45 protein-coding genes, 4 tRNA genes and 1 other RNA gene are annotated in these 50,760 nt (G+C 26.2%); 13 read left to right on the top strand and 37 right to left on the bottom strand.

Features of this window, described 5'->3' with window-relative positions; genetic code table 11:
- Window positions 1–178: 178 nt before the first annotated feature.
- Genes AS160_RS08665 through AS160_RS08655 form a run of 3 tightly spaced genes read right to left on the bottom strand, consistent with a single transcriptional unit; the run spans window position 179 to window position 3,676 of the window.
- The gene (locus AS160_RS08665) at window positions 179–1,075 is read right to left on the bottom strand and encodes a hypothetical protein (protein ID WP_165147798.1); all 897 of its coding nucleotides are present in this window, start codon (window positions 1,073–1,075) and stop codon (window positions 179–181) included.
- A 53-nt stretch (window positions 1,076–1,128) separates the two neighbouring features.
- On the bottom strand, window positions 1,129–2,514 hold the full coding sequence (locus tag AS160_RS08660; RefSeq protein WP_165147795.1) for a hypothetical protein: 1,386 nt from the start codon (window positions 2,512–2,514) through the stop codon (window positions 1,129–1,131).
- 16 nt (window positions 2,515–2,530) lie between these two features.
- Window positions 2,531–3,676, bottom strand: a complete 1,146-nt coding sequence (locus tag AS160_RS08655) for a hypothetical protein (RefSeq protein WP_165147792.1) — start codon at window positions 3,674–3,676, stop codon at window positions 2,531–2,533.
- A 100-nt stretch (window positions 3,677–3,776) separates the two neighbouring features.
- Here AS160_RS08655 and AS160_RS08650 point away from each other — a divergent pair, with 100 nt between their 5' ends.
- Window positions 3,777–4,601: a thermonuclease family protein gene (locus tag AS160_RS08650; RefSeq protein WP_165147789.1), complete on the top strand. Its 825-nt coding sequence runs from the start codon at window positions 3,777–3,779 to the stop codon at window positions 4,599–4,601.
- Between the two features lie 24 nt (window positions 4,602–4,625).
- Here AS160_RS08650 and priA read toward each other — a convergent pair whose 3' ends face one another.
- The 4 genes from priA to panD are packed head-to-tail and all read right to left on the bottom strand — an operon-like array spanning window position 4,626 to window position 10,573.
- Complete coding sequence (gene priA / locus AS160_RS08645; RefSeq protein WP_165147786.1) at window positions 4,626–6,899, bottom strand: primosomal protein N'; 2,274 nt, start codon at window positions 6,897–6,899, stop codon at window positions 4,626–4,628.
- Between the two features lie 4 nt (window positions 6,900–6,903).
- The gene (locus AS160_RS08640; protein WP_241244248.1) at window positions 6,904–8,889 is read right to left on the bottom strand and encodes a glycoside hydrolase family 13 protein; all 1,986 of its coding nucleotides are present in this window, start codon (window positions 8,887–8,889) and stop codon (window positions 6,904–6,906) included.
- Between the two features lie 2 nt (window positions 8,890–8,891).
- Complete coding sequence (locus tag AS160_RS08635; protein ID WP_165147783.1) at window positions 8,892–10,193, bottom strand: nucleotidyltransferase; 1,302 nt, start codon at window positions 10,191–10,193, stop codon at window positions 8,892–8,894.
- 2 nt (window positions 10,194–10,195) lie between these two features.
- Complete coding sequence (gene panD, locus AS160_RS08630; protein WP_165147780.1) at window positions 10,196–10,573, bottom strand: aspartate 1-decarboxylase; 378 nt, start codon at window positions 10,571–10,573, stop codon at window positions 10,196–10,198.
- 162 nt (window positions 10,574–10,735) lie between these two features.
- Between panD and AS160_RS08625 the strand changes: the two genes are divergently transcribed.
- Window positions 10,736–12,502 carry an ATPase gene (locus AS160_RS08625; protein WP_165147777.1) on the top strand — a complete coding sequence of 589 codons (1,767 nt, stop codon included), beginning with the start codon at window positions 10,736–10,738 and terminating at the stop codon, window positions 12,500–12,502.
- Between the two features lie 28 nt (window positions 12,503–12,530).
- Here the strand turns inward: AS160_RS08625 and AS160_RS08620 are convergent, their stop codons facing one another.
- Entirely contained in the window at window positions 12,531–13,340 is an 810-nt protein-coding gene (locus AS160_RS08620) for a flagellin (protein ID WP_165147774.1), read from the bottom strand.
- A gap of 124 nt (window positions 13,341–13,464) precedes the next feature.
- Here AS160_RS08620 and AS160_RS08615 point away from each other — a divergent pair, with 124 nt between their 5' ends.
- The gene (locus AS160_RS08615) at window positions 13,465–14,256 is read left to right on the top strand and encodes a hypothetical protein (RefSeq protein ID WP_165147771.1); all 792 of its coding nucleotides are present in this window, start codon (window positions 13,465–13,467) and stop codon (window positions 14,254–14,256) included.
- 19 nt (window positions 14,257–14,275) lie between these two features.
- Here the strand turns inward: AS160_RS08615 and AS160_RS08610 are convergent, their stop codons facing one another.
- Both AS160_RS08610 and AS160_RS08605 read right to left on the bottom strand, forming a co-directional pair.
- Entirely contained in the window at window positions 14,276–14,920 is a 645-nt protein-coding gene (locus AS160_RS08610; protein ID WP_165147768.1) for a TIGR00153 family protein, read from the bottom strand.
- Window positions 14,921–14,939: 19 nt separating this feature from the next.
- Window positions 14,940–15,878: an inorganic phosphate transporter gene (locus AS160_RS08605; protein ID WP_165147765.1), complete on the bottom strand. Its 939-nt coding sequence runs from the start codon at window positions 15,876–15,878 to the stop codon at window positions 14,940–14,942.
- A 195-nt stretch (window positions 15,879–16,073) separates the two neighbouring features.
- Here AS160_RS08605 and AS160_RS08600 point away from each other — a divergent pair, with 195 nt between their 5' ends.
- Genes AS160_RS08600 through AS160_RS08585 form a run of 4 tightly spaced genes read left to right on the top strand, consistent with a single transcriptional unit; the run spans window position 16,074 to window position 20,632 of the window.
- Window positions 16,074–17,681: an AAA family ATPase gene (locus AS160_RS08600; RefSeq protein ID WP_165147762.1), complete on the top strand. Its 1,608-nt coding sequence runs from the start codon at window positions 16,074–16,076 to the stop codon at window positions 17,679–17,681.
- Window positions 17,681–18,295 (top strand): DUF927 domain-containing protein, encoded by a 615-nt coding sequence (locus tag AS160_RS08595; protein ID WP_165147759.1) that lies wholly within the window; start codon window positions 17,681–17,683, stop codon window positions 18,293–18,295. The genes AS160_RS08600 and AS160_RS08595 overlap by 1 nt, the downstream gene beginning before the upstream one ends.
- Window positions 18,292–19,191 carry a UDP-N-acetylmuramate dehydrogenase gene (gene murB / locus AS160_RS08590; protein ID WP_241244247.1) on the top strand — a complete coding sequence of 300 codons (900 nt, stop codon included), beginning with the start codon at window positions 18,292–18,294 and terminating at the stop codon, window positions 19,189–19,191. Before AS160_RS08595 ends, murB begins: the two co-directional genes overlap by 4 nt.
- A 1-nt stretch (window position 19,192) precedes the next feature.
- The gene (locus AS160_RS08585) at window positions 19,193–20,632 is read left to right on the top strand and encodes a GGDEF domain-containing protein (RefSeq protein WP_165147756.1); all 1,440 of its coding nucleotides are present in this window, start codon (window positions 19,193–19,195) and stop codon (window positions 20,630–20,632) included.
- Between the two features lie 17 nt (window positions 20,633–20,649).
- Here AS160_RS08585 and AS160_RS08580 read toward each other — a convergent pair whose 3' ends face one another.
- Complete coding sequence (locus tag AS160_RS08580; RefSeq protein WP_165147753.1) at window positions 20,650–21,360, bottom strand: tetratricopeptide repeat protein; 711 nt, start codon at window positions 21,358–21,360, stop codon at window positions 20,650–20,652.
- A 147-nt stretch (window positions 21,361–21,507) separates the two neighbouring features.
- Between AS160_RS08580 and AS160_RS08575 the strand changes: the two genes are divergently transcribed.
- Window positions 21,508–21,933, top strand: a complete 426-nt coding sequence (locus AS160_RS08575) for a Fur family transcriptional regulator (RefSeq protein WP_165147750.1) — start codon at window positions 21,508–21,510, stop codon at window positions 21,931–21,933.
- 678 nt (window positions 21,934–22,611) lie between these two features.
- On the opposite strand, the gene rnr is transcribed toward AS160_RS08575, so the two are convergent.
- Both rnr and dnaB read right to left on the bottom strand, forming a co-directional pair.
- The gene (gene rnr, locus AS160_RS08570; RefSeq protein ID WP_165147747.1) at window positions 22,612–24,822 is read right to left on the bottom strand and encodes a ribonuclease R; all 2,211 of its coding nucleotides are present in this window, start codon (window positions 24,820–24,822) and stop codon (window positions 22,612–22,614) included.
- A 10-nt stretch (window positions 24,823–24,832) separates the two neighbouring features.
- Window positions 24,833–26,218 carry a replicative DNA helicase gene (gene dnaB / locus AS160_RS08565; protein WP_165147803.1) on the bottom strand — a complete coding sequence of 462 codons (1,386 nt, stop codon included), beginning with the start codon at window positions 26,216–26,218 and terminating at the stop codon, window positions 24,833–24,835.
- 91 nt (window positions 26,219–26,309) lie between these two features.
- On the opposite strand from dnaB, the gene AS160_RS08560 reads away from it, so the two are divergent.
- On the top strand, window positions 26,310–26,501 hold the full coding sequence (locus AS160_RS08560; protein ID WP_165147744.1) for a hypothetical protein: 192 nt from the start codon (window positions 26,310–26,312) through the stop codon (window positions 26,499–26,501).
- 81 nt (window positions 26,502–26,582) lie between these two features.
- Window positions 26,583–27,050 carry a QueT transporter family protein gene (locus AS160_RS08555; protein ID WP_241244246.1) on the top strand — a complete coding sequence of 156 codons (468 nt, stop codon included), beginning with the start codon at window positions 26,583–26,585 and terminating at the stop codon, window positions 27,048–27,050.
- 475 nt (window positions 27,051–27,525) lie between these two features.
- Here the strand turns inward: AS160_RS08555 and AS160_RS08550 are convergent, their stop codons facing one another.
- From AS160_RS08550 to AS160_RS08505, 10 genes are all read right to left on the bottom strand, one after another.
- Complete coding sequence (locus AS160_RS08550; RefSeq protein WP_165147738.1) at window positions 27,526–28,515, bottom strand: ATP-dependent 6-phosphofructokinase; 990 nt, start codon at window positions 28,513–28,515, stop codon at window positions 27,526–27,528.
- 20 nt (window positions 28,516–28,535) lie between these two features.
- Window positions 28,536–30,518 carry a sodium-translocating pyrophosphatase gene (locus AS160_RS08545; RefSeq protein WP_165147735.1) on the bottom strand — a complete coding sequence of 661 codons (1,983 nt, stop codon included), beginning with the start codon at window positions 30,516–30,518 and terminating at the stop codon, window positions 28,536–28,538.
- Between the two features lie 88 nt (window positions 30,519–30,606).
- Window positions 30,607–31,038, bottom strand: coding sequence for a hypothetical protein (locus AS160_RS08540; RefSeq protein ID WP_165147732.1), 432 nt, complete (start codon window positions 31,036–31,038; stop codon window positions 30,607–30,609).
- Window positions 31,035–31,610: an aminoacyl-tRNA hydrolase gene (gene pth / locus AS160_RS08535; RefSeq protein WP_165147729.1), complete on the bottom strand. Its 576-nt coding sequence runs from the start codon at window positions 31,608–31,610 to the stop codon at window positions 31,035–31,037. Before pth ends, AS160_RS08540 begins: the two co-directional genes overlap by 4 nt.
- Before the next feature lie 3 nt (window positions 31,611–31,613).
- Window positions 31,614–32,228, bottom strand: a complete 615-nt coding sequence (locus AS160_RS08530; protein ID WP_165147726.1) for a 50S ribosomal protein L25 — start codon at window positions 32,226–32,228, stop codon at window positions 31,614–31,616.
- Between the two features lie 31 nt (window positions 32,229–32,259).
- Window positions 32,260–33,216 (bottom strand): ribose-phosphate pyrophosphokinase, encoded by a 957-nt coding sequence (locus AS160_RS08525; RefSeq protein WP_165147723.1) that lies wholly within the window; start codon window positions 33,214–33,216, stop codon window positions 32,260–32,262.
- A 4-nt stretch (window positions 33,217–33,220) separates the two neighbouring features.
- Window positions 33,221–34,570, bottom strand: a complete 1,350-nt coding sequence (glmU, locus tag AS160_RS08520) for a bifunctional UDP-N-acetylglucosamine diphosphorylase/glucosamine-1-phosphate N-acetyltransferase GlmU (protein ID WP_165147720.1) — start codon at window positions 34,568–34,570, stop codon at window positions 33,221–33,223.
- Window positions 34,571–34,629: 59 nt separating this feature from the next.
- A complete protein-coding gene (ruvA, locus tag AS160_RS08515) occupies window positions 34,630–35,184 on the bottom strand; it encodes a Holliday junction branch migration protein RuvA (RefSeq protein WP_165147717.1) in 555 nt (184 codons plus the stop codon).
- A complete protein-coding gene (locus tag AS160_RS08510; protein WP_165147714.1) occupies window positions 35,184–36,497 on the bottom strand; it encodes a folylpolyglutamate synthase/dihydrofolate synthase family protein in 1,314 nt (437 codons plus the stop codon). The genes ruvA and AS160_RS08510 overlap by 1 nt, the downstream gene beginning before the upstream one ends.
- A 1-nt stretch (window position 36,498) precedes the next feature.
- Window positions 36,499–39,117 carry a valine--tRNA ligase gene (locus AS160_RS08505; protein WP_165147711.1) on the bottom strand — a complete coding sequence of 873 codons (2,619 nt, stop codon included), beginning with the start codon at window positions 39,115–39,117 and terminating at the stop codon, window positions 36,499–36,501.
- A 92-nt stretch (window positions 39,118–39,209) separates the two neighbouring features.
- On the opposite strand from AS160_RS08505, the gene AS160_RS08500 reads away from it, so the two are divergent.
- Both AS160_RS08500 and AS160_RS08495 read left to right on the top strand, forming a co-directional pair.
- On the top strand, window positions 39,210–39,665 hold the full coding sequence (locus tag AS160_RS08500; protein ID WP_165147708.1) for a hypothetical protein: 456 nt from the start codon (window positions 39,210–39,212) through the stop codon (window positions 39,663–39,665).
- Between the two features lie 5 nt (window positions 39,666–39,670).
- Complete coding sequence (locus AS160_RS08495) at window positions 39,671–40,480, top strand: DUF4895 domain-containing protein (RefSeq protein WP_165147705.1); 810 nt, start codon at window positions 39,671–39,673, stop codon at window positions 40,478–40,480.
- Window positions 40,481–40,506: 26 nt separating this feature from the next.
- Here the strand turns inward: AS160_RS08495 and rplT are convergent, their stop codons facing one another.
- The 13 genes from rplT to AS160_RS08430 all read right to left on the bottom strand — a co-directional run bounded on the left by rplT (window position 40,507) and on the right by AS160_RS08430 (window position 48,975).
- Window positions 40,507–40,863 carry a 50S ribosomal protein L20 gene (gene rplT / locus AS160_RS08490; protein ID WP_165147702.1) on the bottom strand — a complete coding sequence of 119 codons (357 nt, stop codon included), beginning with the start codon at window positions 40,861–40,863 and terminating at the stop codon, window positions 40,507–40,509.
- Between the two features lie 28 nt (window positions 40,864–40,891).
- Window positions 40,892–41,080 (bottom strand): 50S ribosomal protein L35, encoded by a 189-nt coding sequence (locus AS160_RS08485; RefSeq protein ID WP_165147699.1) that lies wholly within the window; start codon window positions 41,078–41,080, stop codon window positions 40,892–40,894.
- Window positions 41,081–41,096: 16 nt separating this feature from the next.
- Window positions 41,097–41,621, bottom strand: a complete 525-nt coding sequence (gene infC, locus AS160_RS08480; RefSeq protein ID WP_165147801.1) for a translation initiation factor IF-3 — start codon at window positions 41,619–41,621, stop codon at window positions 41,097–41,099.
- A gap of 164 nt (window positions 41,622–41,785) precedes the next feature.
- A tRNA-Lys gene (locus AS160_RS08475) sits at window positions 41,786–41,861 on the bottom strand.
- 14 nt (window positions 41,862–41,875) lie between these two features.
- Window positions 41,876–41,951, bottom strand: a tRNA-Trp gene (locus tag AS160_RS08470).
- A 23-nt stretch (window positions 41,952–41,974) separates the two neighbouring features.
- Window positions 41,975–42,048: transfer RNA gene (locus tag AS160_RS08465), tRNA-Gln, on the bottom strand.
- Between the two features lie 52 nt (window positions 42,049–42,100).
- Entirely contained in the window at window positions 42,101–42,901 is an 801-nt protein-coding gene (locus AS160_RS08460) for an ATP-binding cassette domain-containing protein (RefSeq protein WP_165147696.1), read from the bottom strand.
- Window positions 42,892–43,671, bottom strand: coding sequence for an ABC transporter ATP-binding protein (locus AS160_RS08455; protein WP_165147693.1), 780 nt, complete (start codon window positions 43,669–43,671; stop codon window positions 42,892–42,894). Before AS160_RS08455 ends, AS160_RS08460 begins: the two co-directional genes overlap by 10 nt.
- Window positions 43,671–44,396 carry a methyltransferase gene (locus AS160_RS08450; RefSeq protein ID WP_165147690.1) on the bottom strand — a complete coding sequence of 242 codons (726 nt, stop codon included), beginning with the start codon at window positions 44,394–44,396 and terminating at the stop codon, window positions 43,671–43,673. The genes AS160_RS08455 and AS160_RS08450 overlap by 1 nt, the downstream gene beginning before the upstream one ends.
- A gap of 23 nt (window positions 44,397–44,419) precedes the next feature.
- Window positions 44,420–45,073, bottom strand: coding sequence for a hypothetical protein (locus tag AS160_RS08445; protein WP_165147687.1), 654 nt, complete (start codon window positions 45,071–45,073; stop codon window positions 44,420–44,422).
- A gap of 22 nt (window positions 45,074–45,095) precedes the next feature.
- Window positions 45,096–45,195: signal recognition particle sRNA small type (gene ffs, locus AS160_RS08440), an RNA gene on the bottom strand.
- Between the two features lie 43 nt (window positions 45,196–45,238).
- A complete protein-coding gene (glnA, locus tag AS160_RS08435; protein ID WP_165147684.1) occupies window positions 45,239–46,564 on the bottom strand; it encodes a type I glutamate--ammonia ligase in 1,326 nt (441 codons plus the stop codon).
- A gap of 92 nt (window positions 46,565–46,656) precedes the next feature.
- The gene (locus AS160_RS08430) at window positions 46,657–48,975 is read right to left on the bottom strand and encodes a methyl-accepting chemotaxis protein (RefSeq protein ID WP_165147681.1); all 2,319 of its coding nucleotides are present in this window, start codon (window positions 48,973–48,975) and stop codon (window positions 46,657–46,659) included.
- Window positions 48,976–49,223: 248 nt separating this feature from the next.
- Between AS160_RS08430 and AS160_RS08425 the strand changes: the two genes are divergently transcribed.
- Complete coding sequence (locus AS160_RS08425; protein ID WP_165147679.1) at window positions 49,224–50,633, top strand: hypothetical protein; 1,410 nt, start codon at window positions 49,224–49,226, stop codon at window positions 50,631–50,633.
- A gap of 27 nt (window positions 50,634–50,660) precedes the next feature.
- Here AS160_RS08425 and AS160_RS08420 read toward each other — a convergent pair.
- Window positions 50,661–50,737: transfer RNA gene (locus AS160_RS08420), tRNA-Arg, on the bottom strand.
- Between the last annotated feature and the right edge of the window lie 23 nt (window positions 50,738–50,760).

Below are 50,760 nucleotides of genomic sequence, written 5' to 3'. Positions count from 1 at the left end.
AGTTCGACCTCGCTCTTCTTTACTTCCGCTGGGTGTCTCTGTTCACTTGTCAAGGAGCTTTTCCTTCCACTGGCTTTCGCCCGCGTCCGAGTATATATATTACCACCTTTTCTCCACTTTGTCAACTTACATCTTCGTTAATTTTGTTAATTAATAGTGAATTGATTTAACGGCGGTTTCAGTAACTATTTATACTATATTTCTCTAATGCTAGCCATTTTATTATATTTACCATTAGCTTTCTATTATCTCCATAACTATATCCATCGTATAATTTATCTCCATAAGTTCCTGTTCCATCATCAATTGGAGAAGAATCTCCAATTGCTACAAATTTACCTTTGCCATATTCACCAGCAATTACATATGCTCCCCATGATTCTCTATTATAATTTATTATACTTATGATTTTATCTGCATTTATTATGTATTCCGAAGTTCCTGCCCAAGCTCCTGTTTCTTTGACTCCTTCTGTTATTAGATGTTTTTCTACTTTAGTTATAGGATTTTCAGAATATGATTTTTCTTTAAATCTAAAACCCAATCTGCCAACAAAGTCATCATCATAACTATTATTGCTTTCTATTTGGTGGGTCCCTTTTAAAAATCCATTAAATATTTCTACTGCATCCCATCCATCATTATTTCTATCCGCATCTATATGATCTGCTATGAAAAATACACTACCTCCATCTGATATATATTTTATTATAGCATTTTGTTCTTCTTTTGTAAAAATTTTATTTGGTTCAGGAATTATATATACATCATATTTTTTTAAAACATCATAAGTTATAGGCTCATCATCATCTCTTTGATTACTACCGCTTTCATCATTTCCCCATTCATATACTTTTGCTCCAGTGTTTTTTATATCTGTAGCAAAGTCAGAAAATCCTCCTCGGATTGTCCAGTCAGCATTACCTGCAGTTTGAGAATGTGCATTGTCAAATAAAACTTTTTTGTTTGATAATTCATTCATGATATTTTCATTTATAATATTTTCATTTTGTCTAATACAACCTGATAATATAAAAAATACAATTAAAATTAACATAATAATTTTATATTTCATTTTTTACCTCCGTTTATAATTTCAAAAAAGAAAGCCCAAAAGGGCTTTCAATATTATTTTTCCGTTACAAAAGTTTCATCACCAACAAAAATCTTAAAACCGTAATTATACCCAACTACTCCCTTTATTTCATAAGAATTCCCCTCTGTAATTGTAGGCATCGAAGAATACTTTACAACATATACGTCAGCAGTATTATCATTATTTAAGTCAAAAGTATAGTGACCATAATTATCTTTACCTAAATATTTTCCTTCAAACATCACTAAGTTTCCTAAATTATTCATTCCAGGAAGATTATTAATGGTAATTTGATCAGCTTTATTCCAAGGAATACTTGAATTGTTTGATATTACTGTAGCATATTCAGAATAATCAACTCTAGATGCATTAAATCTATATTCAAAAATTCCATTTTCTGAATCTCTTTCTGTATAATAAGGTCTTCCCATTGCATTTATAGTATCAAAAAGTTCAATATTTTCGTTAGAATCAACCTTGACATATATACCTGTTCCTTGATCACTAATTGCATAAACATAACCGTAATCAGAACTATCAAAAACTACAATAGCATTTTCTATATTTCTCAAAGGTACTTTTGTTGTATCACCAGAATCCCATCCGTCTGTTTTAAGATCATAATTTTCTTTTATTTCATTTTTTATATCTGCTATTGTAGATGCTTCCATTGTTGGTTCTTGCGTTTGCTCTTCAGATGTAGCCACTACTGTAACCCAAGAATCTTCAGAAACAAATACTCTATAACCATAACTTTGTCCAACTATACCTTTTATTGTATATGTAGAATTAGGAGTTAATAACGGTAAATCAGAATGAGAATCAATAATAACATTAAAATCATCTACATTAAATGTTTTATTATTATATTCATCGCTACCTGTATATTTTCCAGTAAATTTGATTAAATTCGCAAAATCATTTCCAGATAATTCTGAGGTAACTTCTTTTGCTTTATCCATAGGTATTCCATAATTTTCTTCTATAACTTCAATCGATCCTAAATTATCAATATCCATTCTTAATTCATAAACATTTGGATCTCCCCAAGATTTATAATACGGAACTCCTCTAACTTTTAGTTTATCGCCAATATTATATTTTCCATCATGATTTTCTTTTTTTAAATAAGTTAATTTCAATCCGATACCATTTTCATCTATTATATAAATATAATTTTTTGTTGGATCATCATTTGATGTATATTGATAAGAAACTATCCCTTCTATTTCATAAACTGCTTCATGAGAATCATAATTATTCCATATTTCTTTATTTTCTAATATTTTATTTCTTAACTCAGACAAAGAAAGAACATTATTACCTAATTCATCCCCTTTATTTTCTTTAGGTAAACATCCACTTAATAATAATAATGCCATCAAAGTTACCAAAATATAGATAATACTTTTTTTCACCAAAAACACCCCCTAATTAAAATAATATATTGTTTAATGGTCTTTCAGTAAAAACAAAATCTGTCCATGTTGTAAAACCTATAACAAATTTTTGCTTCCCATCTGCCCTACCATTAATATCTTCCATTGCAAAGATTAAATCAAAATCTTCACCTATTAGTTTAATTCCATAATTTGTAACATAATCTGTTAAAATTCCTTCATCTAAAGAATTTCCTTGGAAAAATAGCTCCAATGTCCATGGTTTTGGTAAATAATAACCAACTCTGGCTTCATATAACCATTTTTTGTTAGTTGGATTATTAGTAGCTGCATCAACATCTAAATAATATAAATTTTTATTATTTTCATCCATATTGTAATAAATTATTCCTTTTAAATAAACTGGATAATAATTTATTTTTCCTCCAATATTTATTTTTGGAACAGGTAATATTTCAATTAAATCAGATAGATTATTTGAAATTTCAGAAATTGTTTCTACTGAAGAAGATACTGAATAACCCACTCCATAATATAATTGAGTTATAAGTTTTCTATTAAACTTAATTGAATTATATCCAGCAAAAGAAGCTGATAACTTGTTATGTTCATTATCTTGAGATAAATAAAACATATATTTTGTATATCTATCATCTAAACCTGCATATGCATAAATTGACTTATTTTCTAAATCAAAAGCTCCACCAAACTTAAATTCTCCAAAAGGTTTTATATAACCACCAATAGCCATATTCATAGGATTTAATGTATAATTACTATCTCCTAAATCATCTCTAAATCCACCAATTCTAAATGAAAAATCTGATCTTATATCATATGGATAATCTCTAAATTTGAATTTTCCAAACATTAATAAAAGATCATACCCCATTTTATATTGCAAATAATAATATCTAGGAAGTTTAAATTTATACGTCTCATTATTAAAATCATAAGATAAAACAGAAGAATCAAGTGAAATATAATCATTAAATCTCAACATGACATTTTCTGTCAAACCTATATCAAAATATGTAATAGGAAAAACATCCACATAATTATCTGGATCATCAAAGTTTATAGTATAAATACCTAAAACAGAAAACTTTGTCCCTGAAAATGCAGCAAATGACATAATAATAACTAATAAAAACAAAGTAAAGAAAATCTTCTTTTTCATAGTTAAACCTCCCAAAAATAATTTAATTTATGGTATAATATAATGCTTATGACTTTAACATAACATTATAACACAAAAAAACTGGAGGTGTATTGTAACAATGTATAAAAAAATTATATTATTCACATTTATTTTATCCTTATTATTAATAATCACTTCTTGTAGCAAACAAATACCTAATGGTAATAATTTTAATTTTGACAAATTATATTATGTTAGTAGTGTTATTGATGGTGACACTATAAAAATAGAAGATAATGGAGAACAATTATCTGTAAGATTTATTGGAATCGATACGCCTGAAACGCATAGCGGTGATAAACCTTTAGGAGAACTCGGAAAAGATGCTTACTGGTTTACGAGAAATAGTATATACACAAAAAATTTTAAAAAAGGGTATGTATATTTAGATTTTGATGATAATAAATATGGAAATTATAATAGATTACTAGCTTATGTATATTATAGAGATAAGGATGGAAAATTACATTTTCTTAATAAAGAAATATTAGAAAATGGTTTTGCTAGACCTCTTTTTTATTCAGATACTTCAAAACATAAAAGTGATTTTATTGAAGCATATAAAAAAGCATTTGAAGAAAGAAAAGGGATTTTCAAGTACTATGATGACCCAAATAGAGTTATAGAAGATATAAATTTAACTGACAAAGATATAGGAAAAATAAGAAATGTGAAATTTAAAGTTTCTAAGGTTATAAGTTCAGGATCCTTTTATAAAATTTATTCAGAAAGTAATAAATTTTATATAAGTATTAGAAGAGATGAATATAATTCATTTTTTAATAAATTAAACTTATATGATTTAAAAGAAAAATATATAATGATTTATGGTGAAATTTGGAAAGAAAATGGGGTTTATGAAATACTTGCAAGAGCAGAATTTGAAATCAAAATATTGGAATAAAGCGATGCTTTATTCCAATATTTATTATAACATTGTAGTTGGCGGATTAACATAAACATACATCTTCTTATTATATTTTGAAATTATATTATAAAGTTTTTCTTTATCAACATTCCCTTTAACTATAACTTGATATCTATATTCTCCTCTTAATTTAGGAATTAAAGGTTCTGTAGGCTCTAAAATTTCAGAATTTGAATTTTCCTTTATTAACAAATTATAAAAATTCGTAGCTTCTTTTAAAGCACTATCATCTCTAGCATTAGAAAACAAAAAAATTATTAAATCTGAATATGGCGGGTAATTATATTTCCTTCTATTATTTAATTCGATATCAATTATTTTATCAAAATCATGTTCTTTTATATGTTTGAAAAATTCAAATTCAGATTTAAAAGTTTGAATAATAACTTTTCCTTTTTCTTTCCTTCCTGATCTTCCTGCTACTTGAATTAATAATGATGCTGTATTTTCATGCGAAGAATATTCTGGAAAATTCAAATATCTATCGCTATCTAAAATAATAACTAATTTTATATCTTGAACATCTAATCCTTTTGTTATCATTTTCGTACCTACAATTATTGCCGGACCTTCTTTTTTTATTTCTTCCATTGATTTGTTCAAATCTTTATAAGATTTTATTATTTCCCTATCCATTCTTATTATCTTTCTATTTGGAAAAAATTTTAATAATTCATTTACTACTCTTTCTGTCCCATAACCCCTTAATTGAAGTTCTGGATTTCCACAAACCGGACAAGAATTTGGTACCTTTTTCTCATCACCACAATAATGACATTTTAATTTATTTTCATACTTATGATATTTATATGATACATCACAATTTTCACATTTTAAAACATTCCCACAATTTGTACATATTAAATAATTTGCATATCCTTTGGTAGGCGAAAAAATTAAAGCTTTTTCGTTGCTTTTTAAAACATTATTTATTTCCTCTAATGTTCTTTTAGTGAAAATCCAACTTAATTTTTCCTCTTCTTTCATATCAAGGACTTCAATTTCCGGCATTTCTGTAAAAACTCTTTCTTTTAATTCTAAAAAATTTATTTCTGCATCATGTGCTCTTTTTATTTCCCTTAAGGTAGGAGTTGCAGAAGATAGAATTAATTTTATATTTTCTATCTCAGATCTTAAATAGCCTACTTCTACAGCATCATAAGATATTTGATCAAATTGATATAACGAATGGTCATGTTCTTCATCAATAATTATTAACCCTAAATTTTTCATTGGAATCCATATTGAACTTCTTGTTCCTATTAATATATCTATTTCCCCATTAATAGCTTTATACCAGGTTTCTGTCCTTTCAACATTGCTGATATGAGAATGATATACTCCAATGTTTTTATTTGGGAAACGTTTTTTTACCCGAAATACAAATTGTGGAGTTAAAGAAATCTCAGGAACAATAATCATAACCTTTTTATTATCTAAATATTCGTCAATAACATCAAAAAAAATTTCTGTTTTCCCACTTCCTGTAACTCCATATAATAGATCTATATTATTCTTATTATTTAATATTTCATCTTTTAACTCTTTTTGTTTATCTGTTAATTCAATTGGAAATCCTTCTATCTCATCATTTTCATTTACAATTTCAATTATTCCTTTTTTTAACAGCGTATTTAAAACTGTAGAAGAGCGTGTGAGTATTTTTCTTTCATATAATTCTTCTTCTCTTATTTTATTATTATTTCCCAATATAAAATTAATTACTCTCATAGCAGAAGAAGAAAGTTTTTCATTCATTATTTCAGAAATATCTTTTTTTAATAAAATAATATTATCTTTCTTTTCTATAGCTTTCTTAAAATGAACTTTTAATGAAACAATTTCATTTTTTATCAACTCTTTTAATTTTTTATTAGCTTCTCTCTTATTTTTAAAGCTTCTATAATACTCATCTAAAAATATTTCTTTTTCAAAAATTGGAGATTTTGGTATTATTTTTATCCTTATTCTATCCGAAGAATTTGGTGGAAATATTAATTTAGCTATTTCACTAATTGGAGAAAGAAATTTTTTTGACGCTTTTTCTACAAGATCTATATGATGCTTATTAATCAATGGTTCATTATCAATTACTAATTCAATATCTTTTACTTCATATTCTTTTTTTGAAGTTTCAGAAATAATAACACCTAATTTTTGTTGATTCCTAAAATCAACTAATACCCTCTTCCCTATATCCAATTTTTCACTATATGAATAAGTAAAAGTTGTATATGTGTATGTTCCAAAAACTGCTATTTCATAATAATACATATAATCACTGCCTTATCAATATTTTTATGCTTAATCCTTGAATTTTTTCTATGTTATTTATTATATCACCAGTAAAATAATCTATATAATTTCCATTTAATTTCATATCCAGTTTTACTGGAATTTTTCTTGAATTAGTAATAACTATTACTTCATTTTCTTCTGTATATCTTTTATATACTAATGCCCCCAATTTTGCTTTTATTACTTCGAATTCTCCATATCTTAATGATTTATTTTCTTTTCTTAATTTTATCAAAGATTTATAATATTCATATATTTCCATATTCCAAAATTCTTCATCCCAAGGAAATGGTTTTCTACACCAAGGATCTTTTTCTCCATCTAACCCTATTTCATCACCATAATATATTACCGGAGCTCCTACAAATGTCATTTGAATTCCTACAGCTATCTTTAACTTATTAATATCTCCATTTAATTCCGTTAAGGTTCTAGCGGTATCGTGGCTATCTAACATATTCCATAACGAATGAACTATTTGTGGTGGATATTTATTTAAATAAGAAATATTTTTAATAAAATTAGATGAACTTCCACCTTTCGCGTAACCTAAAGTAGCATCTCTAAATAAATAATTCATTACTACATCAAATGCAGGATAATTAAAATAATGTGTAGAATCTCTCCAATATTCACCACTAATTATTGTATTTGAGTTAATTCCTTTTACAACAGGATAGAAAAACTCTTCCCAAAACGAATCTTTTACTTGATCTACAGCATCTAATCTCCAACCATCTATTCCATAATTCATCCATTTTCCTAAAACTTGTGTTATATAAGATCTTACATTATAGTCGTCTAAATTTAATTTAGGTAAATCAGCATATCCCCACCAAGATTCATAACTATCAGATGATTTTATTACTGGAAATTTCTTTATATAATACCAATCAAGATATTTTGAATTTTTTTGATTTCTGAAAATATCTTGCATAGCAAAAAACTCATCACCAGAATGATTAAACACACCATCTAAAATAATTTTAATATTTTTACTTTTTAACTCATTTATCATATTTTCGAATATTTTTTCATCTCCAAAATGAGAATCTATCTTCATATAGTCTTTTGTATCATATTTATGACTTGATACAGATTCAAATATAGGATTAAAATATATTGCCTCAATACCTAAATCACTTAAATAATCTATTGATTGAATTACACCTTCTAAATCTCCACCAAAGAAGCCATTTGATCCTAGAGAAGCGCTATCATATGGTCCATACCAATTATTTACATATTTTGGATCATTTTTCTTATTTCCATTTCTAAATCTTTCTGGGAAAATTTGATAATATATAATTCCTTTTGACCATTCTGGAACATTTAAATAATTTATTATTGGATTCTCAAAATCAAATTCGAAATAATAATTCTCAGGATATTCAATATTATTACCATCTTTAATAACAAATTTATATTTTAGTATATTTGCTGGGGTAATAATATGGAATCTATATAATAATGTACTTTCAAATTCAATTATATCTTTTTTTATAATCTTCCCATTACCAACAAAAAAAACATCTTCAACATCATTTTTATTTAATTCAATAGATAAATATATTTCTCCATATTTTACTGGATTAATATATTTTCTACTTGTTTCAAATATTACATTAACCTTACCATCACCTTTTTCGGGTATAATTATTTCATCTTTTACAATTAATAATGAATAATTTTTTCCATTATAATTTATAGTATTTAAATTTTTATAATCAATCTCTTCATTATTATCTACTAAAAATAAGTATTTATACTCTCCTTCTTCTAGATCTAAAGTTTTCTTCCATATACCAGAATTAGATTTGCTCATTTCATACACACCAAAATCACCAACTAAAGAAACACTTTTTGCTTCATTTGTATAATAAAAAGTAATTTTTCTAGAAAAAATATTTATAGAAATAATTAAAATAAATAATATTAAAATGTTTTTCATTATAATTCTTTTCACGTTTACACCTCGCTATTATATATAATAGTTTTTAACTTTTTATCTAGTTCATATTTAGCAAAATCTTTATTTTTATAATATAAAGAATATACATTTGTTGCTTTAAAATCATATTCTATACTTTTGAAATACAACTCCTTATTAACTTTCCAATTCCTTCTTTTATTTTTAATATCTTTTTCAATATTTTTTATTGTAGAAATATAATTTGAAGGAGTAGTTATTATAGGATAATCTACATTCTTTTTCATAATAGATAACAACTCTTGTCCCTTTTTATTAAAACCTAAAACCCTTAAATATTGAGGTCCGAATTTATTCATTTTATTAATTAAATCACTTTCTATTTTAAAATATATATTTAATAATGTTCTTTTTATTCTAGTATATGTAAACCTTTTAGCTTTAACAAATCGATAAAAATCATTTATAGATGTTGTTTTTTTTGCACCTTCTACTATTCTTTGTTCTAAGCCTTCATTAATCCCAAAAATTTTTTTCATATCATCTCTGTCTAATGTTCTTAAATATGACAATAGAGAAATTTCAAAATCTTCTAAAAATATAGGTGCTTTACCTAATTTTTCTTCTCTTGTTATTATTTCATATGTTTCATTAGGAACAGATTCTTTCATTAAATCATATTTTTTTTCTTTCCATAATTTTCTTATAGCTGTAGCACTAGAAAAACTACCTTTAAAATTCTCATCATTATAATCAGATCCTTGACGCTTTATTGTATGAGGTACAATGTTAGAATTGTAATATTTCAAAGCTTTTAGATATTCTAATCCTAATATATCATTTGATTTTTCTATTATTAATATTTTTTTCTTATCTATCTTATCTTTAAAATATTCAAGAAGGGCATACTTCCTAGAATTTGGAAAAGAATGCCCTTCTTTTAGATATTTTTTTAGCAAAAATTTATATTCATCCGGTTGATTATAAATCACATCAGATATCAATTCTAAAGTTTCTATATCAGATGATTCACTTCCAAAAACAATATCAGTAACTATATTGGTTCTATCAAGTACTCCAACTGAACCTAATGCAAAACCATTTGCATCTTGAATTGAATATAAGAATGGAAGTTCAAAAACTATATCTATACCTTTTTTTAAAGCTATTTCAGCTCTAGAAAATTTATCTAGTATTGCAGGTTCTCCTCTTTGAACAAAATTACCACTCATTACCGCTATAATATAATCAGGTTTAACCAATTCCTTTGCTTTTTGCAAATGGTAATAATGCCCATTATGAAAAGGATTATATTCAACTATTATCCCTAAAACTTTCAATATTAACACTCCGTTCTAGGTTCTTCATGATTTTTTACTAATTTTGGATTATTTTCATCATCAACTACTACAATTTTTGGATTGCTTTTTTCTTCTTTTGAATATAAACCATATGCCATTATAATTACTTTATCCCCTAATTCAACCATTCTGGCTGCAGCTCCATTTAAACCTATTATTCTCGAACCTCTAGGACCTTTAATTACATATGTTTCAAATCTAGCTCCATTGTTTATATCTACTATTTGAACCAATTCATTTTCTTCAATATCTGCTAATTCCATTAATTCTTCATCGATAGTTATACTACCCTCATAATTAATATTTTTTTCTGTTACAGATGCACGATGTATTTTACCTTTTAATAATATTTTAAACATTTTAATTACCTCCTAATATTATTATTTATTATATATTTTACCACTTAAATTTATACTTTTGAATTAAAATAATGTAATTTTTATTATAGAGGTATTATAAAATCATTTCTTCATTTTGTGGTATAATTATTTTGAAAATACAATATAAAGGGGGAGTTTTTTATGTCTAGGACTGTTTTAATAAATGGTAATGTATCTTATTTATCAAATGCACAAATAATACATAGTAATACATTAAAAAATTTGATTATAGAATATTTAACCGACTTAGAAGAAAGAAAAGAAAGTTTAATTACATTCTTTTCTAATTTTTTGAAAAATGAAGATGCTGTAGAAGTTGAAAATCGATATGATATAGATCAAATTATCAAAATGCTTTTTGCTTTGTCAGCTGAAAAAATTGATGAAATTGATTCATCATCTTTTTATAGCTTTCCAAAATTAAGTGATAAAAAAGAACAACTTACTAAATTCGTTGAAAGTATATATAATTTATGGAGAAATAAACATAGGTTTATGATTCAGCGTAGCAAATTTGTCTCTAGCGGTATTAATAAGATTTATAAAGAAATGATATTAATAAAAAATAATACTGATTTAAAAAGTTTAATAACTAATTTTTATAGACAAATATTAATTAACATATCTGATGATAGATTAAAAGTTTTAAGACAATTACCTAGTGGAGCTCAAGTAGGATTTTCTATTGATTATCCTATATTTGAAGAAAAAGTTTTAAATGGAAATGAAAGTTTATATAAAACCCCTTTTGTATGGGGAGTAGTTTTTGAACCACCAGTAATTTTTTACACAAAATCTAACAAGAGAAAAGGAATATTCAAAGTAATTGATTCTCCTATACTAGATAAAATAGAATTAGAAAATCCCGAGGATTGGTTTGCTTTTCCTATTCACGTTGGTAAAAATTACCTATTAGTATATGTATATAAGGAATATTTAGCAATGGCTGCAGGACTAACTAATTTGTTTGAATTAACAGGATTTGGTGTTGTACAAAAAAAGAAACCTGATGGAATATACTTTTTTGGACTTGAAGATAAATTTTTTGAAAAACCAGAATACAAAAATGGTGTTATATATAAGGAAAATGACGGAACGTATGTAAGTCTTTTAGGAAGAGCTGATGAATTAGATTATTTTGGTTATATGAAAAAGATGATATTAACTAATCATAATCTAAAGGTAATAGATGAAGGAAATCTTCCAATTCATGGGGCATTAGCAGAAATTGTTTTAAGAAATGGAAAAAGAGCTAATGTTATGTTGATGGGCGATAGTGGAGCTGGAAAATCTGAAACCCTTGATGCTCTTAATAGACTTTCAAAAGAAGTTTCTGAAGTTAATATTTTAATTGATGATATGGGTTCATTAGAAATTGATGCAAATGGAAATGTAGTTGCTTTTGGAACTGAAACAGGAGCTTTCGTAAGACTTGATGATTTACAACCCGGTTATGCTTATTCTGCAATAGATAGAAGTATATTTATGAACCCAAATGAAACAAATGCTAGAGTTATTGTTCCGTATTCTAATTACAGAGAAATAATCAGACCAACAAAAATAGATTATTTCTTATATGCAAATAACTACACTAAAGCTGAAAATAATGATTATTTAGTATTTTATGATAATTGTAAAATTGCATATGAAGTATTTTCCAAAGGAGCTAGAATGGCAAAAGGTACTACTTCAGAGGTTGGACTAACTTATAGTTATTTCGCAAATCCTTTTGGAGCTATTCAGAGAAAAGAGAAACATGAAATTATTGCTAATAAATTTTTAGAACAAATGATAAAAACAAATGTTAAAGTAGGCGAAATTAAGACACAATTGGGAATTGCAGGTTTTGAAGAAGAAGGTCCAATGCTAGCTGCTAAAGCTTTATTAAAATTAATAAATGAACAATAAAAGAGGAGTCAAATGACTCCTCTTTTTATCACGGAGATTGCAAAATATTTAGCACAGATGTTGCATTTAATTGACCAGTCTGACCTAAAAGCATAGAGGTTGTTTGCATGAGATTTTGATTCTTAAAATATTCAGCCATTGTTTTTGCTATATCTGCACCTGAAATTCTATTTTCACTTGCAGCTGCATTTTCTGTTTGATTCAATAAATTATCAGCAGCTACTCCTAATCTATTTATATACGAACCTAGTTGTGTTCTCGTACCATTAACTTCTTCTAATGCATTATCCAAAATTTCTAACGCGTTTTCTGCACTTTCTTGTGTTGTTAAATCAATATTTTCTAAATTCAACGCATCTGATCTAAAATCATTAATCTCAACTTTCAATTTATTTCCTTCAATGTCTAAAGGTAATTGTGCACTAAATTCACCGTTTAAAAGCTGTTGATTATTATATTGTGTATCTCTTACAACATCATTAATCCCTTGCTTTAATTGATTAAATTCTTCTTGAATAGCATTCTTTGCTTCATCGGGCAATAGATCATTCGAAGCTCTAACAGCTAATTCTCTCATTCTACTTAATGTATCTTGAATTGAAGCAACGCCTTGATCAGCTACATTTAAAGCTCCTATTCCATCATATATATTTCTCACTGCTTGATACGATGTTCTAAATTCAGTATTCAATCTTTGAGCAATAGTAAAACCAGCTGGATCAATAGATGAATTTATTAATCTATTACCACTAGCAAGTTGTTGAGACCTTTGTAATAATAAATTCGAAAGATTATATAATCTATTAGTTTGATTTAAATAATTAAATCCAATTCTCATCGGGTTCCCTCCCTTTTATAATATCCTATTATTTTAGACTAAATTTAATAAATAAAGTTCAATTTTTATATAATATTAATGAACTTTATATAAAATCTATTGTCTAAACAAAAGGGGTGTAAAAATGAGAAAATTATTTCTTTTCATTTTTATAATATTATTATTCTTTTCTTGTAGTAGATTTAATAAAGAATATTATAATTTTAATGTGGAAGGAATTACAAGAATACCTAACCCTGATGAAAAAGGGGATGTATTCCCACATATAGCTCTTATGTTTGATGTCTATACAAATAATTTCAATTCTAAATATATAAAAATTAAAATAGAAAGTACTCCATTTTCTTCAATAACAGAAAATTCTACTGTTATTGATTATATAAATAAAACAATAATATCAGAATTTTCAATTCAAAACAATTCTGATAAACAATATCATCAAGAATTAAGATATTTTATATATAATATAAATGATTTTCAAAATAAAAAATATTTATTAGAAATTTATGATAAAAATGATAATTTATTAAACTATGAAATTTTTTATTTGGGGGAATTTTATCCAAAAGATACCTTCTCAATAACATATCCTAAAAATAACTATACTTTCTCAAAAGGAGAAAATATAAAACTTAAATGGTCTCTTAGTAATTTTTTTGAATTTTTAAATTATGATAGAGCAGAAATAAATTTATTTAGATATAACGAAGAATATAAAGATTTTGATTGGGAGAATAGAATTAGAATTGCAGATAATTATGACTCATTTACTTCTAATTTTAATATCTATGATGAACAATATGATATCCCTTATCGTTTTTTTAATTTAACTGGCAAATATTTGATAGAATTAACAATATATAATTCTAAAGAAAATACATCTTTTGAATATCATGTCGTTATTAATATAATATAATAGCCCCGGAAAGGGGCTATTATACTTTTCTTTTATATATAATAATTTGTATTCTATCAGAGACATCTTCAGAAGTATCTGAAATATCAGCTATTCTATGAACTAATTTTTTCAGTTGCATTTTTTCAGGAAGCGAAATATCTAAAGAATAAATTTTCCTTATAGTACTTCTTTCTATTATATCAGTCTCATGTTCATAATTTTCTGTTTTTAATATCATTTCATTTGTTTTCTCAAAATCTTCAAACATCTCTTTTGCTGCTTCCTTAACCGCTCTATAAGTAACTTGCGATTTTAATATTAATTCATTTAAATCTTCTAATATCTCCTTTGGTACTCTTAATGATTGTAATTCAATTTCATCCGCAACAGTTTCGGCTTTATTCGCTATTCTATCCATTGCCTCTATTGTACCCAATAAATCTCCTCTGAAATTAGGCAAAAATGCTCCAGAATACATTTCAGATTCAGCTTGTCTTCTTATATGGTCAGCTTCTGTTTCAGCATTTCTAACTTGTTCTGATAACTCTTTGATTTTTTGCATATCTTTATCCAAATTTTTAATTAATTCAACAAGTTTTTCTATTGTATTATCAACTGCTTCAAGATGCTTATTAAATAATTCGATAATAATTTTTTCTTTCTTTCCAAAAAATAAACCCATTTCATCACCCCACAAATTCTTAAATTGTTATTTTAAAAACTATCTTTAATATGAAATATATAAATGATGTAATTAATCCAGCCGATATTGGTGTATTTATCCATGCACTTAAAATTTTCAATAATACTTTTTTATTTGTTAGTCTAGAACCTCTAGCATATCCAGCCCCTATTACCGCTCCGACTATAGCTTGTGACGTAGATACAGGAATACCAAGTAATGCGTATATCCAAACAGTAATTGATTCACCTAAAACAGCTATTGACGCAGAAAAATAATCTAATTCTATTATTTGAGATCCGACAGTCATCATAACTTTATAACTATATGTTAATACACCTATAGATATTGCCAACCCACCAATTAATGCTGCCATCTCAACACCTATAGTATTTGCAAAAACACCTGTAATGTTAGCTACATTATTAGCTCCTAAGGAATATGCTCCATATGCACCAATTATCAATGTAGCAATTTGAACTACTCTTTCCTTTACATATATTGATTTTATCATATTATATGGAATTGACAAAATTCTAAATGAAATAAACCCAAAAATCATACCACCTATAGGCGTCCCTACCCAAGCTAAAACTAATTTTAGTATAATAGACCAATTCACACCACCTTCAATTAATCCTATGGCCATAATAGAACCAACTATAGCTTGAGAAGAAGAAACAGGAACTCCGATATAAGTCATTATAGTCATAGTGATTGCTGCTGATAATACTGAAATAGAACCAGAAAGCATACTTTGTGTTGTTACATTACTAATTGTTTCTATACCTTTTGCGCCACCCAATATTGCGCCTAATAATATAAATATCGCCGAAATAATTGTAGCTGTTCTATACCTTACTATTTTATTAGAAACGGCCGTACCAAATATATTCGCAGCATCATTTGCTCCTAAAGACCATCCAAAAAACATAGCTGGAACTAAGTATATCCACATATTACCACCTCTATATTGATATTGACTCAATATTATAACATAAACATTACAATTCGTCAAATATACATCATATAGAAATAGTTATTTTATTTGTTTTAATTAAAAATAATTGATTTTTATTATATAAAATAAAAATTTTTATTTTTAAAGAAAATAAGGTAAAATATATTTAGACAAAAATCCTGGAGGTGCCATATGATACATTCATTGGCTGTAAAAAACTTTGGATTATTTAAAGATGTTAGCATAGATTTTTCTGAAGGATTAAATGTTATAACCGGCGAATCTGGCGCTGGGAAATCTATGTTAATAAAAGCTTTAATTTCTATTTTAAGCGGAAATGTTCCAAAAAATTTAAAAAATAACAATGGTTCTATTTCTGCATATATTACTATTTCCGATGATACAAAAAACGAATTAAGAGATTATCTTTTTATCGAAAACAATGATATTGTTATTAACGTAAACTTTAATGAAAAAAGATCTGTATTTAGAATTAATGGAGAAATTGTTCCAAAAAATATTTTAGAAAAAATAGGTTCGTATATAATGGAAGTACATACTCAAGATTCTCAGGTATTATTAAGAAATCCAAAGTACCATAATACTATAGCTTTCAATATATTTAAGAGAAATTTTGAAGACTTAATTATTGAATATAATAAAAAATATATTGAATATTTACAATTAAAAGAAAAATTAAACAATATTCCTTCTGATTCATCTGAAATATATAGGAAAATTGATATTTTAAATTTTCAAATAGAAGAAATAGAGAGAATATCACCAAAAGAAAACGAAGATGAAGAATTAAAAGTCGAGTATAAAAAATTAAATCATATTGAAGAAATTAAAATTAAATTAGAAAAATCTTTAGCAATTCTAAAAGATAACGACGAAAATATTGATGTATTAATCGGCGAGATTGTTAATGATATATCCCATATTTCCGATTATGGCTTTGAAAAAGAATTAGATTTTGCTATTTCTATACAAGATATGATAAATGAATTATATGGAAACTTAGAATCAAAGTTATATGACTTAGATTTAGATCCGGAAAGACTTAACGAAGTATCAAACAGACTTAATGATATTATGAATTTAAAAAGAAAATATGGTCCTACTTTAGAAGATGTTTTTATTAATTTAGAAAAGTTTAAATCAGAATTAAATGAATTATATGATTTGGAAAAAATTATAAATGAAATAAATCCTTTGATTGAAAAAAAGAAAAAAGAATTATTTAATTTAGGAGAAAAAATAAAGAAAAAAGGTGAGTTGCTATTAAAAGATTTAGAGGTAAAAATAAAAAATGAGCTAAACTCATTAAATATGGAACATGCGGAAATTATTTTTGAATTTAGTAAATTAAATGAACCTAGTAAATATGGAACATATAATGTTAGATTATTAGCAAAAACAAATCCACAATCAGATTATTTACCTTTAGAAAAAATTGCATCTGGTGGTGAATTATCAAGAATAATATTAGCTATAGAAAAATCACTTGGAGAAGCTCATGTTGTAGAAACAATGCTATTTGATGAAATAGATTCCGGTGTTGGACAAAGATTAGCTGATATAATTGGAAAAAAACTTAGTGAATTTTCAAATTCAAAACAATTAATTGTAATTACTCATATGCCCCAAGTAGCAAATTATGCTGATAAGCATTTCAAAATTTATAAAGATGAATTGAATGATAAAATTTATTCTAGAATAAAAGAACTAAATGGCGAAGAAAAATTAAAAGAAATAAAAGAAATGTATGGTGAAATAGTATTTGGAGAGGTGGAATAATGAAAAGAGAAGATATTATTCAGAGAATAATAGAGGAAAAAGGCGTTAATGCAATTCCTGTTTTAATAAACTTAATGGAAGATAGTGACCCAGAAACTTATGAAATAATTACAGATATTATTGATATTTTAGGTTCTGATGCAAAAAAATATTTATTTAATGAATTTATAAAAAGATTCGAAAAGAATTATTTTGATGATGTTGTAATGTTGTATTTGATTGATGTACTATCAAATTTAGAATGCAAAGAAATTATCCCATATCTAGAACGTATGCTAAATATGTATTCCGATGAAAGAGCTTTTCCATTAATTATAGAAGCTCTTTTAAGGTTAACAAAAGATGAAAAATATATTGATATACTTGCCACGTTTTTAGATGATACTGGCGATTTACAAGAATTAGCAATTATGGCAATATCGGAATTACCTACAAAAAAAAGTATAAAATACCTATTGGACAAATATATATCAAATATTTCAAAATCAGAAAAAGCACTTATTTTAGACTCTATTCAAAAACTATTATTTAAAAATAGAGAACTTATGAACGAAGTAAAAAATCATCCGGCTGGAGATGAAATATCAGAAATGTTGGAGTGGATGTTAAAGTGAATTTAGATTTAAAATATTTATATTCTCTAGGCAATAACATATTAATTAATGAACCTATGAAAAAGCATACAACTTTTAAAATTGGGGGGATAGTACCATATTATATTATTCCTAAAACCAAAAATATATTCATAAATACTTTAAATTATATAATTGAAAAGAATATAAATTTTAAAATCATTGGCGGCGGCGCCAATTTATTAATTAATGATAGTACTTTAAACTTCATTGTTTTAAGTACAGAATATCTTACAGGATATTCCGTTAAAGAAAATATTTTATATAGCGAAGTTGGAATACCTATTTCAAGACTTTCATATATAGCTATGGAAAATTCATTATCGGGTTTAGAATTTGCTTCTGGAATACCGGGCACATTAGGTGGTGCTTTATTTATGAACGCAGGAGCATATGGAGGACAAATTTCTGATGTTATTTTAAATGTTGAAGTTTATGATACTAAAGAAAAAAAGACACATATTTTAGAAAAAGATTTATTAAATTTTAATTATAGGAAAAGTATTTTCCACGAAAGAAAATATATAGCTCTAAGCGCATATATAAAATTAAATAAAAAAGATAAAAAAGAAATAGAAAATAAGATGAAAGATTTGTCAATAAAAAGATGGGAAAAACAACCTTTAGAATATCCTAGCGCTGGAAGTTTTTTTAAAAGACCTAGACCAAACTTTTATGTAGGAACTACTATTGAAAAATTAGGACTTAAAGGGTATTCTATCGGTGATGCTGAAATTTCTAATAAACATGCAGGATTTATAATCAATAAAGGAAATGCAAAATTTGAAGATGTTATAAAATTATCAGAATATGTAAAAAAAATAGTAAAAGAAAGTTATGGTGAAGATTTAGAAATTGAACCAGAAATATGGTGGTGACATGAAAAAAAGATTATTTATTATATCTTTATCTATTTTTTCTTTCCTTTTTATTTTATCAATCATAAAATACGCATATAATCCAAAAGGTCAAATTTTAGACCTTCCTATTTTTTATGAAATAGTAAAATCTCCTACTGAAAAAGAATTTGAAATTATTTTTGAAAATACCATGTATAATACAATTGTTTTTCCTAGATTATCATATAATGAAATAAAAGTTTATTTAAATAATATCTTAATATATGAAAATGGATATAGGTATTCTAGTTTATGGAATAAATCTTTTTATATTACTTTTGATAAAAAATTATTGCATGATAAAAATAAATTAAATATAAAATTAAAAGGATTATATGATGTTGGAATTCATAAAAAAATTTTTTTGACTGACAAATTAACTGCAATAAAAAAGACTTTTTTATTAAATTTCATTAATGAAAATATATATTTAATATCAATAGGAGCAACAATAGTTTTAGGAGCAATCTTATTAATTATATCAGAATATAATTATATAAAATATTTTAGATACTTAGGGTTATCCTCTTTATTTGCTGGAATATATATGTTTGATATGATTAATAAAATTTATACTGGAAACTTATTTATTTCATTAATTTTTAGAAAGATATATCTAATTTCATTTTTCATAAGTAGTATATTAGTTCTTATTGGAATTGAATATTATTTCTTTAATAAAATAAAATCTAAAATTATGATTTATATTACTATATTTTCAACACTAATTTTACTATTATCCCCAAATTTTTATTATCTAAAAATATTTTCAAATTATTTAAATTTAATAGCAATGATAAATTTAATGATTGTCTCTTACTGGATATTTAAATCTAAAAATATTCATTTATTGTTCCCTGTAACTTTTTTAACAATTACTTCTATACATTCTATATTAATTTTATTATTTAAGATAAACGAACCTTTAATTTTTGGTTTTGGTGTTTTAGCAGCAAGCCTAGGATTTGGTTTCTCTCTTGTTCTAGAATATAGAAATCTTATTGAAAAAAATAAAAAACTTTTAGACAAAGCTATCCTTGATCCACTCACCGGAGCATATAATAGAAATGTTTTTGACAATAATGAATTTAGCGGATATTTTGCCATTATAGATATTAATGATTTGAAAAAAATAAATGATAAATACGGACATTCAAAGGGAGATGAAATTTTAAAAGAATTTGTTGATATTGCAAAAAATAATTTAAGAAATACTGATTATATTATAAGACTAGGTGGAGATGAATTTGCAATAATAACCGATTCAAAAAATGTTAAAAATATCATTGAAAGAATTAAAAAAATATATAATGAAAAAACTGGATTTGATTTTTCATATGGAATTTCATCCTTTAAAGAAAAAAATTATTTTGAATTAGCTGATAAATATTTATACAGAATGAAAAAAAATAAAAAATGACTAACGGAAAGCGTTAGTCATTTTAAATTATTTAATTCTATTTTTGCATTTTCTTTTGCTTCTTTCCCCTGTTCTATCCAATCAGAATGTAATGGCATTTTTATGACCTTTTCAAACATTTCTTTTGCTTTGTTATATTTTTTCCACATTTTATACAAAACCCCTAATTCATAATAGGCATTAACATATCCAGGCTCTATATCTGCTGCTTTTAACAAATATTCTTCAGACTTTTTATAATTGTTCATAGGCCAAGGAACATCTCTATATCTCATTCCAAAGGCTATATATGCAGTATATAAGTTAGGATTTAACTTTATTGCCATTTTAATATGTTCATCAAAATCTCCTAACATAAATAAACTAGAAACTATTCCTTTATACTGAGCTAATCTTCCTATAGCTGCTCCTAAAGAATAATGAGCATAACCATTATTTGAATCTAATTTTATTGCTTTTTCCCCTATCTCTACTGCTTTAGTATAAATACTTTCTTTTTCATCATTTTTAACTCCCCAATTAGCATATTCAGTTAAAGCATTACAGTATAAAGCAAGTAACGATGCATTATCAGTATATTTTTCCAGCTTATTTAATAATTTTTCCATGTCTTCAATATTATGATAACTATTTATTATTCTAAATTCATTATATAATTTTGTAAAATTTTCCGCATAAATCCAATTAGATACAAATACTAATAAAATTAATAATATTATTTTTTTCATACTATCCCCTCCGATATTTATATTTTATAAACATATATTATTATATCATAAATAATTTATTAATAAAATAAATTTGAATTTTTATATTAATTAGTATATAATAAATATATAATTAAAATGAATTTAAGTTTGAAAGGATGTGTTTATATGAATTATAAGAATCAAATAAGTAACATTAGTGAAATATTAAGAGAAAATGATATTTCTCCTTCTTTGCAAAGGATTCAAATTTATAAATATTTATTAGAAAACCATACTCATCCAAATGTTGATACAATATATAAAGCTTTAGTTGATAGTATTCCAACATTATCAAAAACTACTGTATATAATACATTAAAACTTTTTCAATCAAAAGGTTTAGTCTCTGTATTAACTATTGATGAAAATGAAGCAAGATTCGATATTAATACTCATGTTCATGGCCATTTTAAATGTATTAATTGTGGAAAAATTTTTGATTTTGAAGTTCAGGATATTATAATTAATCCTAAAATCAAACAGGAAAATAAGATTATTGATGAACAGTTATATATAAAAGGATTTTGTAAAGAATGTTTATCTGAAGAATAAAAAATTTATGTAATTTCCAAAAATGGTACAATTTTAAAAAATAATAAAGGATTTATCCAACATGCCCCAGTACTTTACTGGGGTTATATTATTAAATCCTGACTTTCAAAAAATTTATGTAATATTCTATAATATCAATATATTCATTTCTTGTTTTTTATTATATTCACATTTTAATTGTCAAAAGAATTTTCCAATTAGAGCATAATATTTTGATATACTTTATATTATTGATCAAAATTTACAACATATGACACATTAAAAAACTCTATCAATATAAAAAATAACATTTTTTTATTTGATTCTAACCATTTTTTAAATGCTTTTACAGCATCAGATCATTTATGACGTTACTATTTCATTATTATATAATCCTTGTATTACAGATAAAAATAACTTATTATTATTTGTTTTTCTTAGCTTTTTATTCTATATACTTTTTTATGATTTATTATTTTTTATGTCTTTTACTAATATATATCTTTTATATCCGCAAAAAAACACCCCTTACTTTTATTTTCTCATTTTCTGGGCTATTTTTTAATTGTTAATTTTTTTTGAACAAGTTCTATTATCTGTTACTTTTTTGTATTTTTATGGTATAATATGTAATGAAAAAAATACCTAGGGGGGTATAGGGGCCGCCGCATCGGTTACGAATGCCGTGCGGCTCTTTTTTTATTTTCTTTTTTTGTTATTTAATTTAATTTTAGCATTTGGATATTGTTTTTTCAGTTCTTTTTCGAGCTTATTATTATTTTTATCTACTATTTCAAAATCTATTTCTGCAGTTAACTTATTTGCGTTTTTAACTCTAACTTTTAATTTATCTCCAAGCCTATATATTTTCTTTGTTTTTTCACCAACTAATACATTTTGTTTTTCATTATATACATAATAATCATCCATAGTTGATACATGAATTAAACCTTGTATAAATTTATTTGGTATTTCAGCGAACATACCAAACTTTGTAATATTAGTTATAAATACCTCAAAAGTTTCATTCATATGATTCATTATATACTCTACTTTCTTCATATCAGACAAATCCCATTCAGCCTCATTTGCAACTCTTTCTCTTTTAGATGAATATGAAGCTATTTCAGGTAACAACTCTGTATATTTTTCAATTTCTTTGTTGCTTAATGTTCCTTTATTTTTTAGATATTTTTTTAATAATCTATGAACTATTAAATCGGGATATCTCCTAATTGGAGATGTAAAATGCGTATAATTTTCAGAGGCTAATCCAAAATGACCAACATTTAAATCAGAATAAACTGCCCTTTTTAAAGACCTAACAAGAAGCTTTTGAATACTTTTTTTCAACGGATGATCTTTTAAATGCTCTAACATATCTTGTAATAATTTCGGATGAATATTTTTAGGGAATCTATATTTTAATCCCATTATTTCTAGATAATTTTTTAATTGTAATAGCATGTCAGGATCTGGTTCTTCATGAATTCTATATATAAAAGGTAATCCTTGTGAATCAAAAATTGAAGCTACTGTTTCATTTGCTTTTATCATAAATTCTTCAATAATAACCTCAGAAATTCCTCTTTCAACAGGAATAATATCCTTAATATTTCCTTTTTCATCAAATATAAATTTTACTTCTCCACCTTCTATATCTAAAATTGCTCCTCTTCTTCTCCTATTTTCTCTAATTATCTCCATTAATTCCTTCATTATTTCTAAATTTGGTCTCAACCAGCCAATTTCTCTTTCTAACTCTTCATTTGCTTCATTATTTAACAACTTATTCACTTTATTATATGTCAATCTCTTTTTACTTTTAATTACGCCATTATATACATTATAATTAATAACTTCTCCCTCTTTATCTATTTCCATTATGAGTGACATTGTTAACCTATCTTCTCCTTCAACCAGAGAACATATCCAATCCGATAATTCATGAGGAAGCATTGGTATCACAGTATCAATTAAATAAACACTAGTTCCTCTTTTAAATGCTTCTTTATCTAAGTTTGAGTTTTCTTTTACATAATGCGAAACATCAGCAATATGAACACCTAATAAGTAATTTCCATTTTCTAATTTTTTTACTTGAACGGCATCATCGAAGTCTTTTGCATTATCCCCATCAATAGTAACTATTATTTCATTTCTAAAATCCTCTCTTCCTTTTAAATCTTTTTCTTGTACAGTGTTAGGAATTTTCAAAACTTCTTTCATAACATTATCTGGAAATACTCCAGGTTCAGGTAAATCATGTTTAATTATAACTATAGGTAAATCAACTTTAGGTTCATTAACGTCGCCAATAATTTTCGTTACCCTAACTTCAGGATTTTTATGTGTATATTTGATTATTTCTGCTTCCACAATTTGTCCGGGTTTAGCATTATTAAAATTCTCAGGAGATACATAAAAATCTGTGTTAATTTTTTGATCAATGGGTAATATAAAACCAAATAGTTTTTTTTGTTCAAATATACCAACAACTTTATTCATACCTCTTTTTAAAACTTTTAAAACTTTACCCTTGGGCAAATCTCGCCAATTTCCTATTATCTCAACTAAAACTAAATCTTTATGCATTGCATCCTTTATATTTTCTAAAGTTACTGCTATTTCATCACCAGTTTTTGTAGTAACAAATGCCATACTTCCTCTTCTAGTAAATTCAATAGTTCCTATTTTCATATTTTTACCTGGAATACAAAATTTATTTTTAGAATTTTTATACAATACACCTTCATCTAATAACTCAGATAAATTTTTTCTAATTTCTCTTTTTTCATCTTTAGTTTTTGCTTTTAATTTTTCATATACTTCTTTTTGTAATAATGGTTTTTCTTTAAGTATTTTCATTATTTTCTCTTTAATGTTTTTTTTCTTAAAATTTTTTTTCATTTTTTTCCTCCTAATATTTTTCATTATGAATATTATCTTTTTCAAAAAATAACGTTACTTTTGGATCAAACATCAATTTAATAGTTCCAACTGGTCCATTTCTTTGTTTTCCAATTATCAACTCAGATTCATGTGGATGATTTAATATTAAATTCTCATTATTTTTATCTTTGTTATTTTCACTTTCTTTTTTTCTTTTATAATATGCATCTCTATATAAAAACATTACCATATCAGCATCTTGTTCAATTGCACCAGATTCTCTTAAATCACTAAGTCTAGGCCTTTTATCTTCCCTTTGCTCAACAGCACGGGATAATTGAGATAACGCAACTATTACAACATTTAGTTCTCTTGCTAATAGTTTTAAAGATCTTGATATTTCTGAAATTTCCTGTTGTCTGCTTTCTGATCCTCTACTTTTAGAAGACATTAATTGCAAATAATCTATAAAAATCGCTTCTATTCCATATTCCCTCTTCATCCTTCTAGCTTTAGCCCTTAAAGTTCTAGGATCCAATCCCGGTTCATCATCAACTACAATTTTAGATTGCGATAATTTATGAGCTGCATTAACAAGTTTATTCCAATCATCATTATTTAGCATACCAGTTCTAACCTTTTGTAAATCTACTTGAGCTTCAGCACATAAAATTCTTTGAACTAATTGTTCTTTCGACATTTCAAGGTTGAACATTGCTATTGGTATTTTATATTTTATAGCCAAATTACTAGCTACATTTAAAGCAAATGCAGTTTTCCCCATAGAAGGCCTTGCTGCTATTATAATTAAATCAGATCTATGAAAGCCCGAAGTTAATCTATCTAAAGATATAAAACCAGTTGGTAGACCTGTAACAAGCGCATTTGGTTCCATTGAAGCTCTTTTTTTTAATTCGTCTAATTTTTCAAAAACATCATGAACAATATTTGGAACTGAATCATATGTTCTTGTAGCTCTTGATTCTGCTATTTCAAAAATTTTCTTCTCAGCAAAATCCAATATTTCTTCTGCTTCTCCTATAGTTCGAGTAGCTTCAACTATCTCTGTACTAGCTGTAACTAAACTTCTCAATAACGATTTATCTTTTACTATCTTTGCATAATATAATGCATTAGCAGGAGTTGGTACTACCTCAGCTAAATAAATTAATTTATCTTCGCCTCCGACTTTTTCTAATAAATTAGAATTTCTTAGATTTTCCATTACCGTTATAGCGTCAACTGGGAGTCCTCTATCAAACAAATCTTCTATTGTTCTAAATATTATTTGATGTTGTTGATTATAAAAATCATTAGATCTTACTTCTTCTAAAATATCTGGTAATATTTGTGGATCTAAAAATACACTTCCTAATAATGCTTCCTCAGCTTCTGTACTATGGGGCGGTGACATTTCTTTATTCAAAATTAATACCTCCTTTTATACCTTATGGTATAATTATAATACTTTATTGTAAAAATTCAAATGCATTGGAGGTTATTATATGCTGGCTAATATATTTTTTTTCTCAGGAGTATTTTTTATCTTAAATGGAATTTATTTATTTAATTCAACTGTTAAAGAAACAAGAAAAGGATATATGAAAGATGAAGATAAAATTAAAAAAAGCGATAAAAAAGCCATTATATATTTTATAATAGGTATAATATTATTTTTTATAACATCTTTATTTTAACAATATTTTATTTTAAAAACAATAAATATTTTATATAATTGAGTCCGGCGGTCGCAGCACCCGCCTTAACAAAACAAGGAGGTGTTTTTTTTGAAAACAAAAAACTTAGTATTGGCAGGTGTGGTTGCAGCATTATATGTTGCATTAACTGTGGTTTTAGCTCCTATTAGCTATGGACCACTACAAGTAAGAGTTTCTGAAGCATTGACAGTATTACCTTTTTTTAATCCTATTTTCATTCCAGCTTTGTATGTTGGTGCAATGCTAGCAAATATCTTTGGAGGTTTTGGAGCTATTGATATTTTTTTAGGTAGCGCTTTAACTTTATTAGCAGCATTTTTAACTTATAAAATGCCTAATAAATTTTTAGCTCCTTTGCCACCAGTAATTGTAAATGCTTTTGGCGTTTCTGCATATGTTGCACCATTAGCAAATGTTCCATATTGGCCTACTGTTTTTTGGATTGGAATAGGTGAATTAATAGCTTGTTATGTTTTAGGATTACCATTATTAATTTTCTTAGAAAAAAGAGGTATTTTTGAAAAATAAATCAACATCTCCTAAATAGGAGCTGTCAGATCATTAACAAAGTCCGCTTCTAGGTGTAAAAGAAGCGGATTTTCTTTTTTGGTGGTGGAGACATGTTTAATGCAAGAAAGGGAGATATGAGAATACAATTGATGATAACAATAAATAATATGGAAAAAGACATATTCATTAAGAAAAGAAACGATAGAAAGAGTATTTGCTAAAAAGCATTCAATGAAAACATTAAAATAAAAACATTAAGAGGTAACGAAAAAGTGACAAATGAATCGTATATGGTATATACAACCATGAATATCAAAAATGGTAATATGGCTGTGAAAGAAAATAAAAACAATTGAAAATCTTTTTTATTCAATGTTATATATTTATTAAAAAAATATATCAAAATCCTTCTTAAATTCAATAAAAATATCCCATCCAAAACTGGATGGGATTTGTCTGCAATCCGCAGCTCCTAAATAGGAGCTGATATTCATTAGAAAAAGGTTTTTGCCATTTCATATATTTTATAATCTATTTCTTTATTTTTTAATAACTCTTGAGAAAAAGGCACATCATATATTTCAAATCCTTTTAATGCTAATGCTATATTTACTTTTCCTTTTTTAATATATTCTATAGCTTTATTTGAAAACATAGTTGCTATAAGTCTATCAAATGATACAGGGGTTCCACCTCTTTGCATATAACCTAAATTAACGTTTCTACATTCTACACCTTGAATATTTTCTTTAATTATTTTAGAAACTATCTCCGAAGGTGTTCCTTCTGTTGATATATATTTCGATAAATTACATTTTTCTTGTACAACTACAATAGAAAACTTTTTACCTTCCTCATATCTTTTTTTGATATTATTAATTAAATTATCTGGATTAAATTCTATTTCAGGAATAATAATATAATCAGCTCCTCCTGTTAACCCACCTAAAGTCGCTAACCATCCTGCTTCATCTCCTCCAACTTCAACAACAATAACCCTATGTCCTGCGCTTGCTGTGGAATGTAAGGAATCTAATGTTTTTGTAACTGTTTCTAAAGCTGTAAAAAAACCTATACTAAAATCTGTCCAAGGTAAATCATTATCAATCGTTGCGGGAATTACAATTGAAGGCATTCCTTCATCAGATAACTTTAATGCTATTCCCGTACCAGTATGACCACTCATAATTACAAAAGCAGTAATTTGATATTTTTTAAAATTTTCCTTCAATTTATTCATATCTTCTATATTTTCTGTTGGATCATATTTAGATGATCCTAAAATTGTTCCACCTCTTTCTAAAATACCAGATACATGCTCTTTTGTCATTACAAAAACTCTATCTTCTAACAATCCTTTAAAACCATCATAAACACCTAAAACTTCAATATCTTCTAGCGCTGATTTTCTAACAAATGCCCTTATTGCACTATTTAATCCAGGACAATCTCCACCAACATTTAATAAAGCTATTCTTTTCATAATGTACCCCCTTGTAAAAATTAATTTTCAAATATTTTTATTAATATAGGTATTACAACAATAGAAATAATAGACATTAATTTAATCAATATATTTATTGCCGGGCCAGCGGTATCTTTAAAAGGATCACCTACTGTATCTCCTATAACCGCAGCTTTATGAGCAAACGTACCTTTACCGCCAAAATTTCCTTCTTCTATATATTTTTTCGCATTATCCCAAGCACCACCTGCATTCGCCATAAATATAGCTAACATTACACCAGAAACTGTAGTTCCAACCAGCATTCCAGCGACTGATTCTTTTCCCAATACTATATACATTATTATAGGCATAAAAACTGCTAATAACGATGGCAATACCATCTTTTTTAATGCTCCTTTTGTTGCAATAGAAACACACTTTTTATAATCAGGTTCTGCTTTCCCCTCCATTAAACCTACAATTTCTTTAAATTGTCTTCTAACCTCCTGAACCATTATTTCTGCAGCATCTCCAACAGCTTTCATTGCCATAGAAGAAAATAAAAATGGTAGCATTCCTCCAATTAAAGCTCCAATAAACACATTTGATTTAGACAAATCTATAATAGATAAATTTGTCACCTGCGTATATGATGCAAAAAGAGCCAAAGCTGTTAATGCTGCTGATCCTATTGCAAAGCCTTTTCCTATAGCTGCTGTTGTATTACCTACAGCATCTAATTGATCTGTTCTTTCTCTAACAAATGATTCTAGATCAGCCATTTGAGCTATCCCACCTGAATTATCCGCAATTGGACCGTATGCATCTATTGCTAATGTAATTCCCAATGTTGCTAACATCCCTACTCCTGCCAACGCGATTCCAAATAAACCTAAGAAATAATAAGATATAATGGTAGCAAAAGAGATCAATATAACTGGTATTGCAGTTGATTCCATACCAATTGCCATACCATTTATTAATAACGGAGCAGCTCCACTAATTGCACTATGAGCTAAATGTTTTATTGGATTTTTGGCTGTATAATATTCAGTTATATTACCTATAATCATACCAACAATCATCCCTAAAAAGATTACAATAAATGGTTTTATTGTCCTTAAAAAGAATAAGGATATCATAAGTACTCCTAATAAAGTTAAACCATTTGCTATATAAGTTCCAAAATGTAAAGCTTTAGATGGATCTACGTTATCTTTAGTTTTTAAATAATAATTAAATATAATAATACCTAACATTGCGGCTAAAATTCCAATAGAAGCAACTAGAAATGGGAAAATTGCACCTTTTTCACTATACATAATTATTCCTAACGCCGATGCAGAAAAAATAGAACCAACAAATGATTCATATAAATCAGCTCCCATACCAGCAACATCGCCAACATTATCACCAACATTATCTGCTATTACAGCTGGATTTCTTGGATCATCTTCAGGAATACCAGCTTCAGTTTTCCCAACTAAATCAGCTCCAACATCAGCTGCTTTAGTGAAAATACCTCCACCAACTCTTGCAAAAAGTGCAACTAAAGATGCTCCCATAGCATAACCACTCATTGATATAGTATCTCCATTAGTTAAATAATATACTAAACCTAGACCAAAAAGTCCCAATGATGCTACTGTCATTCCCATAACAGCACCACCATTAAAAGCTATTTTTAATCCCTTATTTAAAGATTCAATTGCTCCTTGTGCTGTTCTAGTATTTGCTTTTGTTGCAATACCCATTCCGAAAAAGCCTGATGCTACGGATAGAGTTGCACCGAGTAAAAATGATAATGACATATTCCATCCATTAATTAACCCTAATAATATAAAAATAATAATTACTATAATATATAATATCTTATACTCTGAAATTAAAAAAGCTTTTGCTCCTTCTTGAATTGCTTTAGAAATTTTCTGCATTTTCTCATTTCCTGGAGAATTTTCTAAAACCTTAAAAGTTAGAAAAACTGTAAAAATAATACCACTTAAACCAAAAATAATACCACTTAGATTTAATAACTGCATTTATATCCTCCCCTCATATTACCTTTATAGAATTATTATAACATATTTAAAAACACTTTTAAATAAAAATACCGGCAAATTTTGCCGGTTACATTAGCTTTTTTATTCTATTAATAATATCCTCAATAACTTTCATTTTTTTTTCATCAAATTCTTTTTTAGCTTTTTCATATTCATTTTCCCAAAATTTTAATCCTCTTTTTATAATAGTTTGAGCATCTCTTAATTTTGAATTTTCATCTTCTACAAACAAAAATCTTTTTACTTGTACTGGTAATTCAATAAAAACACGACTCTTAATACTTTTCAATTCAATATTTTCTTCTTTTATTGAAAAGCTATTTCTATAAAATATATTGGTTGAATATAAATTCAAAAGTTTTTTATTTATATATGTAGTATGAAAATTAGTTATTTCTTTAACACATTTATAGCAATATGCTATAGTTGTTTCTATGCCGTCATTATCAAATTTTTGAATGTATTCAGCTTCTTTTTTTCCACAAAGCTGACACTTCATATTTTTTCATCTCCACTTAAATCTTTGTTATTGTACTTATTCATTGCATAAGATATTTTTCCTTCAACAATTAAATCAATTGCAGGAATAATATTATCAATAACCTTATTTATTTTATAATATTCTTCATTTGAAAATTCACTTAAAACATAATCTGCTAAATCCATGTATTCAGGTTTTGGACCAACACCAACTCTAATTCTAGGAAAATCTGTGCTTTTGAGAACAGATATAATTGATTTCATTCCATTATGACCGCCTGCAGAACCATTTGGCCTTATTCTAATTTTTCCAATATCTAAGGTTACATCATCATATATTACTATTATATCTTCAGGATTTCTGAATTTATTTTTTAATTCATACAATACCTTTCCGCTTAAATTCATATAAGTTAAAGGCTTAATAAGCATTATATTATCATTAAAATATCCTTCAAAAGTTTTTCTGCTTATTTTTTTTAAATTATTTTTATTAATTTCATAATATCTATCAACAACCAAAAACCCCACGTTATGTTTAGTAAAAACATAACGTGGGCCAGGATTTCCTAATCCAAATATTAATTTCATATATTAAGCTTCTTCTCCCTCTTCTTCTGATTCAGCAGCTATTGTATCAACATTAGGCGCAGTAATAGCAACAATAATTTCTTCTGGATCTATTAATACATCAATATCTTCTGAAATATTTAAATCTTTTACAGTTAAATGATCATTAATGTCTAAACCAGAAATATCTACAACAAATTTTTCAACAATATCTTTTGGTAATATTTCAACTGGTAAATCATGATGATGGACTTCTAAAATTCCGCCTCTTGATAAACCTTTTGCTTCTCCAGTAAATTCTATAGGAATATTTAAGTGCATTTTGTGGCCAGCTGATGGAACATAAAAGTCTGCATGAATAGGTTTATCTGTAACTTTATGTCTTTGAATTGTTTTTAAAAACGTTGTAACATTATATTTTTCGCCATTTTCTTTTTCAATAACTAATTGGATTGGAGTTGTTTCTTCAATTTTTTCAAGCATTAATATTGTATCAACAGAAGAAACTTTTATGTGTATATTTCCTTCTTCTAATCCTGGTCCATAAACAACAGCAGGTATAAAACCTTGATGTTTTACGTGATTCGCTTTTTCATTTTCCTTTCTTTCAATAGCTTTTAACTGATATGCTTTTGCCATTTGAATCCCTCCTATATAAATAAATTATTTTTCACTTAAATAATATACTTACAGATAAATTATTTTTTATTCTTGCAATTGTTTCACCTAATAATGAAGCTACTGATAAAACTGTAAATTTATCTGGCAAATCTTTATGATATATTGTATCTGTAACATATATTTTTTCAATCACCGAATTTTGTAACTTTTCTTTTGCATTTTTGGAAAGAACTCCATGTGTCGCACAAGCAATTACTTTTTTTGCACCTTTTTCTTTTAACATTTCTGCAGCTCCAACCAATGAACCACCTGTATCAATTATATCATCAAATATAATTGCAGTTTTTCCTTCTACTTCTCCAATAATATTAACAATCTCCGCAACATTATCTTTTGGTCTTCTTTTATCAAGAATAGCTAAAGGTAAATTCAATTTTTCTGCTAATTTCCTCGCTCTCTTTACACCACCTACATCTGGAGAAACTACTACAGAGCTTTCTGGATCAAATTCTTCACATTCGTTTTTAAAATAATTTACAAATACAGGGAATCCCATTAAATTATCTACCGGAATATCAAAAAAACCTTGAATCTGTTCAGCGTGTAAATCTATTGTAACAACCCTTGTAGCTCCAGCAACTGTTAGTAAATTAGCAACTAATTTGGCTGATATGGGATCTCTACCTTTTGCCTTTCTATCCTGCCTAGCATAACCAAAATATGGAATTACAACTGCAATTGATTTAGCAGATGCTCTTTTTAAAGCGTCAATCATTATAAGCAATTCCATTAAATTATCATTAACAGGATTTGATGTAGATTGAATAATAAATGTATCCAATCCTCTAACAGTTTCACCAATTCTTAAATTTACCTCGCCATCTGCAAATCTTTCTAATTCAACTTCACTCAATCTAACTCCTAAATATTGAACTATTTTTTCAGCTAATGTTTGATTTGAACTACCAGAAAATATTTTAATTTCATGGGCCATCGAAAAAGGCATTTTTTTACTCTCCTTTCTCCCTCTTTTTATATACCCAATTCTCTTTTGTTATTTGTTTAGCTCTTCCTAAAGCTAATGATCCCTTGGGTATATTTTCTGTAATTGTAGAACCTGCACCAATTAATACATCATCTTGTATATCAACAGGTGCAACTAAAGCCGTATTACTACCTACAAAAACTCTATTTCCAATATATGTTTTATGCTTATTTATTCCATCATAGTTACACGTGATTGTTCCCGCTCCTATATTAACATCTTCTCCAATAGTGGCATCTCCTAAATATGTTAAATGTTGTGCTTTTGAATTTTTATTTATTATTGTTTTTTTAGTTTCTACAAAATTCCCTATTTTTACATTTTCTTTTAAATATGTACCTGTTCTTAACCTAGAGTATGGCCCAATTGAAACGTTATTTTCTATTTTCGCATCTTCACATTCAGATCTAATTATTTTTACAAAATCACCTATTTCACAATTTACTATTCTTGTCATTGGCCCAATTTCACATTCTTCACCTATTCTGGTATTTCCAAAAATAATTGTCATTGGATAAATTATAGTGTCTTGACCTATTTCTACATCAGGAGAAATATATGTCGATTCAGGATCTACAATAGTAACTCCATTTAACATTAATTTATTTAAAGTTCTTTTTCTCATTATTTTCTCAGCTTCAGCTAATTGCACTCTGTTATTTATTCCCAATACTTCTGTAAAATCCTCTAACACGTATGTCTCTACATAATTTAAATTTTTTGGAACATCAGTTAAATAATATTCCCCTTGATTATTATTAGGCTTAATTTTTGATAAACCATATAAAAGTTTTTCACCTTTGTATATAACAAAACCAGAATTTATTTCTTTAATATTTCTTTGTTCTTCTGTTGTATCAGCTTCTTCAATAATATCAATTAATTTACCATTTTCATTCTTTATAATTCTACCATAACCTTTTGGATTATCCAAAATAGTTGTTAAAACTGTTGCATCAGCATTTGTTTCCATATGTTTATTTACTAATTTATTTAAAGTTTCTTCTGTTATTAATGGAGTATCTCCATACAAAATTAAAATATCCTCATTATTTATAAAATCTTTCGCTGACATAACAGCATGACCAGTACCTAATTGCTCTTTTTGATAATAAATTTCAATATCTTCTGTAAGTATTTGTTCTACCATTTCACTTTTATGACCTAATACTACAGCTATTTTTGATGGATTTAATTTTTTTGCAGTATCTATAACCCAATTTAATAATTCTTTTCCCATTAATTTATGCATTACTTTTGGATATTTAGATTTCATTCTAGTTCCCATACCAGCAGCTAAAATTAAAACTCTCATTGCACACCCCCGACTAATATATTTTAACATTATTTTCATTAATTAAAATTAAGATATTATCACAATTTCTTCAAAGCTTGTGTAATTATATTTTCTAAGGATAAATTTTCTATATCCATTTCTTTTAAAATTCTAAAAGATCTATTTCTTTCAAAACCCAAAGCTTCCAATGCATCTAAAGCATCATTTAATTTAGAACTACTGTCTACTATAAACGCTTCAAATTTATCTTTTAATTCATTCGCTATTCTTTCAGCAGTTTTCTTTCCAACTCCTGGTAATTTCGATAAACCATTTAAATCATTAGCTGAAATCATTGATATTATATTTTCAGCATCATCACTTTGCAAAATTTTCAAAGCACTTTTTGCACCTAATTTTGATACTTTTTTCAAATTCAAAAACAATTCTCTTTCAAATTCATCATAAAACAAGTATAACGAAATATTCCATTCATTCATATCAAGAACAGTATGAAAAATATATTCTTTACCTTCATCACAATTTTTAAGAATTCTATAAGTTGGTATACTTTCAAAAAAGAAATTCCCACTTTGAACAATTATTTCATCTTCATTTAACTTGTTCACTATACCTTTTAATTTCCTAACCATTAAATTTCCTCCAGATTAAGCATATATCCTCTAATTTTTCCCACTAAATATAATGAGCCTGTTATAAAATAATAGTCATATGGAGTAGAATATAATTTTTTAAATGCTTCTATAGGATCTTTTTCAAAAACTACATTTTTTGAATATTTTTTGAATAAATTATATACTTCCTCAGGTTTTTCCGAACGTTTATTAGGAACTTGCGTCACTACAATATAATCAAAATCATCAGATAAAATTTTTACCATACCTTCAAAATCTTTATCATCTAAAATACCAATTAATGCAGCTTTACTAAACTTTTTCAAATAAGTTTTAATTGAATTTTTTAATGCAAGAGCGCCGGAAATATTGTGTGCCCCCTCCAAAATAAATCTTTTATTATTATATTCTAATAGTTCAAATCTACCTTCCCATATAAAATTTTTGAGAGATTTTTTTGTATTGTCGACATCTAATTTCATTCCTTTTTTGTCTAAAAAAGCTTCAACTGCCATTATTGCTGTTGAAACATTATGAGGTTGATAAGTACCATTTGCTTTATATATTATGTTATCTATATTGTTGAAAATACTTTTATAATTTATAGAATTCCAATTTAGTGAAAAGATAGGGTTATTATAATTGTAATCTTTATTAAATTCAAATATTTTATTTACTCCAACATCATTTGCTTTGTCGTATATTATTTTTTTTGCAGATTCTGAAACATTTCCCAAAACCACGTTATTTCCTTTTTTAATAATCCCAGATTTTTCAAATGCAATTTCTTCCAATGTATTTCCTAATAAATTCATATGATCATATTGAACTGTTGTTATAACTGAAACATCAGAATTTACTACATTAGTTGCATCTAATCTTCCTCCTAAACCAACTTCTAATACAACCACATCTACTTTCTTAATTGAAAAATATTTTAAAGCTAAAGCTGTTATTATTTCAAAAAATGACGGAGACATGTCTTTTTTTGAATCCATCTTTTCTATATGTATTATCATATCATTTAATATCTCAATAAATTCTTGTTCTTTTATAGGGATGGAATTTATTTTTATTCTTTCTGTTATATTAGTTAAATGTGGAGATATGTAAAGTCCAACATTGTATCCATGACCTTTTAATATATCATGTATAGCTTTTGAAGTACTCCCTTTTCCATTAGTCCCAGTTACATGAATAACTGGGAAATCCTTTTGAGGATTCCCCAATAATTCACATAATTTATTTATTCTTTCTAATCCATATTTTATTCTAGTTCCACCACGCCTATCGTATATATATTCAACTGCTTCCTTCAAATTCAAAATCATATTATTCTAACTCCTCTATTAATTTCATTAATTTTTCTAATTGATTTTTTATTAATAAATGATTTTCTTTTACTTCTTCAATAACATCTTCTGGAGCATTTTCTAAAAATTTGTTATTATTAAGTTTTTTATCGTATTTTGCAAACTCTTTTTCTAATTTTTCTTTCTTTTTATTTAATCTTTCTTTCTCAGATTCAACATCAATTAATTCACCTAATTTAACATATGATTCAATATTATCATCAACATAAGATGTTGCAGATTTTGCTGGCTTTTCTGTTACTTTTTCAATTTTATTTACAAAAGCTAACTCTTTTATTAAATCTTCATTATCTATTATCCATTCATAATTCTCTAATGCTTTAAAAGATATTTCTATTTTTGTAATTTGTGGCAAGTTAACTTCTGCTTTTACATTCCTTATACCTCTAATAAAATCTTTTATTTTTTCAAATTCTGATTCTTCTTTTTCAAAATTATATTCTTCAATATATTCAGGCCATTTTGCAGTAATTAAATATTCTTCTTCTGTTATTCTAGGTATATTTTGCCATAATTCTTCTGTTAAGAAAGGCATAAATGGATGTAATAATCTTAAAGAAGAATCTAAAACCCTAACTAAAACATTTTGGGCAATTATTTTATTTTCAGATTTTAATCTATTCTTTACTGATTCTATATACCAATCACAATATTCATTCCAGAAGAAATCGTATAATTCTCTTGCTGCTATATTAAATTCATATCCTAATAAAGATTCTGTAACTATTTTTATTGTTTTGTTTAACCTTGATAACATCCATTTATCTTCTAATTCAAGCATATCAGGATTTAATTCTATCTTTTTAAAATCATCCATATTTAATAATACAAATCTTGTAGCATTCCATATTTTATTTGCAAATTTAGAATATGAATCAAACGCTTGTGGATCCAATTTAATATCTCTTCCTTGAGCTGCTAATATTGCTAATGTAAATCTCATTGGATCAGCACCAAATTTTTCTATAATTTCTAAAGGATCAATTCCATTACCAAGAGATTTAGACATTTTTCTTCCTTGTTTGTCTCTAACTAATTGATGTATATATACATCAGAGAATGGTTTATCATTCATAAACTTTTCGCCCATTACAATCATTCTTGCAACCCAGAAGAATATAATATCAAATCCAGTAACTAATAAATCCGTTGGATAATATTTTTTTAAATCATCAGTTTTTTCTGGCCATCCTAAAGTAGAAAACGGCCATAACGCAGAACTAAACCATGTATCTAAAACATCTTCATCTTGTTTTATATTTTTTGAACCACATTTCTTACATTCATATATATCCTCTTCGGAAACATTAATATGACCACAATCATCACAATACCATACTGGTATTCTATGTCCCCACCACAACTGTCTTGATATACACCAATCTCTTATTTCATTCATCCAATTTAAATATACTTTTTTCCATCTTCCAGGATAAAATTTAACATCGGACTTCTCTACTGCATCTATTGCTTTTTCAGCCAGTGGTTTCATTTTTACAAACCATTGATCGAGCAAAAATGGTTCAACTACAGTATCACATCTATAACAATGTCCAACAGAATGTGTCATTTCTTCTATTTTTATTAAATATCCTTCTTTTTCTAAATCCTCTATTACTGCCTTTCTAGCTTCTTTCCTATCCAAACCAACATATTTACCACCATTTTCATTTATTCTAGCAAATTCATCCATTATTTGCACTGTATCTAAATTATGTCTTTGTCCCATTAAATAATCATTCGGATCATGTGCTGGTGTAACTTTTAATGCTCCTGTTCCAAAAGAAGGATCTACATATTTATCTGCAATTATAGGGATTTCTCTTCCAACTAATGGTAAAATTGCTACTTTACCAACATAATTACTATATCTTTCATCTGATGGATGAACAGCTATTGCAGTATCTCCAAGCATTGTTTCTGGTCTAGTTGTAGCTATAATAATATAGTCATCTTCACCTTTTATAGGATATTTTATATGATAAAATGCACCGTGTTCATCTTTATGTTCTACTTCTTCATCCGAAAGAACTGTTCCACAACTTGGACACCAGTTTACAATATATTTTCCTTTATATATTAAGCCTTCATTATACAATTCAACAAAAACCTTTCTTACAGCTTTATTCAAACCATCATCTAAAGTAAACCTCTCTCTTGACCAATCTACAGAGGCTCCTATTGCCATTATTTGTTTTTTAATATGTTCTCTATACTCATTTGCCCATTCCCACACTCTTTTAATAAACTCTTCTCTACCATATTCTTCTTTTCTTTTACCTTCACTTTTCATTAAGAACTTTTCAACAACATGTTGAGTCGCAATCCCTGCATGATCTTCCCCAGGTAACCATAATGTATCTTTACCTTGCATTCTGTTAAAACGAGTAATTATATCTTGCAACGATATATTTAATGCATGTCCCATGTGTATTTTTCCTGTTATATTTGGAGGAGGAATAACCATAGAAAATTTACCGTTACCTTCCCCTTTAGCTTCGAATTTTCCATTTTCAAGCCAGATTTTATACCATTTTGTTTCAATTTCATTCGGAGTATATCTTTTCCCAATATCCATTTATATTACCTCCTGAATTTTATATTTTAATACTATTATACTTTAATGATGTTAATAATTCAAGGGATTTTTTGATAAATTTATAGAAAAATATGATTGGGGGTGATGTTATTAAAGATAAAATTCAATTAAAATATATTTTAATAATTATAATTTCATCTTTATTTACTTTCATCATAACCGCTTTATTTTTATATAATTTTGTTTTTAAAGATTTATTTGATATAAATCTAAGTGATGAAGAGTATATAAATATTGTCAAAAACAGTTCTTTTTATGGATTCCCAAATAAAAAAATAGGACCATATTTTAATCTTTTTTTTGAAAATCCAAAATGGTATATAATGAAAAAACAAAAAAATATTTATGTAGTATTTGAAGGTAATGCATTTTATTTTGGTGAATATTCAAATTTTAAAATAATTTTTGACGCTAAAAAAACTTATAAAACCAAAATAATACAACCTATTAAATATACCGCTAATGAAAAAGAAATATTATATACTGATTTTTTGAATTTGATAAACACAATATTTATTGAGAGGTGATTCTTTTGATTGACATAAATTTAAATTCACTCAATGAATTAAAAAAAATATCTTTAGAATTTTTTAAAGACAAAAAGAATCTATTGGCAGATGAATATGATCATTTAGTTGGATTGTCAGTATATGATATTAATAATAAATTTCCAAGTTTGAATATTTTTTTTGATTTTGAAGGTAGAGGTTTTATCTCGTTAATGCCAGAAAAACCATCTAAATATATGAACTCATTATATTCAAAAAATATAGAAGATAATAAGGAGATTAATGAAATTAATAATATTTATCATAATTTATCTATAAAATATAATAAAAATATTTCTATAAAAAATACATTATCTATATTTCAGTCTCCATTTATTATACCAAGTTATTATGTTTCAGGAAATGATGCTTTAATAAAAAAATTTTTTTTATCAGAAAAACTAAAAGGTTTAAAATATATATCTCTATATAAAAACATTGATACAAATTTATTAGAATTTATCTTAAATTCATATAATAGATGGTACTTACCTAATGTATTTTTTTATTACTCTCTGAATCAGGTACACTTAGTTTTTGACATTCCAGATGGAATAAATAATACAAGTTTAGCTATAGAAATTGGAAAATTAGCGAAAAACTATATTATAAACAAATATAATATTCTATATAATTCATATAAAATACCAGATATGAATATAAAAAAACCTGTTTTAATGGTATTGAAAACCGAAGCAACTAATTTAAAAATAATTGACATAAATTCAATTAAAAATGAAATATTTAATAAAGTTAATGAATCATATAAATATTTAATAAATATTTTCAAATAAAAAGAGACACCTCTAGGTGCCTCTTTTTATTTGGATAATGCTTCTTTTGCAATATTTACATATTCTTTAAATGCTTCATAATCATTTACAGCTAATTCTGATAACATTTTTCTATTTATATTAACACCTGCTAATTTTAAGCCGTGTACTAATTCATTGTATTTTAAACCTTCATTTCTAGCTGCAGCATTAATTCTTGTAATCCATAATCTTCTGAAATCTCTCTTCTTTTGTTTTCTTCCAGCATATGCATATTTTCCAGATCTGAAAAATTGTTGTTTAGCCAAAACATACCTTCTGCTAAGAGCACCTCTATAACCTTTAGCAGCTTTTATATATTTTTTTCTTTTCTTTCTTGCAGAAACAGCTCTTTTTATTCTCATTTAAATTCTCTCCTTTCGGCTATTATTTTTATTTCAATCCTAATAATCTTTCAACTTTTTCATTCAATCCTTTAGGAACATCTTTATATTCATGCAACCTTTTCATTCTTCTCTTTCCTCTTATTCTTGTATTATGTCCAACATTTGATCTTCTCATTCTAATTTTACCTGAACCTGTTACTTTAAACCTTTTTGCTGAAGCAGAATGTCTTTTCATATTTTTTCCTCCTTTATTATTTTTTATTTTTTGGAGATAATATCATATCCATATCTCTTCCGGCCATTTTAGGCGCTCTGTTTATATCTGCTATATCTTCAACGTTTTTTATTACTTTATCTAATATTTCCTTACCCTTGTCAGTAAACATTATATCTCTACCTAAAAACATAACAACAACCCTTACCTTATTCCCACCTTCTAAAAACTCTCTGATCCTTTTCACTTTAGTATTAAAATCATGATCATCGATTCTTAATCTAAATTTCATTTCTTTTAAAACTTGCTTTTTTTGTTTTTTCTTAGCTTCTTTTTCTCTTTTCTCTTTTTCGTATCTATATTTTCCAAAATCCATAATTTTTGCTACTGGCGGATTGGAATTAGGCGATACTAAAACTAGATCGAGTCCTTCTTCTTGAGCTAAACTCAATGCTTTTTTCGTTTCCATTATACCCAATTGTTCACCAGAAGACGATACAACTCTTAATTCTTTTGCTCTAATCTCCTCGTTTCTTGGTGTTGAATCCTTTGATTTTTTAATACTTATCCCTCCTATTCATCTGGCTTAAGCCTAAAATAACAAAAAGTGGGTGAAGAAATATACTCCACCCACGTATTTCCCTTATATATATACCCCTGACGGTGTTATTACCCGAGGTGGGAAGCTACTGGGTGGCTTCCACTTTACACACAATTTATAACAAATGGTGGGCCATGCGGGACTCGAACCCACGGCCTACTGATTAAGAGTCAGCCGCTCTACCAACTGAGCTAATGGCCCACAATCAAAAAAAATGGCACGCCCGGAGGGACTTGAACCCCCAGCCTGCGATTTTGGAGACCGCCGCTCTACCAATTGAGCTACAGGCGTGTACCTAAGTTTTTCATCTTTCTTGGCTGGGAGGGGAGGATTCGAACCTCCATAGGCGGATCCAGAGTCCGCAGTCCTGCCATTAGACGACCTCCCAAGACATGTAGTATTATAACACTATTTTTCTATTTAGTCAACTAATTTTCTTTTCAATATTGAAATAATTTTTCTAACTTTATATTATTTTTTAATGAACAATAATATAACTTAAGTTTTTCAGAAAAAGTAATATTTTTTTTCTTCAATTCATCTTCCCCTAATAATATAAAATCATCAAAGTTTCCAATGAAACTAATTTCATTATTATGTATATGTAGAACATTTGGTTTAAAACTTATTAATTCATCAATCCAATGAGTTACAATTATTATTGTTTTACCGATTTTTCTTAAATTTTTTATAATATTCCATATTTTTCTTCTACCTTCATAATCAAGTCCAACGGTTGGTTCATCAAAAATTATATATTTAGGATCATAAGATAAAACAGAAGCAATAGCTATTTTCCTCATTTCACCACCAGATAGAGAAAATGGATTTCTATTCAAAAAGGATTCATTTAATCCTACTAACTTTAAAATATTAATTAATTCGGTTTTAGATATATTCTTATTAAAATTTTTTGGAGCATACAAAATTTCTTCATAAACTGTTGGTAAAAAGAATTGGCTCTCCGGATATTGAAATACTATTCCTATTTTTTCTCTTACTTTTTTTATATCTTCTTTTCTATCTTTGATAATAATATCATCTACAATAACTTCACCATCTTTTGGAATTATCAATCCATTCAATGTTTGAATTAAAGTAGTTTTTCCAGAACCTGTTTTTCCTAATATTACCCAAAAACTACCTTCCTCAATTTCCAAACTTATATTTTTAAGAGCTGTTGTTTCAAATGGCGTCTTTTCTGCATATGTATATGAAACATTCTTTATTTTTATTGACATATACTTCTCTCCAAATCTTTTAAATTCTTTCCAGTAAATTTTTTTACAGTTCTTTCAAAAGGAATTTCTACGTTAAATCTTTTGTTTTCAGACCAATTATAAAATTTATCTTTTTTATCATAAAAAACCAAACGTCCTTTTTCTAACGCTATAATTTTTTCAACAAATTCTAAATCTTTAGAATGATGAGAAGCTATAATTATAGTTTTTCCTATATTAATTAAATTTTTAATAACTTTATATATTTCTTCTCTACCTTCAGGATCAAGCATCGTTGTTGGTTCATCCATTAATATAAAATCAGGCTGCATAGCTATCATCGATGCAATAGCCAATCGTTGCTTTTGACCACCTGATAATGTATTGGGATCTTTTTTTTCTAATCCTAATAAATCAGTTACATTTAAAGCCCAAGAAATTCTTTTTTTCATTTCAGATTTATCTAATCCTAAATTTTCTAATCCAAAGGCAATATCTTCTTCTACAGTAACTCCTACAATTTGATTTTCGGGATTTTGAAAAATATATCCTACATGTTTCTTTAAATATAATAATGACTCATTATTATGAAAATCAATTTTGTTGTTATATAAATAAATATCTCCTTTATCAGACATCAAGATTCCTGATAATATCCTTAATAAGGTAGATTTACCACTACCATTTGATCCAACTAAACCAACAGGAATGTTATCGGCTATCTCTATATTTAAATTCTCGAATATTTGCTTTTCTTTAAAATTAAAAAAGATATTTTTAGCAATTAGCATTATACTTTCACCGACTTATATAATCTAATTCCACCTTTTTTAACAACTTCACCAACATTTCCAAAAATTTCTTTCATATAATTTTTTATTCTACTTCCACCTTTATTATGAAACGCAACTAATTGTAATGTACCACCAACTTTTAAATGGTTAAAAGATTTTTCAATTAACTCCATCCAAACCTTCTTTCCAGCGACAATTGGTGGATTGGACACTATTTGGTCAAATTCTTCATTTTCCCATGGTTCGAATAAATAACCTTGTCTGATATCTGCAAAAATGTTATTATCTTTCGCATTAATTTTAGTAAATTCTACTGCTCTTTTATTTATATCACTCATATAAATATCAATATTAGGATATTCTTTTTTTAATGTAATACCAATAACACCATAGCCACAACCTATATCAAGAATTTTTTTCCCTTCAATTTCAATATTTTCCAACAACACCATCGTTGCCTTATCTATTTCTTTTTTTCCATAAACTCCTGATGGAGCTTTAAAAATATAAGTATGGCCATTTTTTAATGTCAACGTCAAAGCCTTTACTGTCAATTCGCTTTCTGGATTTTCAACATAATAATGTTGAAATTTATTTACGCTCTTTTTTTTAAATTCTTTTTTATCAACTTTATATTCCAAATCATATAATTCTATAACTTTTTCCGGAGTTAAATCTTTTAAATCTTCAGGTCCAAAAATTTTTTCATTTTTTTCTCTCATTTTATTCCTCCTATTTAAACAATTCAATTATTAAATAAGTCATTCAAAGTAATTAAAATGCCAAAATTGTAATTATCCTTAAATTGATACAATGTCATGCCATTTGGAAAACTTATATAATTAGCACCAAAATTTATAAAAAATCTTATTTCATTATTATCTAAAGGCAAGAAATAAGATAACCCTACCAAAAAAAACGCTGCATCTTCAAAAGAACCTCGGAAAGCTGGAAATCCGGTTACAATCCCACCTGATTCAATCCAATTCATTACCTTCAAATTTAAAGCAAGACTTATTTTTATGTTATTTAAATCAGTAGTTATACCAGTAAAAAACCCCATATTCCCAATATTAGATGTCGTTGCATCTACAGAATTTAACTCATCAAAAATATTCCATACCCCTGAATATATTTTTGTATTTCCAACTACTATTCCTATATTTGTCGATAAATAATTATTTAATTGAGGATTGTTAAGATTAAAATCTGTAATTAAATTGTATGAAATTTTTTCATTATCAATATTATAGTTTATTCCAAATGAAGGATAGCCTACCTTTAAATACAAATTATTATTTGGTATTTCTAAAAATATGCCTTTAGAATATATACCTAAATTTATAGAATATATGATGATATTAAAAATAATGAAAATCATAAAAAATATTTTTTTCATTTTTTATCCCCCTAAAATTAAAGATGGCCGGGCACCCCCGCGGCACACAGGAAGTACCGCTTATGGCTGCTCCCTTCCGGGCCTGACCAGGTTCGCGGGTTCCCGTTGCGCGGGACCCAGCCTTAAGTAGGTCCCTAGAACCAATATTATTATAATAGATAAATGTTACATAATCCATAAATATTTATTAATTTCCCAATTAGTTATATTAATAGAAAATTCTTTCCATTCTCTTTCTTTTAATTCAATATATTTATTAAATATATGTTCTCCTAAAACTTCTTTTATTAATTCATCCTTTTTCATTTCTTCTATTGCTTCTTTTAAATTAGAAGGTAACTGTTCTATTCCAACTTTATCTCTTTCTTCTGGTGTCATATGATATATATTAGCGGAAATAGCTTCTGGTGGTTCTATTTTATTTTCTATACCTTCTAATCCTGAAGCAAATAACACTGATAATAATAAATACGGATTGGCTGTAGGATCTGGACTTCTAACTTCTATTCTAGTTCCTTTACCTCTAGATGCTGGAACTCTAATTAAAGCACTTCTATTACTTGGTGACCATGCAATATTTACAGGAGCTTCATATCCAGGAACAAGTCTTTTATAGCTATTTATAGTTGGGTTAGCAATAGCTGTTATAGCTTTTATATGTTTCAAAATACCTCCAACAAAATACCTTAATTCATCACTCAATTCATATTCTTTACTAATATCATAAAAAGCATTTTCACCGTTTTTAAACAAACTCAAATGCGTATGCATTCCAGAACCATTTTCGCCAAAAAATGGTTTAGGCATAAATGTAGCATGCAACCCTCTAAGCAAAGCTATTGTTTTTACTACTAATTTAAAGGTTTGAATATTATCTGCAGTTCTTAACGCTTCATCATATGTAAAATCTATTTCATGTTGAGACGGAGCAACTTCATGATGCGAAGCCTCAACATTAATCCCCATTTCTTCTAAAGCTAATACAATATCTTTTCTGGTTTCTTCGCAATGATCAATAGGTAATAAATCAAAATATCCTCCATGGTCCAGTAATTCTAAAATTGGTTTATGTGTTTTTTCATCTTTTGGTAATAAGAAAAATTCTGGTTCAGGTCCGACATAAGCCGAATACCCCTTCTCTTTCAATCTATTTAATACAAGTTTTAATCTATATCTCGGATCACCATCAAATGGTTCCCCATTTGAATTATAAACATCACAAATCAACCTAGCTGATTTGTATCCTTTGTCAGTCCAAGGATAAATAGAAAAGGTAGATGGATCTGGTCTTAAATACATGTCAGATTCTTCAATTCTAACAAAACCTTCTATTGAGGAACCATCAAACATAGTTCCATTTTCAAATGAATTTCTCAATTCATCCCAAGGAATTTCTACATTCTTCAATAATCCATTAATATCTGTAATTTGCAATCTAATAAACTTAACCTTTTCTGATTCAATTAATCTTAAAATCTCTTCCCTCTCCATAAAAACACCCCCAATGTAGATAAATATATGGAAAATTATATCATATTAAACATTTTTTTTCAATAATTAGGAATAAATAATCATAAACGTTATTAATCTAATTTAAAAAAGGATATAATAGATGTTAATTTATTTGAGGTTTCTTGCAATTTTTCTGATTGACTAATTAGAATGTTAATTATTTCTGTTTCGTTATCAATTATGTTTGTGGATTCTATTATTTTATCTTTTGAAGTTAATAAAAATCCATTTATATCGTTTTTCTTTTCTTCAAATGTTTTTAATATTTCATTTTGATCTTCTATAATTTTTTTCAAAATATTAAATACATTATCCAATTCTATTGTAAGATTATTAATTTCATCCATATCATTTTCGAATTTATTCATTATATTATCTAAGTTATGTATATTTTCTTTTGAATAATGAACTTCATTTAATAATTGCTCCATATCTTTTTCAATTGTTTTTATTTGATTTGAAATATCTATAGCAATATTATTGGTTTCAACGGATAAACTTCTAATTTCATCGGCTACTACTGCAAACCCTTTACCGGATTCTCCAGCTCTTGCAGCTTCTATCGCGGCATTTAAAGCTAATAAATTTGTTTGTTTAGCAATATCAGATATTTTTTCAACAAAATTAAATATATTTTCCACTTTATCATTAAATTTATTAAAACTTATAAATAAATTTTCTATAAGTGTATTGATAGTGTTTGTAGTTTCTTTAGTTTCTAGAGTTACATTTTTAGTAGTTCTATTAAATTCTCCTAATTTATTTATAGTTTTTTCAATTGTATTAGATTCAGCTTTAATTTCATCGCTATTATTAAATAATATTTCAATATTTTTATCTAATGAAATTAAAAAGTCAGATAAATCATTTATTAAATTTCTGGTATTTTCAATAAGATTATTAATTATATTTTTTGTTTTTTCTAGTTTTTCGGAAGAATTATCTATTTCATTTGATGCATTATTTAATTTATTAGAATATTCATTTAAATCTTTAAATAATTTAATCAAAAAATCTATTGTGTTATGTATTTTATTCATCATAATACCTATTTCATCGTGTTTTTTTCTAGATAATTTTTTTATATTTCTTAAATCTCCTTTAGATATATTATCAAGATTTTCAGCAACAACGTATAAATCTTTAGATAATTTTTTACCCATATATAAAGAAATAATAATCGAGATAAGTATTATAAATAAAATAACTATTATAATTATTTTTATAACGCCACTCATATCAATATTTAAATCTAAAGAAATATTTTGTGTTTTGAAATTAGGTAATGTAAAATCCTTTTTTAAACTTATATCAATATTTGTCTCTGTTTTTACAATAGGTTTTGATATTTGTATATACATAAAAGGAAAAATCTGTGATGTTGTATAAAAACTTCTCGAATCTTTATTAAGCAATTTTTCAGTTATAAATTTATTTATTTTCGAAGAATCAAATTCTAAATTTGAGATAGGAATATTTCCAAATAATGGTTTTCCATCAGAAGAATAAAAAACTAAATATGCATCAATCAAATTACCAATCTCTACAATATCCTCATATCCAAAATTCTTTAAACCAACTAATAAGCCTACTATTTTTTGAGTTACTATTGGATCATAAACCGGAACAACGGAAATAAAATAAGGCTTTTTATCAACAAAAATAATTTCACTTATACCATAAGACAAATTTTTAGATATTATGTTTTTTGAATATATTTCAACATTGTTAGTTATATCAAGTGATTTCAAAAAATCTTTTCCAGGCATATAACTTTCAGCTTTTTTTTGAATATTATACGTTGAATCATTTATTTTCAATGTAAATGCACTTTTTTTTGTAAAAAGTTTAGGATTAACCAACCATAATTGAATTCCATCAAATACATTTAATTCTGCATATGATTGCAATAAAGTATATTTATTTATTATAGATATAGATCCAGAAGCAGACTTCTCTTTGATTTCTGAACTTCTTGAAATCGAGTTAAGAAATATTCTTTGATTATCTATATTCTCTTTTATTTTATTTTCAAATATAGATAATAAAGTTGATAAACTTTTATCGTAGTTCTTAATAAATAAATCTTCAAATTTTGTATTAATTTCGCTATTTAAGAGATGTATTTGTTCAGAAAGATTCTCATTATATTTATCTATTTCCGATTTTAAAATCTCATTATAATTTTGAAATTGTTCCTTATAATCATTTTGTATAGAAATAATTTGTTTTTCAATAGTATTTTTAATTGAATTCTCTTGTTTATTTATAGAAAAATTAACTACTAATGAAATAATTATAAGTGGAATAATAGATAATGATAATATCAAAATACCTATTTTAAAACCAAAAGAATTAAAGAACTTTACATTTACTTTATTTCTATCCATTTGTAACCCTCCTGATGCTTTTAGTTTATATAAAAATTATATCAAAAAAAATAACTTAAATAAAATAAAAAAATGTAATAATAATTAGATTTTAATTCATAATAACTTTTAAATTATTTTAATCATTATTAATTAAATTTAATAACATAATATAAATAAAAAATGTTAATTTATTTTATGCATATATTAGCGAAATTATGATATAATTAATTATGTAAACATATGATAAAATAAATAGGAGGATAAAAATGATGAATGATGAATTCAAAAAGGAAGAAACTCTGGAAATAAAAATTCCTAAAACTTCTTCTAAAAAAAGCAAAAACGAGGGTGATAATAAAAACTCAATAAGATTAATTATATTTTTAAATATTTTTATTATAGCAGCTATAGTTTATTTTTTAGTTAATCAATATTATTTAAGATTATTTATAAAAAATAATATTGAAGATATTAAAATGAAAGTAACAAATTTAGAAGGGTTAAACATTAATCTGGAAAAACTAAATAGCAATTTCCAAATTTTAGATATTATTAACTCAAACACTAGACAAATCCCAGACATTTTAATAAAATTAGAAGAAAACAAAAAAATTTTTTCGAATATAGATAAAGATTCATTAAAAGATTTTAAAGCAACATTAGATGAGTTAAGAATGGATATTTCATCTATAGCTAGCAATATAAAAATCAAACCCGAAAACAATATAGAAAAAAGTATTAACAATATATATTCAGAATTATTATTAATAAAGAATAACTTAAATAATATAACTTATTCCGATAATACTACAAATAATTCTAGTACATTAATTAAATATTTTGAAAATTCATTATATTCTTTAAATAAAGAAATTAATAAAAAATTTGATGATTTAGAGTTTAAATTTTTATTAATCGATAAAAAACTATCATCTAATATAAATAATAATAACTTCCCATTTAAAGAAGAATTTAATAATCTAGAAATTTCAATTAAAAAATATTTAGATGAACTTAATAATTCTTTTGAAAAAAGTATTATTAATTTACAAAATGAATATGCATATAAAGAAGAACAGATATATAATAAAATAGAATATTTAATAAATAAAAAAGAATTTATTTATTTATTAAATAAATTTAGTGATTATTTTAATTCGGAAAGTTTTAAATTAATAGAAATGGTCAATGAATATAATGACCTATTGATAAAATATCATACATACGAGAAAGATAATGAAGTCAAATATTTATTCAATGATGTTACTAAAAAAACTTATGAAAAATTTTTAGAAACAATTATAGAAGAAAAAAATCATTTAGAAAGCACAATATACAACGAAAATATTATGAAAGATATAAAATATATAAATTATATATATTCTAAACTACCTAAAAATAAAGAATATATGGGAAAAATTGACTCTGAATTAAAAATGCTTAAAGAATTAGAATTAAAAAAGCTTGAAGAATATAATAATTTAGCTAATTATGAAATGAATAATTTTCTAAATTTATTTAGCAAAAAAATAATTTCAGAAAAAGAAGTAGTAGAAAATTTTGAAAATAGCATTCTAAAAATCAACTCAGAGTTATTAAAACCCGATCTAAAAATAAAGTATTTAGATTTGATTAAAAAAACAAAGCAAATATTAAAAGATAAATACTCTTGGTAAAAAAAGGGGCAACGCCCCTTTTTTTTTTGGCGTGCCCGACTGGATTTGAACCAGCAACCTTTGGATCCGCAGTCCAATGCTCTATCCAATTGAGCTACGGGCACATATAAACTCCTGAGTTTGACAG

Source organism: Marinitoga sp. 38H-ov, from assembly GCF_011057715.1.
In the GTDB taxonomy this organism is placed as follows: Bacteria; Thermotogota; Thermotogae; order Petrotogales; family Petrotogaceae; genus Marinitoga.
The sequence above is the reverse complement of the archived record's forward strand: the minus strand, read 5'-3'. Positions and strand labels throughout refer to the sequence as shown.

Excerpts from the sequence above, each read along its gene's own strand:
- AS160_RS08665 (WP_165147798.1), bottom strand. The coding sequence starts at position 1,075 with ATGAAATATAAAATTATTATGTTAATTTTAATTGTATTTTTTATATTA.
- AS160_RS08655 (WP_165147792.1), bottom strand. The coding sequence starts at position 3,676 with ATGAAAAAGAAGATTTTCTTTACTTTGTTTTTATTAGTTATTATTATG.
- AS160_RS08650 (WP_165147789.1), top strand. The coding sequence starts at position 3,777 with ATGTATAAAAAAATTATATTATTCACATTTATTTTATCCTTATTATTA.
- priA (WP_165147786.1), bottom strand. The coding sequence starts at position 6,899 with ATGTATTATTATGAAATAGCAGTTTTTGGAACATACACATATACAACT.
- panD (WP_165147780.1), bottom strand. The coding sequence starts at position 10,573 with ATGTTTAAAATATTATTAAAAGGTAAAATACATCGTGCATCTGTAACA.
- AS160_RS08625 (WP_165147777.1), top strand. The coding sequence starts at position 10,736 with ATGTCTAGGACTGTTTTAATAAATGGTAATGTATCTTATTTATCAAAT.
- AS160_RS08620 (WP_165147774.1), bottom strand. The coding sequence starts at position 13,340 with ATGAGAATTGGATTTAATTATTTAAATCAAACTAATAGATTATATAAT.
- AS160_RS08615 (WP_165147771.1), top strand. The coding sequence starts at position 13,465 with ATGAGAAAATTATTTCTTTTCATTTTTATAATATTATTATTCTTTTCT.
- AS160_RS08610 (WP_165147768.1), bottom strand. The coding sequence starts at position 14,920 with ATGGGTTTATTTTTTGGAAAGAAAGAAAAAATTATTATCGAATTATTT.
- AS160_RS08605 (WP_165147765.1), bottom strand. The coding sequence starts at position 15,878 with ATGTGGATATACTTAGTTCCAGCTATGTTTTTTGGATGGTCTTTAGGA.
- AS160_RS08600 (WP_165147762.1), top strand. The coding sequence starts at position 16,074 with ATGATACATTCATTGGCTGTAAAAAACTTTGGATTATTTAAAGATGTT.
- AS160_RS08595 (WP_165147759.1), top strand. The coding sequence starts at position 17,681 with ATGAAAAGAGAAGATATTATTCAGAGAATAATAGAGGAAAAAGGCGTT.
- AS160_RS08585 (WP_165147756.1), top strand. The coding sequence starts at position 19,193 with ATGAAAAAAAGATTATTTATTATATCTTTATCTATTTTTTCTTTCCTT.
- AS160_RS08580 (WP_165147753.1), bottom strand. The coding sequence starts at position 21,360 with ATGAAAAAAATAATATTATTAATTTTATTAGTATTTGTATCTAATTGG.
- AS160_RS08575 (WP_165147750.1), top strand. The coding sequence starts at position 21,508 with ATGAATTATAAGAATCAAATAAGTAACATTAGTGAAATATTAAGAGAA.
- rnr (WP_165147747.1), bottom strand. The coding sequence starts at position 24,822 with ATGAAAAAAAATTTTAAGAAAAAAAACATTAAAGAGAAAATAATGAAA.
- dnaB (WP_165147803.1), bottom strand. The coding sequence starts at position 26,218 with ATGTCACCGCCCCATAGTACAGAAGCTGAGGAAGCATTATTAGGAAGT.
- AS160_RS08560 (WP_165147744.1), top strand. The coding sequence starts at position 26,310 with ATGCTGGCTAATATATTTTTTTTCTCAGGAGTATTTTTTATCTTAAAT.
- AS160_RS08550 (WP_165147738.1), bottom strand. The coding sequence starts at position 28,515 with ATGAAAAGAATAGCTTTATTAAATGTTGGTGGAGATTGTCCTGGATTA.
- AS160_RS08545 (WP_165147735.1), bottom strand. The coding sequence starts at position 30,518 with ATGCAGTTATTAAATCTAAGTGGTATTATTTTTGGTTTAAGTGGTATT.
- AS160_RS08540 (WP_165147732.1), bottom strand. The coding sequence starts at position 31,038 with ATGAAGTGTCAGCTTTGTGGAAAAAAAGAAGCTGAATACATTCAAAAA.
- pth (WP_165147729.1), bottom strand. The coding sequence starts at position 31,610 with ATGAAATTAATATTTGGATTAGGAAATCCTGGCCCACGTTATGTTTTT.
- AS160_RS08530 (WP_165147726.1), bottom strand. The coding sequence starts at position 32,228 with ATGGCAAAAGCATATCAGTTAAAAGCTATTGAAAGAAAGGAAAATGAA.
- AS160_RS08525 (WP_165147723.1), bottom strand. The coding sequence starts at position 33,216 with ATGCCTTTTTCGATGGCCCATGAAATTAAAATATTTTCTGGTAGTTCA.
- glmU (WP_165147720.1), bottom strand. The coding sequence starts at position 34,570 with ATGAGAGTTTTAATTTTAGCTGCTGGTATGGGAACTAGAATGAAATCT.
- ruvA (WP_165147717.1), bottom strand. The coding sequence starts at position 35,184 with ATGGTTAGGAAATTAAAAGGTATAGTGAACAAGTTAAATGAAGATGAA.
- AS160_RS08510 (WP_165147714.1), bottom strand. The coding sequence starts at position 36,497 with ATGATTTTGAATTTGAAGGAAGCAGTTGAATATATATACGATAGGCGT.
- AS160_RS08505 (WP_165147711.1), bottom strand. The coding sequence starts at position 39,117 with ATGGATATTGGGAAAAGATATACTCCGAATGAAATTGAAACAAAATGG.
- AS160_RS08500 (WP_165147708.1), top strand. The coding sequence starts at position 39,210 with ATGATTGGGGGTGATGTTATTAAAGATAAAATTCAATTAAAATATATT.
- rplT (WP_165147702.1), bottom strand. The coding sequence starts at position 40,863 with ATGAGAATAAAAAGAGCTGTTTCTGCAAGAAAGAAAAGAAAAAAATAT.
- AS160_RS08485 (WP_165147699.1), bottom strand. The coding sequence starts at position 41,080 with ATGAAAAGACATTCTGCTTCAGCAAAAAGGTTTAAAGTAACAGGTTCA.
- AS160_RS08460 (WP_165147696.1), bottom strand. The coding sequence starts at position 42,901 with ATGTCAATAAAAATAAAGAATGTTTCATATACATATGCAGAAAAGACG.
- AS160_RS08455 (WP_165147693.1), bottom strand. The coding sequence starts at position 43,671 with ATGCTAATTGCTAAAAATATCTTTTTTAATTTTAAAGAAAAGCAAATA.
- AS160_RS08450 (WP_165147690.1), bottom strand. The coding sequence starts at position 44,396 with ATGAGAGAAAAAAATGAAAAAATTTTTGGACCTGAAGATTTAAAAGAT.
- AS160_RS08445 (WP_165147687.1), bottom strand. The coding sequence starts at position 45,073 with ATGAAAAAAATATTTTTTATGATTTTCATTATTTTTAATATCATCATA.
- glnA (WP_165147684.1), bottom strand. The coding sequence starts at position 46,564 with ATGGAGAGGGAAGAGATTTTAAGATTAATTGAATCAGAAAAGGTTAAG.
- AS160_RS08430 (WP_165147681.1), bottom strand. The coding sequence starts at position 48,975 with ATGGATAGAAATAAAGTAAATGTAAAGTTCTTTAATTCTTTTGGTTTT.
- AS160_RS08425 (WP_165147679.1), top strand. The coding sequence starts at position 49,224 with ATGATGAATGATGAATTCAAAAAGGAAGAAACTCTGGAAATAAAAATT.